Annotated in this window: 58 protein-coding genes and 1 other RNA gene (1 of these 59 only partly in view); 25 read left to right on the top strand and 34 right to left on the bottom strand. The window is 34.6% G+C overall.

Annotated elements, in window-relative coordinates; all coding sequences use genetic code 11:
• Both HJ01_RS00645 and HJ01_RS00640 read right to left on the bottom strand, forming a co-directional pair.
• Positions 1-982 carry the 5' portion of an ATP-dependent DNA helicase RecQ gene (locus HJ01_RS00645; protein ID WP_007136306.1) on the bottom strand. 911 nt of this gene lie to the left of the window's left edge, so 982 of the gene's 1,893 nt are visible here — the first part of the coding sequence; the start codon lies at positions 980-982; its stop codon lies beyond the left edge, outside the window.
• A 66-nt stretch (positions 983-1,048) separates the two neighbouring features.
• On the bottom strand, positions 1,049-1,618 hold the full coding sequence (locus tag HJ01_RS00640; RefSeq protein WP_007136305.1) for an AAA family ATPase: 570 nt from the start codon (positions 1,616-1,618) through the stop codon (positions 1,049-1,051).
• Positions 1,619-1,738: 120 nt separating this feature from the next.
• Between HJ01_RS00640 and HJ01_RS00635 the strand changes: the two genes are divergently transcribed.
• The 4 genes from HJ01_RS00635 (at position 1,739) to HJ01_RS00620 (ending at position 5,218) form a co-directional block, all read left to right on the top strand.
• Positions 1,739-2,023 (top strand): DUF493 family protein, encoded by a 285-nt coding sequence (locus HJ01_RS00635; protein WP_007136304.1) that lies wholly within the window; start codon positions 1,739-1,741, stop codon positions 2,021-2,023.
• A gap of 94 nt (positions 2,024-2,117) precedes the next feature.
• Positions 2,118-2,840: a DUF4290 domain-containing protein gene (locus HJ01_RS00630; protein WP_007136303.1), complete on the top strand. Its 723-nt coding sequence runs from the start codon at positions 2,118-2,120 to the stop codon at positions 2,838-2,840.
• Positions 2,841-2,935: 95 nt separating this feature from the next.
• Positions 2,936-4,249: a UDP-N-acetylglucosamine 1-carboxyvinyltransferase gene (murA, locus tag HJ01_RS00625; RefSeq protein ID WP_007136302.1), complete on the top strand. Its 1,314-nt coding sequence runs from the start codon at positions 2,936-2,938 to the stop codon at positions 4,247-4,249.
• Between the two features lie 93 nt (positions 4,250-4,342).
• Entirely contained in the window at positions 4,343-5,218 is an 876-nt protein-coding gene (locus HJ01_RS00620; protein WP_007136301.1) for a cation diffusion facilitator family transporter, read from the top strand.
• Positions 5,219-5,302: 84 nt separating this feature from the next.
• Here HJ01_RS00620 and HJ01_RS00615 read toward each other — a convergent pair whose 3' ends face one another.
• Both HJ01_RS00615 and HJ01_RS00610 read right to left on the bottom strand, forming a co-directional pair.
• Positions 5,303-5,716 carry a type II 3-dehydroquinate dehydratase gene (locus HJ01_RS00615; RefSeq protein WP_007136300.1) on the bottom strand — a complete coding sequence of 138 codons (414 nt, stop codon included), beginning with the start codon at positions 5,714-5,716 and terminating at the stop codon, positions 5,303-5,305.
• Between the two features lie 75 nt (positions 5,717-5,791).
• Positions 5,792-6,334: a porin family protein gene (locus tag HJ01_RS00610; protein WP_007136299.1), complete on the bottom strand. Its 543-nt coding sequence runs from the start codon at positions 6,332-6,334 to the stop codon at positions 5,792-5,794.
• A 206-nt stretch (positions 6,335-6,540) separates the two neighbouring features.
• On the opposite strand from HJ01_RS00610, the gene xerD reads away from it, so the two are divergent.
• Positions 6,541-7,443, top strand: a complete 903-nt coding sequence (xerD, locus tag HJ01_RS00605; protein ID WP_007136298.1) for a site-specific tyrosine recombinase XerD — start codon at positions 6,541-6,543, stop codon at positions 7,441-7,443.
• A gap of 107 nt (positions 7,444-7,550) precedes the next feature.
• Here the strand turns inward: xerD and rny are convergent, their stop codons facing one another.
• From rny to HJ01_RS00590, 4 genes are all read right to left on the bottom strand, one after another.
• Complete coding sequence (rny, locus tag HJ01_RS00600; RefSeq protein ID WP_007136297.1) at positions 7,551-9,113, bottom strand: ribonuclease Y; 1,563 nt, start codon at positions 9,111-9,113, stop codon at positions 7,551-7,553.
• 49 nt (positions 9,114-9,162) lie between these two features.
• A non-coding RNA gene (gene ssrS, locus HJ01_RS17250) (6S RNA) lies at positions 9,163-9,271 on the bottom strand.
• Between the two features lie 51 nt (positions 9,272-9,322).
• Positions 9,323-9,616 (bottom strand): cell division protein ZapA, encoded by a 294-nt coding sequence (locus tag HJ01_RS00595; RefSeq protein WP_007136296.1) that lies wholly within the window; start codon positions 9,614-9,616, stop codon positions 9,323-9,325.
• Between the two features lie 8 nt (positions 9,617-9,624).
• Entirely contained in the window at positions 9,625-9,915 is a 291-nt protein-coding gene (locus HJ01_RS00590) for a hypothetical protein (protein ID WP_007136295.1), read from the bottom strand.
• A 177-nt stretch (positions 9,916-10,092) separates the two neighbouring features.
• Between HJ01_RS00590 and HJ01_RS00585 the strand changes: the two genes are divergently transcribed.
• The 3 genes from HJ01_RS00585 (at position 10,093) to HJ01_RS00575 (ending at position 15,117) form a co-directional block, all read left to right on the top strand.
• Positions 10,093-11,790 carry a M23 family metallopeptidase gene (locus HJ01_RS00585; protein WP_040473566.1) on the top strand — a complete coding sequence of 566 codons (1,698 nt, stop codon included), beginning with the start codon at positions 10,093-10,095 and terminating at the stop codon, positions 11,788-11,790.
• Between the two features lie 15 nt (positions 11,791-11,805).
• Positions 11,806-14,274, top strand: a complete 2,469-nt coding sequence (locus HJ01_RS00580; RefSeq protein ID WP_007136293.1) for a TonB-dependent receptor plug domain-containing protein — start codon at positions 11,806-11,808, stop codon at positions 14,272-14,274.
• A 120-nt stretch (positions 14,275-14,394) separates the two neighbouring features.
• Positions 14,395-15,117 carry a hypothetical protein gene (locus HJ01_RS00575; protein WP_007136292.1) on the top strand — a complete coding sequence of 241 codons (723 nt, stop codon included), beginning with the start codon at positions 14,395-14,397 and terminating at the stop codon, positions 15,115-15,117.
• A 15-nt stretch (positions 15,118-15,132) separates the two neighbouring features.
• Here HJ01_RS00575 and HJ01_RS00570 read toward each other — a convergent pair whose 3' ends face one another.
• The 5 genes from HJ01_RS00570 to HJ01_RS00550 all read right to left on the bottom strand — a co-directional run bounded on the left by HJ01_RS00570 (position 15,133) and on the right by HJ01_RS00550 (position 21,099).
• A complete protein-coding gene (locus tag HJ01_RS00570; protein WP_007136291.1) occupies positions 15,133-15,834 on the bottom strand; it encodes a DUF2971 domain-containing protein in 702 nt (233 codons plus the stop codon).
• 75 nt (positions 15,835-15,909) lie between these two features.
• Positions 15,910-17,739, bottom strand: coding sequence for an ABC transporter ATP-binding protein (locus HJ01_RS00565; RefSeq protein WP_007136290.1), 1,830 nt, complete (start codon positions 17,737-17,739; stop codon positions 15,910-15,912).
• On the bottom strand, positions 17,739-19,466 hold the full coding sequence (locus HJ01_RS00560; protein WP_007136289.1) for a phospho-sugar mutase: 1,728 nt from the start codon (positions 19,464-19,466) through the stop codon (positions 17,739-17,741). The genes HJ01_RS00565 and HJ01_RS00560 overlap by 1 nt, the downstream gene beginning before the upstream one ends.
• A gap of 130 nt (positions 19,467-19,596) precedes the next feature.
• Positions 19,597-20,553: a glycosyltransferase family 2 protein gene (locus HJ01_RS00555; RefSeq protein ID WP_007136288.1), complete on the bottom strand. Its 957-nt coding sequence runs from the start codon at positions 20,551-20,553 to the stop codon at positions 19,597-19,599.
• 3 nt (positions 20,554-20,556) lie between these two features.
• The gene (locus HJ01_RS00550) at positions 20,557-21,099 is read right to left on the bottom strand and encodes a DUF4199 domain-containing protein (protein WP_007136287.1); all 543 of its coding nucleotides are present in this window, start codon (positions 21,097-21,099) and stop codon (positions 20,557-20,559) included.
• A 232-nt stretch (positions 21,100-21,331) separates the two neighbouring features.
• Between HJ01_RS00550 and HJ01_RS00545 the strand changes: the two genes are divergently transcribed.
• From HJ01_RS00545 to HJ01_RS00530, 4 genes are all read left to right on the top strand, one after another.
• Positions 21,332-21,583 (top strand): type B 50S ribosomal protein L31, encoded by a 252-nt coding sequence (locus tag HJ01_RS00545; RefSeq protein WP_007136285.1) that lies wholly within the window; start codon positions 21,332-21,334, stop codon positions 21,581-21,583.
• A gap of 149 nt (positions 21,584-21,732) precedes the next feature.
• The gene (locus HJ01_RS00540) at positions 21,733-22,908 is read left to right on the top strand and encodes a GlmU family protein (protein ID WP_007136284.1); all 1,176 of its coding nucleotides are present in this window, start codon (positions 21,733-21,735) and stop codon (positions 22,906-22,908) included.
• Between the two features lie 311 nt (positions 22,909-23,219).
• Positions 23,220-24,683: an alanine/glycine:cation symporter family protein gene (locus HJ01_RS00535; RefSeq protein ID WP_007136283.1), complete on the top strand. Its 1,464-nt coding sequence runs from the start codon at positions 23,220-23,222 to the stop codon at positions 24,681-24,683.
• A gap of 174 nt (positions 24,684-24,857) precedes the next feature.
• Complete coding sequence (locus HJ01_RS00530) at positions 24,858-26,492, top strand: ABC-F family ATP-binding cassette domain-containing protein (protein WP_007136282.1); 1,635 nt, start codon at positions 24,858-24,860, stop codon at positions 26,490-26,492.
• Between the two features lie 115 nt (positions 26,493-26,607).
• Here the strand turns inward: HJ01_RS00530 and HJ01_RS00525 are convergent, their stop codons facing one another.
• Complete coding sequence (locus tag HJ01_RS00525) at positions 26,608-26,892, bottom strand: GNAT family N-acetyltransferase (protein WP_007136281.1); 285 nt, start codon at positions 26,890-26,892, stop codon at positions 26,608-26,610.
• 762 nt (positions 26,893-27,654) lie between these two features.
• Here HJ01_RS00525 and HJ01_RS00520 point away from each other — a divergent pair.
• Genes HJ01_RS00520 through HJ01_RS00510 form a run of 3 tightly spaced genes read left to right on the top strand, consistent with a single transcriptional unit; the run spans position 27,655 to position 29,644 of the window.
• On the top strand, positions 27,655-28,329 hold the full coding sequence (locus HJ01_RS00520) for an alpha/beta hydrolase family protein (RefSeq protein ID WP_007136279.1): 675 nt from the start codon (positions 27,655-27,657) through the stop codon (positions 28,327-28,329).
• Between the two features lie 39 nt (positions 28,330-28,368).
• Positions 28,369-29,262, top strand: coding sequence for a lytic transglycosylase domain-containing protein (locus HJ01_RS00515; RefSeq protein ID WP_007136278.1), 894 nt, complete (start codon positions 28,369-28,371; stop codon positions 29,260-29,262).
• Between the two features lie 16 nt (positions 29,263-29,278).
• Positions 29,279-29,644 (top strand): sulfite exporter TauE/SafE family protein, encoded by a 366-nt coding sequence (locus tag HJ01_RS00510; protein WP_040473564.1) that lies wholly within the window; start codon positions 29,279-29,281, stop codon positions 29,642-29,644.
• 53 nt (positions 29,645-29,697) lie between these two features.
• On the opposite strand, the gene HJ01_RS00505 is transcribed toward HJ01_RS00510, so the two are convergent.
• A complete protein-coding gene (locus HJ01_RS00505) occupies positions 29,698-30,213 on the bottom strand; it encodes a hypothetical protein (RefSeq protein ID WP_007136276.1) in 516 nt (171 codons plus the stop codon).
• A 164-nt stretch (positions 30,214-30,377) separates the two neighbouring features.
• Between HJ01_RS00505 and rpmH the strand changes: the two genes are divergently transcribed.
• Complete coding sequence (gene rpmH, locus HJ01_RS00500) at positions 30,378-30,539, top strand: 50S ribosomal protein L34 (protein WP_007136275.1); 162 nt, start codon at positions 30,378-30,380, stop codon at positions 30,537-30,539.
• 156 nt (positions 30,540-30,695) lie between these two features.
• Complete coding sequence (gene carB, locus HJ01_RS00495; RefSeq protein ID WP_040473555.1) at positions 30,696-33,548, top strand: carbamoyl-phosphate synthase large subunit; 2,853 nt, start codon at positions 30,696-30,698, stop codon at positions 33,546-33,548.
• Positions 33,549-33,705: 157 nt separating this feature from the next.
• On the opposite strand, the gene HJ01_RS00490 is transcribed toward carB, so the two are convergent.
• The 8 genes from HJ01_RS00490 to HJ01_RS00455 form a co-directional block, all read right to left on the bottom strand.
• Entirely contained in the window at positions 33,706-34,746 is a 1,041-nt protein-coding gene (locus tag HJ01_RS00490) for a zinc-dependent alcohol dehydrogenase family protein (RefSeq protein ID WP_007136273.1), read from the bottom strand.
• 586 nt (positions 34,747-35,332) lie between these two features.
• Positions 35,333-36,226, bottom strand: coding sequence for a dienelactone hydrolase family protein (locus HJ01_RS00485; protein WP_007136271.1), 894 nt, complete (start codon positions 36,224-36,226; stop codon positions 35,333-35,335).
• A gap of 103 nt (positions 36,227-36,329) precedes the next feature.
• Positions 36,330-36,803: an SRPBCC family protein gene (locus HJ01_RS00480; protein WP_007136270.1), complete on the bottom strand. Its 474-nt coding sequence runs from the start codon at positions 36,801-36,803 to the stop codon at positions 36,330-36,332.
• Positions 36,804-36,812: 9 nt separating this feature from the next.
• The gene (locus HJ01_RS00475) at positions 36,813-37,253 is read right to left on the bottom strand and encodes a GNAT family N-acetyltransferase (RefSeq protein WP_007136269.1); all 441 of its coding nucleotides are present in this window, start codon (positions 37,251-37,253) and stop codon (positions 36,813-36,815) included.
• Positions 37,254-37,263: 10 nt separating this feature from the next.
• Positions 37,264-38,121 carry a DUF808 domain-containing protein gene (locus tag HJ01_RS00470; RefSeq protein WP_007136268.1) on the bottom strand — a complete coding sequence of 286 codons (858 nt, stop codon included), beginning with the start codon at positions 38,119-38,121 and terminating at the stop codon, positions 37,264-37,266.
• A gap of 91 nt (positions 38,122-38,212) precedes the next feature.
• Positions 38,213-38,896: a nitroreductase family protein gene (locus HJ01_RS00465; protein WP_007136267.1), complete on the bottom strand. Its 684-nt coding sequence runs from the start codon at positions 38,894-38,896 to the stop codon at positions 38,213-38,215.
• A 263-nt stretch (positions 38,897-39,159) separates the two neighbouring features.
• The gene (locus HJ01_RS00460) at positions 39,160-39,810 is read right to left on the bottom strand and encodes a dienelactone hydrolase family protein (RefSeq protein WP_007136266.1); all 651 of its coding nucleotides are present in this window, start codon (positions 39,808-39,810) and stop codon (positions 39,160-39,162) included.
• A 39-nt stretch (positions 39,811-39,849) separates the two neighbouring features.
• Positions 39,850-40,485, bottom strand: coding sequence for a phosphoribosyltransferase (locus HJ01_RS00455; protein WP_007136265.1), 636 nt, complete (start codon positions 40,483-40,485; stop codon positions 39,850-39,852).
• Positions 40,486-41,069: 584 nt separating this feature from the next.
• Between HJ01_RS00455 and HJ01_RS00450 the strand changes: the two genes are divergently transcribed.
• The 7 genes from HJ01_RS00450 to HJ01_RS00420 all read left to right on the top strand — a co-directional run bounded on the left by HJ01_RS00450 (position 41,070) and on the right by HJ01_RS00420 (position 47,872).
• Positions 41,070-42,032, top strand: coding sequence for an ion channel (locus tag HJ01_RS00450; protein ID WP_040473554.1), 963 nt, complete (start codon positions 41,070-41,072; stop codon positions 42,030-42,032).
• 192 nt (positions 42,033-42,224) lie between these two features.
• Positions 42,225-43,121 carry a MerR family transcriptional regulator gene (locus tag HJ01_RS00445; protein ID WP_007136261.1) on the top strand — a complete coding sequence of 299 codons (897 nt, stop codon included), beginning with the start codon at positions 42,225-42,227 and terminating at the stop codon, positions 43,119-43,121.
• 35 nt (positions 43,122-43,156) lie between these two features.
• The gene (locus tag HJ01_RS00440) at positions 43,157-44,626 is read left to right on the top strand and encodes a phytoene desaturase family protein (protein ID WP_007136260.1); all 1,470 of its coding nucleotides are present in this window, start codon (positions 43,157-43,159) and stop codon (positions 44,624-44,626) included.
• Between the two features lie 2 nt (positions 44,627-44,628).
• Positions 44,629-45,468 carry a phytoene/squalene synthase family protein gene (locus tag HJ01_RS00435; protein ID WP_007136259.1) on the top strand — a complete coding sequence of 280 codons (840 nt, stop codon included), beginning with the start codon at positions 44,629-44,631 and terminating at the stop codon, positions 45,466-45,468.
• 46 nt (positions 45,469-45,514) lie between these two features.
• A complete protein-coding gene (locus HJ01_RS00430; RefSeq protein WP_040473553.1) occupies positions 45,515-45,955 on the top strand; it encodes a sterol desaturase family protein in 441 nt (146 codons plus the stop codon).
• Between the two features lie 160 nt (positions 45,956-46,115).
• Positions 46,116-46,577, top strand: a complete 462-nt coding sequence (locus HJ01_RS00425) for an SRPBCC family protein (RefSeq protein ID WP_007136257.1) — start codon at positions 46,116-46,118, stop codon at positions 46,575-46,577.
• Entirely contained in the window at positions 46,577-47,872 is a 1,296-nt protein-coding gene (locus HJ01_RS00420) for a cryptochrome/photolyase family protein (RefSeq protein WP_007136256.1), read from the top strand. Before HJ01_RS00425 ends, HJ01_RS00420 begins: the two co-directional genes overlap by 1 nt.
• A 141-nt stretch (positions 47,873-48,013) precedes the next feature.
• Here HJ01_RS00420 and HJ01_RS00415 read toward each other — a convergent pair whose 3' ends face one another.
• Genes HJ01_RS00415 through HJ01_RS00390 form a run of 6 tightly spaced genes read right to left on the bottom strand, consistent with a single transcriptional unit; the run spans position 48,014 to position 53,074 of the window.
• Positions 48,014-49,432 carry an SDR family oxidoreductase gene (locus HJ01_RS00415; protein WP_007136255.1) on the bottom strand — a complete coding sequence of 473 codons (1,419 nt, stop codon included), beginning with the start codon at positions 49,430-49,432 and terminating at the stop codon, positions 48,014-48,016.
• 27 nt (positions 49,433-49,459) lie between these two features.
• On the bottom strand, positions 49,460-50,074 hold the full coding sequence (folE, locus tag HJ01_RS00410; RefSeq protein WP_007136254.1) for a GTP cyclohydrolase I FolE: 615 nt from the start codon (positions 50,072-50,074) through the stop codon (positions 49,460-49,462).
• Between the two features lie 39 nt (positions 50,075-50,113).
• The gene (locus HJ01_RS00405) at positions 50,114-50,797 is read right to left on the bottom strand and encodes an SDR family NAD(P)-dependent oxidoreductase (protein ID WP_007136253.1); all 684 of its coding nucleotides are present in this window, start codon (positions 50,795-50,797) and stop codon (positions 50,114-50,116) included.
• Between the two features lie 28 nt (positions 50,798-50,825).
• Positions 50,826-51,104: a TIGR03643 family protein gene (locus HJ01_RS00400; protein ID WP_040473552.1), complete on the bottom strand. Its 279-nt coding sequence runs from the start codon at positions 51,102-51,104 to the stop codon at positions 50,826-50,828.
• On the bottom strand, positions 51,105-52,415 hold the full coding sequence (locus tag HJ01_RS00395; RefSeq protein WP_007136251.1) for an ABC1 kinase family protein: 1,311 nt from the start codon (positions 52,413-52,415) through the stop codon (positions 51,105-51,107). It abuts the gene before it with no gap.
• Positions 52,412-53,074 (bottom strand): TetR family transcriptional regulator C-terminal domain-containing protein, encoded by a 663-nt coding sequence (locus HJ01_RS00390; protein WP_007136250.1) that lies wholly within the window; start codon positions 53,072-53,074, stop codon positions 52,412-52,414. Before HJ01_RS00390 ends, HJ01_RS00395 begins: the two co-directional genes overlap by 4 nt.
• Before the next feature lie 121 nt (positions 53,075-53,195).
• On the opposite strand from HJ01_RS00390, the gene HJ01_RS00385 reads away from it, so the two are divergent.
• Positions 53,196-54,110: a TIGR01777 family oxidoreductase gene (locus HJ01_RS00385; RefSeq protein ID WP_040473562.1), complete on the top strand. Its 915-nt coding sequence runs from the start codon at positions 53,196-53,198 to the stop codon at positions 54,108-54,110.
• Positions 54,111-54,112: 2 nt separating this feature from the next.
• On the opposite strand, the gene HJ01_RS00380 is transcribed toward HJ01_RS00385, so the two are convergent.
• From HJ01_RS00380 to HJ01_RS00360, 5 genes are all read right to left on the bottom strand, one after another.
• Positions 54,113-54,652: a YceI family protein gene (locus tag HJ01_RS00380; RefSeq protein WP_007136248.1), complete on the bottom strand. Its 540-nt coding sequence runs from the start codon at positions 54,650-54,652 to the stop codon at positions 54,113-54,115.
• A 150-nt stretch (positions 54,653-54,802) separates the two neighbouring features.
• Positions 54,803-55,351 carry an acyl-CoA thioesterase gene (locus tag HJ01_RS00375; protein WP_007136247.1) on the bottom strand — a complete coding sequence of 183 codons (549 nt, stop codon included), beginning with the start codon at positions 55,349-55,351 and terminating at the stop codon, positions 54,803-54,805.
• 2 nt (positions 55,352-55,353) lie between these two features.
• Complete coding sequence (locus HJ01_RS00370; protein ID WP_007136246.1) at positions 55,354-55,719, bottom strand: hypothetical protein; 366 nt, start codon at positions 55,717-55,719, stop codon at positions 55,354-55,356.
• Positions 55,720-55,727: 8 nt separating this feature from the next.
• The gene (rmuC, locus tag HJ01_RS00365; RefSeq protein ID WP_007136245.1) at positions 55,728-57,098 is read right to left on the bottom strand and encodes a DNA recombination protein RmuC; all 1,371 of its coding nucleotides are present in this window, start codon (positions 57,096-57,098) and stop codon (positions 55,728-55,730) included.
• Between the two features lie 129 nt (positions 57,099-57,227).
• On the bottom strand, positions 57,228-57,578 hold the full coding sequence (locus HJ01_RS00360; RefSeq protein WP_138984262.1) for a hypothetical protein: 351 nt from the start codon (positions 57,576-57,578) through the stop codon (positions 57,228-57,230).
• Between the last annotated feature and the right edge of the window lie 93 nt (positions 57,579-57,671).

Below are 57,671 nucleotides of genomic sequence, written 5' to 3'. Positions count from 1 at the left end.
ATACGGCAAATGCTTTTTCGCCATTTCGACCAGAACGCCCAGCTTCTTGGTAATAGTTCTCTAGATTTTCTGGTAGCTGAATGTGTATCACCGTCTTTACATCTGCTTTGTCAATTCCCATTCCAAAAGCATTTGTGGCAACAATAACCTGAGCTTTATCCTGCATCCAGGATTGCATGTTTTTATCTTTTTCTTTGGAGCTGAGCCCACCATGGTAATAAGTGGATTTAAATCCTAATGATTGTAATTGGGAGGAAATTTCCAAGCATGATTTACGGTTTCGTACATATATAATGGAGGATTGAGGGTTTTTTCTTAATATTTGTTCTATTCGAAAGAGTTTATCTTCTACCTCAAAAACCATATAAGCGATATTTTTTCTAGCAAATGACTTTTCGAAAATTCGAGGTTCATTTAATCCCAATTCATTGATGATGTCTACCTTAACTTCTGGTGTTGCAGTTGCGGTTAAAGCTAAAAAAGGGACTTTTGGGAAATAGGTCTTTAAATTGGAAATTTTTAAATAGGCAGGTCGGAAATCATGTCCCCATTGCGAAACACAATGTGCTTCATCGATGGTTATTAAATTGATGGGTAGGTTTTTTATCCTTTCTAAAATCCAATCTGATTGCAGGCGTTCCGGAGAAAGGTATAGGAATTTATAATTCCCAAATTGACAATTGTCCAAGAGGTCGATCATCTCATCAGAACGTATTCCGCCGGTCAATGCGATTGCTTTGATGTTTCGCTTTTGCAAATTAGCAACCTGGTCTTTCATTAACGCAACTAATGGCGAAATGACTAAGCAAATGCCTTCGTTCATCATGGCAGGAATCTGGAAGCAGACGGATTTTCCACCGCCAGTTGGCATTAAAGCAAAAGTGTCCTCACCGCTTAAAACGGAATCAATGATTTCATTTTGCAGCGACCGGAAGGAATTGTGGTTCCAGTATTTTTGTAGAATTTGTAATGCTTCAGACATCAATTTTGAATTGCAAATTTCGAATTATCAATTTCTGTTCCGTAATTCAAAATTCAAAATTCAAAATTACCTAGAAATTTTGTCTAATATAAAAAGAATTCGGTTAGCTACGGTGTCTTTTGGGACTTCTATAAGATTATAGCCATAACCTTCGTAAGTTTCAACAAGGTGATTTTGAATCAATTTAGCCTGTTCATAATTTTCGTAACGGGCTTCGTCGCTTATATAAATCTCTTCCCAAGGCGGAAGAATGAAGATTTTAGAATAAATATGTTCTCGACAAATAGTGTCAAAAGAAGCAGGGTAGCTATCTCCAATATAGTGCATATAAGCCAATACATCGGGGATTCCACGGTCTATAAAAACGATTTCATGTGGCTCATTTTGAGCGTTTTCGAACTGTTTTTTTCTTCCTTCTAATAGTAGTTCGCTAAACAGTAAAGGTTTTTTAAGAAATAATTGCTCAATTCCTTGTTTCTTTGCCTCTAAAGTAACTTCTCTAGAAATTTCAGGATAGCAACAAAAACCTTTTGCTATCAATCCGTCGATTATGGTACTTTTACCTGTTCCCGGTCCGCCGATAATTATTATGATTTCTTTTTGCACTTTTTTGAAATAAGGCGCAAACTTACTCAAACTAATTGGAATTTGAAAAAATGATTGTCATTAAAATAATCCTTTTCCATAAAAATTAATATTCCATAATTCATAATTTACATTTGAAACCGTATATTTGCTATTATTTTTAAATATAAAATGGATAAGAATACTGAAGAATTTTATGAGAGATTAAAAGTGGAGTTGGATATGAGCAATACCTGGCCCGCTTTGTACTTGTTTAAATTTATTGTGCCAACTGAAAGTGATAATGTAAAGCGCGTTGAATTGGCTTTTGACTGTATGGGTGCTGTTATCAAAACAACAAAATCCAAAACCGGAAAATTCACAAGCGTTTCAATCGATGTTCAGGTTAAGGATGCTCAAGAAGTAATTGATAAATACCAGGAAGTTTCTACTATTAAGGGTATTATTTCACTATAAATATGGGATAGGATATTTGAGGATAAAACAAACTTTAGATTTGTTCTAGCATCATCACGCCTATACTATTTAGAATATAAAATTAAATTCAACTATGAATTCAAAATACAAAAAAGAAAACGCGAACGATGTCGTTCATCATTTGGAATATAATGCTGAAAGATCGCATTTGATTATTCCAGAGTATGGGCGTCATTTACAGAAACTTATCGAGCAAGCAATTGCTATTGAAGATGTCGAAGAGCGAAATAAAGCAGCAAAGTATATCATTCAAGTAATGGGAAGTTTGAATCCTCATTTACGTGACGTTCTTGATTTTCAGCACAAATTGTGGGATCAGCTCTTTATTATGTCTGATTTTAGATTGGAAGTTGAGTCTCCATATCCAATACCATCTCGAGAAGTGTTACAACTTAAACCGGATGTATTAAAATACCCGCAAAATTTTCCAAAATACAGATATTACGGAAACAATATAAAGTACATGATCGACGTAGCCAATAAATGGGATGACGGAGATATGAAAAACGCTTTGGTTAAAGTGATCGCAAATCACATGAAAAAGTCCTACCTGAGTTGGAACAAGGATACCGTGAAAGATGATGTTATTTATGAACATTTATATGAATTGTCTGATGGTAAATTAAATATGGTTGACAGTACAGAAACGCTTTTGAACACCACAGATTTGCTTCGCACTAATAAGCGTATATCTAACAAAATTGCGCCGGTCGGACAACCAAAAATCCAAAGCAATAAAAATCTTAAAACAGGTAAATCAAAACCTTTTCAAAAAAACAATAATAATCAGAAATAGATATATCGGGTTGTCATGTTCTCGAGAAAAGCAAATTGTCTTTTGTAATCTCGCAGACTTCACGGTTAAAAATCTTCAAAACTTAATAAAATCATATGGGAATTTTCAAAATAGAAGGAGGTATTCGTCTAAAAGGAGAAATCACTCCACAAGGAGCGAAAAATGAAGCGCTACAAATTTTGTGTGCGGTACTTTTAACTCCTGAAAAAGTAACAATCAACAATATTCCTGATATTATTGATATCAATAAGTTACTTACATTATTAGAAAATTTGGGAGTAAAAATTCAAAAAAATGCGCCCGGTTCATACAGTTTTCAAGCAGATGACGTAAATGTTGGTTATTTAGAAACGGAAGGATTTAAAAAAGAAGGAGGCTCATTACGTGGTTCTATTATGATTGTTGGTCCACTTTTGGCTCGTTTCGGAAAAGGATATATTCCAAAGCCAGGTGGAGATAAAATAGGAAGAAGAAGATTAGATACTCATTTTGAAGGCTTTATCAATTTAGGCGCGAAATTCCGCTACAATAGAGAAGACCATTTTTATGGAGTTGAGGCACCAAAAGGTTTAAAGGGAGCTAACATGCTATTAGATGAGGCTTCAGTAACTGGAACTGCTAATATTGTTATGGCTGCAGTTTTGGCAAAAGGAAAAACGACCGTTTATAATGCTGCTTGTGAGCCTTATTTACAGCAACTTTGTAAAATGCTAAACTCCATGGGAGCTAAGATAACAGGTGTTGGCTCTAATTTATTAACTATTGAAGGAGTAGAAAGTTTAGGTGGTTGTGAGCACAGAATTCTGCCTGACATGATTGAAATTGGTAGCTGGATTGGATTGGCTGCGATGACAAAAAGTGAAATTACAATTAAAGATGTAAGCTGGGACAACTTAGGGGTTATACCTAATACTTTTAGAAAATTAGGAATTACATTAGAACGCAGAGGAGATGATATATATATCCCATCTCATGTAGATGGATATGAGATCAAAACAGATATTGACGGTTCTATTCTTACTGTAGCAGATGCTCCTTGGCCAGGTTTTACACCTGATTTGTTGAGTATTGTTTTGGTTGTGGCAACCCAAGCAAAAGGGGATGTGTTGATACATCAAAAAATGTTTGAAAGTCGTCTGTTCTTCGTGGATAAGTTAATAGATATGGGTGCGAAAATAATGTTATGTGATCCGCACAGAGCAGTGGTTATGGGACATGATTTTCAATCGCAATTAAAAGCCACTACTATGTCTTCCCCAGATATTCGTGCAGGTATTTCGTTGTTGATTGCTGCGCTTTCTGCAAAAGGGACTAGTACTATTCAAAACATAGAACAAATAGATCGCGGTTATGAAAGAATTGATGAACGACTAAGAGCAATTGGAGCGAATATCGTTCGTGTAGAATAAAGCAAATAAGTCATACTAGTAAATCGTTTAAATAAATCTTTTAGCATTCATCAAAGAGATTTGTTTAAACGATTTTTTTAATTTTAATACAACATGTCACACGAAAAGAAAGCGATAAAAGCGACTTACTTTAGTATTGTAGGAAATACCTGTTTAGCTATTATTAAAGGTTTTGCAGGTGTTTTTGGTAATTCATATGCCTTGATTGCTGATGCCATCGAATCAACAACAGACATATTTGCCTCGTTCTTAGTATTATTTGGAATTAAATATTCAAATAAGCCTGCAGATAAAAATCACCCTTATGGACACGGTCGTGCCGAACCGTTAGTCACTTTTCTAGTGGTAGGTTTTTTAATTACTTCTGCTACAATAATTGCTTATGAAAGCATTATTAATATACAAAGTCCACACGATTTGCCTAAGTCTTGGACCCTTTTTGTTCTTGGTGCGATAATTATTTGGAAGGAATATTCCTTTCGCTTAGTGATGAAAAGAAGTATAGAAACAAATAGCTCTTCGCTAAGGGCTGATGCTTGGCACCATCGTAGCGATGCAATAACTTCTGTCGCTGCGTTTATAGGTATATCTATTGCGTTAATTTTGGGGAGTGGTTACGAATCAGCTGACGATTGGGCTGCACTTTTTGCCTCGGGATTTATTCTTTACAACAGTTATTTGATTTTTAGACCAGCTCTAGGCGAAATCATGGATGAGCATTTAAATGATGACTTAATTGAAGAAATAAGAAGAGTATCTTATCAGGTAGAGGGTATTAAGGATACAGAAAAGTGTTTTATTCGTAAGGCAGGAATGAAATACCATGTAGATCTTCATGCCATTGTTGATGCTAATATATCGGTTAAGGAGGGACACGATTTAGCACATAAATTAAAAGATACATTGCGCAAAGAAATTCCAGAGTTAGGTCACGTTTTGATACATGTAGAACCAGATAATTATAGTTAGTTTAGGTGATTATGTGTTTAATAAAAACGAGTGCGATTTTTGAAATTACACTCGTTTTTTATATAGTAATAGTACGAATTGATCTTATAAAAAAGATACTATTGCTAAGTCATAGCTTTTCAGTCCGAAGCCAAGTATGACACCTTTAGCATTACCTGAAATGTAGGATTGATGTCTGAAACTTTCACGGGAAAAAGTATTTGAAATATGAACTTCAACTACTGGGCTAATTATGGCTTTGACTGCATCACCAATCCCAACTGAGGTGTGAGTGTAAGCTCCCGCGTTGAGGATTATCCCATCATATGAAAAGCCAAATTCCTGGATTTTGTCAATTAATTCCCCTTCAATATTACTTTGGAAGTAAACGAATTCTATGGCTGGAAATTTAAGTTTTAAGCTAGTGAGGTATTCTTCGAAAGTTTGATTTCCGTATACTTCTGGTTCGCGTTTGCCTAAAAGATTCAGGTTTGGACCATTAATAATAGCAATTTTCATATTTGATGTTTTTGTAAAAATAAAAAAACCGTTCCAATTAAAGAACGGTTTTGATAAAATTAGTTTTTGTGATTTCTAAAATGTAAATCCAGCAGAAAGTTGGAATACTGAATTTTTTGATTTAGCATCTTTTGATACTTCTGTAAGGCCTAATACATATCGACCTTGTATGAAAATGTTCTTTGTTAGGTTTATTCCTAAACCTCCTACAGCTGCAAATTCAAAAGTTTCTGCGTCATTTAAATTAAAAGCATTTCTTTCACTTAATAAAAATGAGGCTTGTGGTCCTAGGTCAAGACTCACTGTTTTATTTAAATGAATCTTTGCTAAAACTGGGATAGATAAGTAGCCTAATTCATTTTTAAACTCTGTACCAGCATTTTTGTAGGTGGCACCTTGTGTAGAGTAGAGTAATTCAGGTTGTACTGAGAAACCATCTGTCAGTTTTAATTCAGCAACTAGTCCAGCATGATAACTTGTTATCGCGTCTGTTTGAATATCTGTACCTTCTAAATTGGCATAATTTACCCCGGCTTTAACTCCAAATTTAACTAATTGTGCTTGTGCAGTAGTCGTTAGGGCTAAGAAAAAAAGCCCAATCATAATTGATTTTTTCATAATTTATTTTTTTAATATTATTGTCTATTTATAGGAGGCAATTTATAACTCTTTTGTTTAATAGTCATTGTAATATTCTTCGATTTTGTATAAGAATTATCACATCGTTGTTTTTTACTATAGTAATGTTTTTGTGTTTCAAGCTTAGTTGGTTTTCCGGTTTTGTGCAGTTTTTTTATGTCGTAAAATAGCGTTACTTTGTATTTATGAATTGGAATTCCTATATTAAGAGTTATCAGTCGTATTTGAAAATAGAACGCGGTCTGTCTAAGAATACTATCGAAAATTATTCTTTTGATATTGAGAGATTGTGTCTTTTCTTGGCTACAAATGGAATTGAAGTCTCGCCAATTAAAATTAGCGAAGAGACATTACAGCAATTTGTATATTCAGTTTCTACGCAGGTCAATGCCCGTTCGCAGGCCAGAATAATATCAGGTCTCAAAAGCTTTTTTGGGTATTTGATATTCGAAGATTATCGCCTTGACAATCCCTTAGAGCTGATAGAAACACCCAAAACCGGAAGGAAATTGCCAGATATCTTGTCAGTTGATGAAATTGACAGACTTATTTCGGCTATAGATTTAACTTCAAACGAGGGAGAGCGTAATCGAGCTATGCTTGAAACTCTGTATGGTTGCGGACTACGAGTTACGGAATTGGTGTCGTTGAAAATCTCTGATTTATTTTTTGATGAAGGTTTTGTCAAAGTCATTGGTAAAGGAAATAAAGATCGGTTTGTACCCATTGGAAGAGCGGCGCAGAAATACATTCACATTTACAAAGATAGTATGAGAGTGCATCTGAATATAAAAAAGGAGTTTGGTGATACTTTATTTTTAAATAGGAGAGGAGGGCAGCTCACGAGGGCTATGATTTTTACTATCATAAAAGATTTGGCTATCAAAATAGAATTGAATAAGAAAATTAGCCCGCATACTTTTCGTCATTCTTTTGCCACACATCTTCTAGAAAATGGTGCTGACTTGCGTTCAATTCAATTAATGCTCGGACATGAATCTATTACTACTACTGAGATTTACTTGCACCTTGATAGGAAGTTTTTATCTGAAGTAATTAATACGTTTCATCCTAGAAAGAGTATTTAATAAGGAGCTTTAAATTATAATTTTTGCGGTTAAACATATAGGGCATAAAAAAAGCCTTGTCAATTTTTCAATTAACAAGGCTTTTATATTTATTGTTGATATAAGAATTACTTAGCGATATTTACCGCTCTTGTTTCTCTAATTACAGTTACTTTAACCTGACCAGGATAAGTCATTTCAGTTTGAATTTTTTGTGAAATCTCAAAAGATAAAGTTGCAGCATTATCATCAGAAACTTTTTCGCTTTCTACAATAACACGAAGTTCTCTTCCTGCTTGGATTGCGTAAGCGTTTTTTACACCATTAAATCCGTAAGCTACTTCTTCCAGATCTTTTAGACGCTGTATGTAAGAATCTAATACTTGTCTTCTTGCACCTGGTCTAGCGCCTGATATGGCATCACAAACCTGTACAATTGGAGATAATAAAGATTTCATTTCTATTTCATCATGGTGAGCTCCAATGGCGTTGCAAACTTCTTCTTTTTCGCCATATTTTTCAGCCCATTGCATTCCTAATAATGCGTGAGGTAAATCACTTTCTGCATCAGGTACTTTTCCAATATCGTGCAATAAACCTGCTCTTTTAGCCAGTTTAACATTCAGACCTAATTCAGCGGCCATGATTCCACAAAGTTTAGATACTTCACGGGAGTGTTGCAATAAGTTTTGTCCGTAAGAAGAGCGGTATTTCATGCGTCCTACTACTTTTATTAATTCTGGATGTAATCCATGAATTCCTAAATCTATAACGGTACGTTTACCAACCTCTATAATCTCGTCGTCAATTTGTTTTGCAGTTTTAGCAACCACTTCTTCAATACGTGCAGGGTGAATACGTCCGTCAGTTACTAATTTATGTAGTGCTAAACGGGCAATTTCTCTACGAACAGGATCGAAGCAAGAAAGTATAATTGCCTCAGGTGTGTCATCAACAATGATTTCAACTCCAGTAGCAGCTTCCAGTGCTCTAATGTTTCTTCCTTCACGCCCAATGATTCTACCTTTAACATCATCTGATTCAATATTAAATACAGATACACAGTTTTCAACTGCTTCTTCTGTTCCAACTCTTTGAATAGTGTTGATGATTATTTTTTTAGCTTCCTGTTGTGCTGTTAATTTAGCTTCTTCAATTGTGTCCTGTATATGAGACATGGCTTCGGTTTTAGCCTCTGCTTTCAGTCCTTCTACTAATTGGTTTTTAGCGTCTTCGGCTGATAAACCAGATATTACTTCAAGTTGTTGTAATTGGCTTTTATGCAGTTTGTCAACTTCTAATTGTCTTTTGTCTAGGATTTCGATTTTAGCAGTATATTCAACTGCTTTTGATTCAAAATCATCATTTACTTTCTTAGCTTTAGATAATTCATTTGAAACTTGTGATTCCTTATCCCTTATTCTTTTTTCAACTTCAGCGACTTTTTTGTCTCTACTTAGAATTACTTGTTCGTGTTCTGATTTTAATTCAATAAATTTCTCTTTTGCTTGAAGAATTTTGTCTTTTTTTATGTTTTCAGCTTCAAGATTTGCGTCTTTTAAAATAGATGAAGCTTCTTTTTTTGCACTTTTAATTAAATTAGAGATATTGCTTTTTTCAATTATTTTTGCGATTCCGAAACCCGCTGCTATACCTATAATCCCTGAAATGATGATCGTTACTATGTCCATGTTTGTTAAAATTTATATATAAAAAAAGCCTACATTAAGTTGTTTGTATAAACTCGAAAAGACAAGTTTTGAGCTAACTCACTGTTCAAGTTTCCTCGCCGAAGCGTGGCATGCTTTAGTAGTGATGATTTGCTCATTCTAAAATGTTAGTGTTGAGTTTACCAAATGTGAACTAATGTAGGCAGTATCTTAGTTTCTGTAAAGAACGTTTAATTGTCGAGATATTGATCTAAAAGCGCATTGATTTTTTTAATTCTTTCAATAGTTTCTTCACCATTAATAGAGTTGTCAATTTGTTTTTGTTCTGATTGGGAGGCAAATTGTAAAGCACACATGGCTAAAACATCTTGCTTGTCACGTACAGCGTAATTTTCTTCAAATTGCTTCATCATTACGTCAATTTTTTTTGAAGCACTTCGCAGTCCTTCTTCCTGCGACAGCTCAACCGTTAACGGGTAGACTCTGTCGGCAATTGATATTTTAATTTTAAGCTTATCGTCCATATTTTTTACTAATCAGATAGCTGTGCTATACAGTAATCAATTTCACGAATTAAAGAATTTATTTTTAACTTTGTATCTCTTTTATTATCGTCACTGCCTAGTAGTGAGTTGGCAATCTTAAGTGTTTCATACTGCGATTTTAACGCTTCAATCTCATTTGATTGAGTCTGTATGATGGTTGCAGATTTTGTTAATTCGATCTTTAAATCTTGATTGCTTTTGTCTAAACTTTTTATTTTTATAATCAGTTTTTCAATCTTATTTTCAAGAGTATCAATTATTTCTGCAATTACACTCATTTTATAGCCTATTCATTACTTAATATTACAAATTTAGTATTACTTTTTATTATTACAATATTTTATTTGTTTTTTTATCATAAAATAAGTAAGTTGTTGTAATGTAATTGGTTACGATATCTGTTTTTTTTACAAAGCATAACGAATTAGTTTTTTATCTTAGCAAAAATGTATATGATGAAATATTTTGTTTTTTTTCTTTTGTTTTCAGTTTCTGTCTTTGCTCAAACAGCCTATCCGAAAGACTATTTTAGTCCACCTTTAGATATTCCAATGGAACTGTCTGGAAACTTCGGGGAATTAAGGCCAAATCACTTTCACGCTGGTTTCGATTTTAAAACATTGCAAAGGGAGGGTTTAGCCGTACATGCTGTTGCTGATGGCTATGTGTCTAGGATAAAAATTTCTACTTTTGGAAATGGTAAGGCAATTTATATTACACATCCCAATGGATATACTTCAGTCTATTGTCATCTTCAAAAGACTACGGATGCCATTGATGATTATATTCAGAAAGCACATTATAAGGAACAATCTTTTGAAATAGAGTTGTTTTTAAAACTAAATGAATTGATGGTTAAAAAAGGACAAACGATCGCCCTTACCGGTAATACTGGATCTTCTGAAGGGCCTCATTTGCATTTTGAATTCCGCGATAGTAAAACAGAGAAAATAATTAATCCTCTTTTGTTTGGTTTCGATAAGTATATAAAGGATACTAAAAAACCAACCGTTTCTGCGGTATATGTTTACCCTTTAGATGATAAAACCTCGGTAAATAAATCTAAACGTCCACTATTGCTTAGTTTGTCTTTGCAGAAAGATGGGACTTATTTATCTAATAAGGTTTTGGCTAATGGTAAGATCGGTTTTGGAATTACTGCAGTTGATTATGATAATGTTTCGGGTAATAGAAACGGTGCTTATAAAATTCAAAGTTATTTAAACGGAAAACCTAATTTTGGATATCAATTCGATACCTATTCCTTTGATGAAATGCGATATGTAAATGCTTTGGTTGATTATTCCAAGTACAAAAAAACGTATCAAAGAGTCCAGAAATTATTCATGAGCAATCCGTACAAACTAAGTATAATAAAAACGGATGATTCAAATGGAATTGTAACGGTAGTTCCTAATCTTACATCCGTGTATCGTATCGAGGTATCTGATTTTTTTGGCAATATAAACACCATTTCTATACCAATTGGTTTTGATTCATCGGCTCCTATTGTTGAAAAAGAAGCTATGGTTTCAAATTACTTTGTAAAAGTGAACAAAGACAATAGTTTTGCTAAAGATAATGTCTCTGTATTCTTTCCTGCAGGAACATTTTATGAAGATTTTGACATGAATTTTGATGTCAGAAATAGTGTCTTGTACCTTCATGATGACAGTGTTCCTGTTCATTCTCGTTTTGAAATTGCTATGGAGAGTGACAAATTTACTGATGTGCAAAAAGAAAAAGTTTTCATCGCTGATGTTGATTCTAAAGGCAGGGTTGGGTATAACTTTACTAGTGTAAAAGGAAATGTATATTCTGCAAATGTGAGATCATTAGGTAAGTATACTTTGGCAATCGATACAACGGCGCCAACTATTTCAATTGCAAATTCAATTGAAGGAAAGTGGATAAGTACTCAAAAAAATCTTCAGTTTTCTATATATGACAGTGGATCAGGAATAAAATCTTATAATGGTTATTTAAACGGAAATTGGATTTTATTCGAATATGACAATAAAACAAGAAAATTAACCCATAATTTTAGTGATGGTATTGTTGCTGAAGGGGCTAATGATTTAAAAGTCGTGCTAATGGATAATGTAGGAAATTCAACTATCTTTGAGACTCATTTTTTTAGAAGTCAAAAGTAATAACATATAGACAGCTTGAATATAAAAATAGTAATCTTTGCTTTTATTGCATTTTTGTTAGGTTTTGCTTCCTTTGCTCAATCAGCTCGAGTAAAGGGGATTATTTTGGACATAAATAATAATCCAATAAACAATGTAAATGTTTCGTGCTCTGGCAGTACAAGCCAGTCTAATGCAAATGGTTTTTACCTGCTTAGTGTTCCTGCAAGTCAAAAACTAACTGTTATTTTTACGCATGTTTCTTTTAAAAAAGTGATAGTTAGCCTTACTTTAAAAACTAACGAAGAGCTTGAGTTCAATTTGGTGATGAATGAGCAGCAGGAACAAATTGGCGAAATTATTGTTACCACAAATAATAAAAAGCGCGTTCAGGGAATAACAATTATTGCGCCAGAAGTGATAAGAAAAATACCTGGGGCGAATGCCGGAATCGAAAATATTTTAAAAACCTTGCCTGGCGTCAATTCTAACAATGAGTTGAGTACGCAATATGCGGTTCGAGGCGGGAATTATGATGAGAATTTAGTTTATGTAAATGAGATTGAAATTTACCGGCCTTTTTTGATTCGTTCGGGGCAACAAGAAGGACTTAGTTTTACCAATACTGATTTAGTACAAAATGTCGATTTTTCGGCTGGTGGTTTTCAAGCTAAATTTGGTGACAAATTATCCTCTGTTCTGGACATTACCTACAGGAAACCTTCTGAATTTGGCGCCACCTTTGAAGCAAGTTTACTTGGAGGAAGTTTTTCAGTTGATGCAGTTTCAAAAAACAAGAAATGGACTGCAATAACAGGAGTACGATATCGGAACAACAGCCTCTTGGTAAAAAGTCAAGACACCCAAACCAATTACACCCCAACATTTGCTGACATTCAAACCAATATGAATTATCAGGCTTCCGCCAAATGGCAATGGAGTTTTCTAGGGAATATTTCTCAAAATAAATACCAATACCAGCCGTTAACACGCCAAACTAAGTTTGGTACAATTGATCAGCCGTTGGCACTGTCTGTTTATTATGAAGGCGAAGAAAGAGATAAGTATGAAACTTACTTTGGAGCAATGAAAACGACGTATGAAGCGACTCCTAATTTTACATTAAAATTTATCGCCTCCGGTTTTCATACTTTAGAGCAAGAGCATTTTGATATTCTAGCACAATACCGTTTGGGAGAGGTGGATTCGAATATAGGATCAGAAGCCTATAATGATGTTGCCTATACCAGAGGAATTGGTTCGCAGCTAAATCATGCTCGGAATGATTTGGATGCCTTAATCATAAATGCTGAAGTTAAAGGATTTCACGATTGGCGAAAAAACGAAATTGAATGGGGAGTAAAATACACTCGTGAATCGATTCGTGATCGAGTTGTAGAGTGGGAAGTAATCGATTCGGCTGGATTTTCTATTAATCCTCCCATTATTAATTTACCTAAAAACGAGCAGCCTTACTCTTCTTATGAAGGTCCATTAGCGCCTTATCAAAATATTCGCGCGACTAATTTTAATGTGATCAACAGGTTTTCAGGATATGGGCAATGGAGTAGAAAAGGGAATCTAGGTACTGCTGAAGTTTCGTATAATGCGGGAGTTCGTTTGCATAACTGGGAAGTTTCTGGTGCAAATAGTAAAGGAGATGCTCAGTTTACTTTTAGTCCAAGAGCTCAAATTGCTATAAAGCCTAATTGGGACAAGGAAATGGTTTTTAGAATCTCTGGAGGACTTTATCATCAGCCGCCTTTTTATAGAGAGCTGAGAGCTGCCGATGGTGAAGTACTACCCAATGTTAAAGCGCAGCAATCAGTTCATTTGGTGCTAAGCGATGATTATAGTTTTACAATGTGGAATCGCCCTTTTAAACTAGTATCAGAACTCTATTACAAGTCTTTGACTGATGTGAATACTTACACAATTGATAATGTCAGAATTCGCTATGCTGCTTCTAACGTGGCTAAAGGATATGCGCAAGGATTAGATCTTCGATTGAATGGGGAATTTGTTCCAGGAACCGAATCTTGGATAAGTTTCGGTTATCTTAAAACAGAAGAAAATAGCAATAACAGAGGCTACATCGCCAGACCAACAGACCAACGGCTTAAGTTCGCGCTTTTGTTTCAAGATTATATGCCTAATATACCAACTGTGAAATTGTATTTGAATTTGGTTTACAATACGGGATTGCCAGGCGGCTCACCGTCTTATTCAGATCCTTATTTGTATCAAAATCGATTGAATGATTATCGTAGGGTTGATGTGGGATTCTCTAAGGTGTTTATTGATAACAACTCTGGGAAGTCAAATTCGAATTGGTTTGGGAACTTTAAGGAACTTGCCTTGGGATTTGAAATTTTTAATCTTTTCAATAACCAAAATGCAATTACCAACACATGGGTTCGTGATGTGTATTCCAAAAATGAATATGCAATTCCCAATTATATGACAACAAGGGTTTTTAATATTAAGTTGAGTGCTAAATTATAATAAATAGATATTTGGCTTCTAAATTAGTCTTGTCCGTTTTAACACATTAATTGGGCATTAATATCAGAAGCATTTTTAAAAATGATTACATTTGGATTTATTTTTTAATATTACATCATTATGAAAAAGTTACATATAGCATTATTAGGTATGGCAATTTTACTTTTGGCCAGCTGTAAGGAAGAGGTTGAAAAACCAAAAGTAATTTATGATGCCGCTAATAAGGGTAAAGGAACCGCGAAAATTGATTCAACGCAAGTTGCTATTGCTGACTTGCCAATTCAGATGGAAGGAACTAGTTATTTGATTCATCCAATCGCCGATTTGCGAGTTTATGAAAGAGGCGCAAAGGCAAGATACGGTTCGTCTAGTGTAATCGATTTGAGTTTTACGATTTCTAATTACGGAGAAAATGAAATTACAGGCTATTTACAAAACCTGAAATTCCAAAGAATTGACTCCGATTCGATTAGTACTTTAACGGATAAGCCTGCTTTAATTTTGACCGCGACCTACTTGAAATCAGTTTCGGAGAGAGCCAAAAAACAAGTTATGGTTTATACCATGTTTGATATGGACACAAATAAAGATGGAAAGTTGGATACTAGTGATATCAAATCTTTGTATTTGAGTGATATTAGCGGTAAGAAATTCACCAAAATCTCTACGAATTTTCATGAATTGATTGATTGGAACTTGATTGAGTCAAAAAATCGTTTGTATTTCAGAACTGTTGAAGACACTAATAAAAACGGGCAGTTTGACAAAAATGATGTTGTGCATTATAGTTATGTAGATCTATCAAATGTAGAATGGAAAGTATCTAGCTACGAACCGATATAAATCAAGGAATAAAATTTAAATCAGAATGTCACTTTCAAGATCTGATTTTTCGATCGCAAAATCAAATCCTAGTTGTTTTACTAAATCAATGACTAGGTTTTTATACCAATTCTCTGATTTAGGATGAATGTAAATTTTCTCAATCAGTTGATCGATGTTTACATTAATTTTTAGTCCGTCATTAAGCGTCATTTTGTTTTCGGCCACATCCGTAATGATGCGTACTTCACGTTCATATTGAAAACTTTTTCGCTTGAATAAAAATGGAAAAAACATATCGTCAAAAGGAATGTATTCCTTCTTGTAATCAATATAATTTACTTCCCCTATAAATTGTTTGTAATTATTTTCAGGAATTAAGGCGTTTTGTAGCCTTCCTATTGTCGACTGAAGAGCTATTCCCTCGCTGTTTTGTGTAAAAATTTGCCACATGGCAAAGGATTCGTATTCGTTAATGTGCCAACTGCTAATCGCTACTTTTTCGCGGTGGGTCTTGTAATATTGTAAAAAATCAGGATTATTGATCGAAAGCTTTTTGATTTCCTCAAAAGTAGGTTCGCTAAATGTACCTTCATATTGATCCTCAAACTTATCGGACCTTGACATAAATAGTTTTTTGGACATCAATAAATCTAAAAACTTGGACAAGTCTAAATACTTCCAAACAATAGTGTCTGGATCAGCATTAAGGGTAATATTTGGATTATTAAGGTACATTTTTATAGATTTACAAATTTAGAAACAGAAAATTATCATTCATCAAATATACCTCAAATCTACAACCTTAACCCATTATTCGAATGATTGCATTGTTACTAATTTATTATACATTCCATTCAATGTAATTAATTCGTCGTGCGTTCCTTGTTCAACAATTTTTCCTTTTTGCATTACTACAATAGAATCAGCTTTTTGAATGGTCGAAAGACGGTGCGCAATGACAATCGATGTTCTGTTTTGCATCATGTTTTCTAAGGCGACTTGCACGAATTTTTCGCTTTCAGTATCCAAGGCAGAAGTTGCTTCATCCAAAATCATGATTGGAGGATTTTTCAATACGGCACGGGCAATTGATAATCGTTGTTTTTGACCGCCAGAAAGCTTGTTTCCGCTATCTCCAATGTTGGTATGGATTCCTTTTGGTAAGTCTTTTACAAACTCATACGCATTAGCTATTTTTAGCGCCTCAATGATCTCGTCATCTGTTGCGGTTTCTTTTCCTAATGAAATGTTCGCTTTTATAGTGTCGTTAAATAAGATGCTGTCCTGTGTCACTAATCCCATCAACCCACGAAGAGATTGTAAATTGATGTCTTTTATATCGGTTCCGTCAATACTGATCGTTCCATCATTCACGTCATAGAAACGAGTCAATAGATTAGCAATAGTACTTTTTCCACTACCTGATTGTCCTACAAGGGCGATTGTTTGTCCCTTTTTAACCTGAAGTGAAAAGTCTTTTAAAACAGTTTCTTCTTCGTATTTAAAGTTGACATTTTTGATTGTTATATCTGAATCGAAAGTGTTTTTGTCAACGGCATTTTCTTTAGAAATAATTTCGTTTTGAACTTCCAGCACTTCAAAAACACGTTCAGCAGCGGCAAGTCCATTTTTTACGGAATAGGAAGCTTTAGAAATTGCTTTTGCTGGTGTAAGAATATTAAATGCTAAAGTAAGGTAAACAATGAAGGCGGATCCATCTAATGTTTTTTCTACTAACACTAAGTTTCCTCCGTAAAAAAGCAAAATGGCAATTGTTGTAACCCCTAAAAACTCACTTAAAGGTGTTGCTAAATTGTTTTTACTTCCTATGCTGTTTGTCAAATTTAATAAACGGGTTACTGAATCGTTGAATCTGCCTTTGAAAGTAGGTTCAGCATTATAACTTTTAATGACTTTCAGGCCACCTAAAGTTTCATCTACAATAGAAATCAGGAAGCCGCTCTCTCTTTGTGCTTGTAGCGATTTTGCTCTCAGATTTTTAGCGACCTTTGAAATAATCCAGCCAGATATTGGCATAAAAATCAAAACAAACAAGGTCAGTTTCAGACTGATGATAAACATGGTTACTAAGGCAAAAATAATGGTAAGCGGTTCTTTTACAACTAATTCTAGGATAGAGAAAAAGGAGTTTTGAACTTCATTAACATCGCCAAGCATACGCGCCATAATATCTCCTTTTCTTTTTTCAGAATAATAAGAGATAGGTAATTCTACAATTTTTTTATACATTGATTTTCTCAAATCTCTTAAAACACCATTTTTTAGATGCATTATATGGTGTGAAGCCAGATAATTAAATAAGTTTTTGAATAAAAACGTCGTAATCACCATTAAAACAACAAACAAAAGAGCGACTTGAATGCCATTGTCTTTTGTTAATTCTGAAATTTTATAATACAAAAAATCAGAACCAAATTGCTTTAAGTTTCCTATTCCCGTATATACAGGTTCTTTTAGTATGACTTTGGTTTTTCCAAAAAGTACTTCAAGCACCGGGAAAATGGTTAGCATAGAAATAGTGCTAAACAAAGCATACAAAATGTTGTAGATCACATTCCAGACAATATGGGTTTTGTATGGTTTTGTGTAGGGAAGGAGTTTTATTAAATTTTTGTCCATTAGTTCAATTGCATTGCAATAATAATATTTTTAATCTTTTCATTTAAAATAGCTTCTACTTCTGTGAAATCTTCAACAGATTCTAATTCTGCATTCACGCTGATGTAGAATTTTATTTTCGGTTCCGTACCGCTTGGTCTGGCACAAATTTTAGATCCGTCTTCTGTGTAGTATATCAAGACATTAGATTTTGGAATATCCATCACAGTTTCCTCGTCGGTAAGTAAGTTTTTAGCAGTAGAAGATTGATAATCTTCTACTATTATGACTCTTTGTCCGTTGATTTCTTTTAATGGGTTTTCACGTAAATCAACCATCATTTGGCTGATTTCCTGTAATCCTTCGATTCCTTTTTTGGTTAGTGAGACCAAGTGTTCTTTGTAAAATCCATTGTCTACATACAGTTGTAATAACTCTTTGTACACTGAACTTCCTTTTGCTTTAGCTTGAGCTGCAACTTCGCATATTAATAGAGTAGCTGCAACAGCATCTTTATCACGAACAGCATCACCTACCATGAATCCAAAGCTTTCTTCTCCGCCACCAATGAATTCCAATTCAGGAAAATCTTTGATCATTTTAGCAATCCACTTGAAACCAGTCAGGCCTACTTTGCATTCTACATCGTAATTTGTTGCTAGTTCCATCATCATTGGAGTAGAAACTATAGTAGAACCTACAAATTGTTTTCCATTGATTTTTCCTGCTTTTTTCCATTGTTCTAATAGAAAAGCAGTCATCAAAATCATAGTTTGATTTCCGTTTAACAAAGTCATTTGACCTTCATTATTACGAACAGCAACTCCTAAACGGTCGCAGTCAGGATCAGTTCCTACTACAATATCTGAATTGGTTTTATCTGCTAATTCCATTGCCATGGCTAATGCTTCTGGCTCTTCTGGATTTGGTGATTTCACAGTAGGAAAATCTCCATTTGGAACTCTCTGTTCTTCTACGATATGCACATTGGTGTAACCTGCTTGAGATAAAGTTTCAGGAACTAGTGTTATAGAAGTCCCGTGCAATGAGGTAAACACAACGTTTAAGTTTTCTTTTGCGGCAGTAGGCGTGTTAAAGCTTGCGTTTTCAATAGATGATTTTATAAATGCCTTATCTACGTCAGTATCGATATAATGAATTAAATCTTCGTTTGCATCAAACTTGATTTGATCAAAGTTTAACTTTTCAATTGTATTAATAATTTTTTCGTCTTCTGGTGGTACGATTTGTCCTCCGTCTTCCCAGTACACTTTATATCCGTTGTATTCAGGAGGATTGTGCGAAGCCGTAAGTACAATTCCGCATTGACATCCTAAATGTTTAACCGCAAATGATAATTCAGGTGTTGGTCGTAATTCTGAAAATAAATAAACTTCAATGCCATTAGCAGAGAAAACATCAGCAACTAATTTTGCTAGAGTGTCACTGTTGTGGCGGCAGTCATAAGCAATAGCAGCTTTTATAGGTTGGTTAGGAAATGCAATATGTAAATAATCAGATAGACCTTGAGTGCTTTTTCCAAGAGTGTATTTGTTGATACGATTGTTCCCAACGCCCATTATCCCGCGCATTCCACCAGTACCAAATTCCAAATCTTTATAAAAGCTTTCCTCTAATTCTTTAGGGGATGTAGTCATCAATTCTTTAACTGCTTGCTGTGTTTCTTTGTCAAATGTAGGAGTGAGCCATACATTTAATGCGTCTAAAATGTTTTGTTTAATTTCCATTCTATATATTTTTAGTTTAAGTTTTTAAAGTGGGTCGCTTTCTCAGGAGCTAAGTCCTGCTATTCATTACAATCTTATAGTCCAAACACTGGCCTATAAGGATTTTCATTACTATCAGGGCTAGGCTGTATTATAGATTAACCTGAGTCGAAATTTTATAACGCTCCTCGTTGTTTTTAGTGCGCAAAATAATTTCGCCTAGAAAACCGGCCAAAAACAGTTGAGTTCCTAAAATCATTGTGGCTAGCGCAATAAAAAACCAAGGATTGTCAGTAACTAAAGTATAACGCATGTTGTTGTACATATGATATAGTTTTGAAACTCCAATGTAGCCTGCAAGGATGAAGCCAATGATGAACATTAGTGAACCCATAGCTCCAAACAAGTGCATTGGTCTTTTTCCAAATCTGGAAAGAAACCAAATGGTGATTAAGTCAAGGAAACCATTGATGAAACGTTCCATTCCAAATTTAGTTTCACCGTATTTTCTGGCTTGATGTTGTACTACTTTTTCGCCAATTTTTCCAAAACCGGCATTTTTAGCCAATACAGGAATGTATCGGTGCATTTCGCCCGAAACTTCAATGTTTTTTACAACAATATTTTTGTATGCTTTCAATCCGCAATTGAAATCGTTCAGTTCCACTCCAGAAGTTTTTCTGGCAGCCCAATTGAATAATTTGGAAGGCAGATTTTTAGCGACAACGGAGTCGTATCGTTTCTTTTTCCAACCGGAAACCAAATCAAAATTTTGACTTGTAATCATATTGTATAGTCCGGGAATCTCTTCGGGACTGTCTTGTAAGTCCGCATCCATAGTGATAATGACATCACCTTGGGCTTTTGCGAAACCGGCATGCAAAGCTTGGGATTTTCCAAAATTCCTCATGAAACGAATTCCCTTTACATTTGGATTCTCAGAGGCAAAACCTTCGATAATCGACCAGGAATTATCCGAACTTCCGTCATCTAAAAAGATAACTTCATAAGTATAATTGTTTGTCTGCATTACCTTAATAATCCAAGTGTACAATTCTTTAAGCGATTCCTCTTCGTTAAGAAGCGGTATAAGTATGGATAGATTCATTAATTACAGGCTTTGTGGATTTTCGTTTTTTACAATTGCACCAACAATCAGCGAATATATTAATCCAAAAAAGGAATACATAGCAAGTGTAACAGGCAATTCAATTAATGGATTCATGAATTTTTTCATCATTGCAATTCCCATTTCCATTTCTTTACTCGTTATGTTAGGGTTTTGCTTAATCATATTATCTCGTGCAATTGAAATCATCTCATTGATAAACTCCGGATAAATAAGATTAAAAACGATATTAAACAGTCCATATATTAACGCCGCAATAAAGGTAATAGAAACTCCTACTTTTAGTGCTTCGCCAAAGCTAATGAAGCCGTTGTTTAAGTTTTTCTTGTAATTGATGCATCCTAAATAGATGAAGAGCAGAGGTAGTACTAAATAGTTCGCGATATTAACAATCACTCCGACGCTGGAACCTACTAATGATCGCATTCCTATTATGTACATAATCACGAATTCTAAAATCATTATAACGCCAAACAATACGCCATATACTAGTCCAGATTTACCTGGGGATACACTTCTTTCCATAAAAGACTTTTTTAATTAATCCACAAATATAGCAATTCCCAATTTATTGGACTACAAAAAACAGTTTTTACGATTTAATAAAAAAAATGAAACAAAGATTTGTTTATTGGAAAATAATTGTAAATTTGCACACTCAAAATAATAGTGTAAAAACAAAAAGTTATAGTGAGTTTATACCTTTTCCGTTAAAAGAAAAGCTTCAAAACAAATTATAGCCAAACAAATAAACAAGATGAAAAAAGGAACTCACCCAGAGAATTACAGATTAGTTGCATTTAAAGACATGTCGAATGAAGACGTTTTTATCACTAAATCTACAGCAGATACAAGAGAAACAATTACAGTTGACGGTGTTGAATACCCAGTTGTGAAAATGGAGATCTCTAGAACTTCTCATCCTTTTTACACAGGTAAAAACAAACTTATCGATACTGCAGGACGTATTGACAAATTTAAAACTAAATACGCTAAACACGTTAAGTAATCTTAACTTGTTTGTTGATATAGTAAAGCCTTCCTTTTGGAAGGCTTTTTTTATTGATTTTAATCGGGGGTGTTAGGGAGTAAACTTGTTAATGAAACAAATAAAAACTTTGTAACTTTGGCCCTTTGTAACTTTTGAAACTTTATAAAATGAACTACATACTTTTTGATGGCCCTGCCAGAAATGCCTTATTGCCTTTTACCTTCACACGTCCTGTTGCAGACATCCTCATCGGAATTATGACAATTCGCCAAAAATGGGAAATGCATTTGGGTTCTACCACTACGACTTTGACTGAGGAGTACTTGTCTGATAAATTCCCGATGGTAGAATTAGAGAATAATGTAATGATTAATGCTTCTTTTCTGCCTAATGCAGTTTTGGCTGAAATGGTTGGTAATTTAGAGCCAAATCAAGTTATCTTTAAAGGAGAAGAAGTAGTTGCTTTTTATACGCAGGAAGATCAGGAAGAAGTAGATTTTGATTCCTATGAAATTATCGAGTATAACGAAGACTGCTTGACGGTCATGAATACTTGGGATATTTTCTCTAAGAATGCCGCTGCGATTCAGGAAGACTTTGAGTTTTTAACTGAAGGTAGAAAATCGCAAACAATACCCAAGAGTGTCAATGTAATTGCACCAGAAAACATATTTATTGAAGAAGGAGCTAAATTAGAGTTTGTAACGCTAAATGCATCTGCGGGTCCTATATATATAGGTAAGGATTCTGAAATCATGGAAGGATCTGTGATACGTGGTCCATTTGCCTTGTGTGAAGGCGCTGTAGTTAAAATGGCCGCCAAAATATATGGGGCAACAACTGTTGGTCCAAATTCTAAAGTAGGAGGTGAGATTAATAACTCAGTCTTGTTTAGCAATGCTAACAAAGGCCATGACGGTTTTTTAGGAAATTCTGTTTTGGGTGAATGGTGTAATATTGGTGCCGACAGTAACAATTCGAATCTAAAAAATAATTATGAGGAAGTGAAATTGTGGAGTTATGAAACCGAAGGCTTTGCAAAAACCGGACTTCAGTTTTGCGGCTTGATGATGGGAGACCACAGTAAATGTGGAATCAATACTATGTTTAACACCGGAACGGTTATTGGTGTAAGTGCTAATATTTTTGGTAGCGGGTTTCCTCGTAATTTTGTTCCTAGTTTTTCATGGGGAGGTGCTGCAGGATTTTCTACTTACATCACTAAAAAAGCTTTCGAAACTGCCAGACTGGTTATGAGCCGCAGGAATGTAGCTTTTGACGAAAAAGAAGCAGCCATTTTAGAACATGTCTTCGAAGAATCAAAAAAATGGAGAAAAGAATAGTCTTTTGCTAAATAATTTAAAGCAAAAAAAAATGGTCTTATTAATTTAATAAGACCATTTTTTTGTGCTCTTGTTTAAGATTTATTATGAAAAATATGTTTTTAAGTGAAGTATTAGTGTTAAAATCTTTTGTTATGTAGAATAATCAGGATTCTGAATAGAGCTTTGTTTTTAGATGATTAATCAGTTTTTGCCGTTTTTTATAGGCTCGCATTAGTTTTTTTTAACTATATGTTTTAGTTTTATAAAAAATTATGAGTGAAACGATTGTTTTATTGGTTTTTTAATAATTATTAATGTAAAATAAATTTATGGAAGAGATTATTGGGGTATTAAATGATATTGTTTGGAGTAACGCATTAATCGTTTTGTGTTTGGGCACAGGACTTTACTTTACTTTACGTACCCGTTTTTTACAAGTGCGCCACATCAGAGAAATGTTTCGTTTGTTGTTTGACGGGAAAAGTTCTGAATCTGGAGTCTCTTCTTTTCAAGCTTTATCTATGTCCTTAGCAGGAAGAGTGGGTACAGGAAATATTGCGGGTGTCGCTACAGCTATCGCTTTTGGAGGACCAGGAGCTATGTTTTGGATGTGGATGGTTGCTTTTTTAGGAGCAAGTACCGCCTTCGTAGAAGCAACATTGGCGCAAATTTATAAAGAGAAACATTTAGGGCAGTTTCGTGGAGGCCCGGCATTTTATATCGAAAGAGGATTGGGAGTGAAATGGTTTGCCGTTTTGTTTGCTGTAGTGTCCATAATTTCAGCGGGTTTATTACTGCCAGGAGTACAGGCAAATTCTGTGGCTGACGGAATACAGAATGCCTTTAATATTGATACTTGGATGTCTGGAGTTGCTGTCGCAGTAATCTTTGGAGCCATTGTATTTGGAGGTGTAAAAAGGATTGCCAAGTTTACAGAGTATGTGGTGCCTATAATGGCTATCGCATACATTTTAATTGTTTTGGTTATAATAATAATTGATATTGATCAACTTCCAGGGGTTGTTGCTTTAGTGTTCAAAAGCGCTTTTAATATGGAAGCCGGTTTTGGGGCTGTATTTGGTCTAGCGATTCAATGGGGTGTAAAACGTGGAATCTATTCTAATGAGGCGGGACAAGGAACTGCTCCGCATATTGCTGCTGCAGCTAATGTTTCGCATCCTACCAAGCAAGGTTTAGTACAATCGTTTTCGGTTTATATTGATACTTTGTTGGTTTGTTCAGCAACTGGGTTTATGTTATTGATAACTGGGAGATATAATGTTCAGGATCCTGTATTAGCGGCAGACGGAACAACTAAATTTTTATATGAAGGTGCAAAAGGCGTAACTGTAGGGCCAGGATTTACTCAAAGTGCTATGGACAGTGTCTTACCAGGTTTCGGATCTTATTTTGTTGCGATTGCTTTGTTTTTCTTTGCTTTTACAACCATTTTAGCCTATTACTATATTGCCGAAACAAACATTTCATATTTAACTAGAAACTTAAAATCTCCAGTTTATAATCATTTGTTAAAAGTGGTGATGATGTTGGTTATCATGTATGGTGCAATTAATCAGGCAAAATTAGCTTGGAATATTGGTGATTTAGGAGTAGGACTTATGGCTTGGTTTAATATCATTGCGATTATTCTATTACAGAAACCAGCCTTAGCCGCATTAAGAGATTATGAGAAACAGAAGAAAGAGGGTAAAGACCCCATTTTTCATCCCGAGGATATTGGGGTTTCAAATGCGCATATTTGGAACACCATAAATAAAAAGGAAAAGGAATAAGTTTAGGAAAACTATTTCTTTTGAAAGCTTCCAGGAACAGGATTTTTGATCTCTGTTGCTGGAAGCTTTCATTTTATATTATACCAATTGCTTAATTAATCTATCTTTGCACTTTTTAAAAACAATTCGGCTTTTGGAATTGTCGAATGACCGAATCTACAAAACAACACTACAATGATTACAGTTAATGATATTTCCGTGCAATTTGGTGGTACATCGCTTTTTAGTGATGTTTCCTTTGCTATTAATGAAAATGATAAAATTGCCCTTATGGGTAAGAATGGAGCGGGGAAATCAACTCTTCTTAAGATAATAGCTGGACAGAGTAAACCTTCTACCGGTAATGTTTCTGCGCCCAAAGATGCAGTTGTTGCATATTTACCGCAGCATTTATTAACTACTGACGGAGCTACAGTTGTTGAGGAAACTTCAAAAGCATTTGGCGAGATTTTCAGTATGAAGGCTGAGATTGATGAAATTAATGAGCAGTTGACTATTCGAACTGATTATGAAAGTGATGCATACATGAAATTAATCGAAAGAGTTTCGGACTTGAGCGAGAAGTTTTATGCTATTGAGGAGGTGAATTATGAGGCTGAAATAGAAAAGATATTATTAGGTTTGGGTTTTGCTCGCGAGGATTTTACACGTCAGACATCTGAGTTCTCAGGTGGTTGGAGAATGAGAATTGAGTTGGCAAAAATTCTTTTGCAAAAGCCAGATTTGATTTTGCTAGATGAGCCTACCAATCACATGGATATTGAAAGTATCCAATGGTTAGAGGATTTCTTAATCAATTCAGCAAAAGCTGTTGTGGTAATTTCCCATGATAGAGCCTTTGTAGATAATATTACAAATCGTACCATAGAAGTAACTATGGGCCGAATCTATGATTACAAGGCTAAATACTCGCATTATTTGGAATTGAGAAAAGACCGTCGCATGCACCAACAAAAAGCATATGATGAGCAACAGCGTATGATTGCTGATAACAGGACTTTTATTGATCGTTTTAAAGGGACATTCTCTAAAACTGATGCGGTACAATCTCGTGTAAAAATGCTAGAGAAATTAGTGATAGTGCAGGTGGATGAAGTGGATACTTCAGCTTTAAAATTGAAATTTCCTGCTGCTGCTCGTTCTGGACAATATCCTGTAATTGTAAAAGATTTAGGAAAGACGTACGGTGATCACGTCGTTTTTAAAGATGCTAATATTGTTATCGAAAGAGGGCAAAAAGTGGCGTTCGTAGGAAAAAATGGGGAAGGAAAATCGACGATGATCAAAGCCATTATGAAACAAATTGAAATCAATAGCGGAAGCTTAGAGATAGGTCACAATGCACAAATTGGTTATTTTGCGCAAAATCAAGCCTCATTGTTAGATGAGAATGCCACGATATTTGAAACTATCGATGATATTGCTGTGGGTGATGTTCGTACGAAAATTAAGGATATACTAGGAGCTTTTATGTTTCATGGAGATGATGTAACTAAAAAGGTAAAGGTGCTTTCAGGTGGAGAGAAAACACGTTTAGCTATGATTAAATTATTGCTGGAGCCAGTGAATTTATTGATTTTGGATGAGCCTTCAAATCATTTGGACATGAAAACCAAAGATATTATTAAAGATGCATTGCGTGACTTTGATGGAACTTTAATATTAGTTTCTCACGATAGAGATTTCTTAGACGGATTAGCAACCAAGGTATTTGAATTTGGGAACAAGCGCGTAGTAGAGCATTTTGAAGATATTACAGGATTCTTGGCAAACAAGAAAATGGAGAGCATGAGAGAAATAGAAAAATAATTTTTTATATAATTATAAAAAAGGCATAAGTTGATTCTTGTGCCTTTTTTTTGTTAAACTCGACATTAGTAAAAAAAAAGCGGCTGAACATACTAAATGATACAGCCGCTTTTTTTTATAGTCTAATTCCCGGAGGAAGCAGTTCTTTGTAGGCTGGGTTCTTTTTAAAAAAGACAACGATTTTTGGCAGTATTGGAACGACTTTTAATTTTCGCTCAATTGCAATTGCCATAATTTCACTTAATAGTTGAGAAACAAATTCTTCATTGTCAAATTGATCTGGAGTATTAATCTTTGTCAAAAATATTTTTTTTTCCTGAAAAGAGTATTCAACTGAAACTAATCCTTCTTCTACTATAGTTTCAAATTGTCTTGCGAAAGTATTGTCTGTGATTTCCATGTTGATAGGTTATTCTATATGTTTTATTTAAAATAGTTGTAATGAAGATAGGTAGTATGTATAGTTTTTTTGTGATCCACGGTATTTCGACCAAAAGTGTTTTTGAATTGCTTTTAATCTTAGTTCAAAATGGATCAAATTTAATTATTCTCGGGCTGTCTTCTATTGCTCCGAATGCTTGAGATGGTCTGTTTTAATTTATCGTTGATAAGAAGTGGATAAACGTCTTTTTTTTGGAGCTGTATTTTGTGTGTTGTTTTTGCGTTACTTTTGAAGATCACTAAATGCAAAAACATTTATTGACGTGACCACAATACAGCTTCATTGTTTTTTTTGCCAGAAAAACATTTGCAAAGTTAATGAATTGATTCCCAACGTCAAATTGTTTTTAACTGTATGTTACTGTAATCTCTTCTTTTTCAGTAAAGATCCGCCATAAGCTGCCATTTGTGAGGATCGAAACTGCTGCGAATTATTCTGGTAAAACCCCAGAGTTACTTCGATGCTAAGCTCACTTAAAATCTATGGTTTGCCCAATTGTATGTCTTGCCAACTCACGAAAGGTTCGAATGATAAAGGTAGAATAGATCTTCGGATATTCAGAATTGGCTTTGTCTATTCTTTGTGATTTTTAAGTTCCAATAATCATAATTTATTGATAATATAAATTAAGAAACGAAGTTGGTTCCAATAAAAAAATTAATTTTATACGAAATTCAGTATGAATAGACGAGAAGCAGATATTAAATAGTTACAACAATTATGAATAAATTACCAGTTTATTTTATGCCAGGATTGGCGGCCAGTGCTGCAATTTTTGAGAGAATTGCGTTGCCAGAAGACGTTTTTGAAATACACCTCTTAGAATGGGAAATTCCCCTAGCAAATGAATCTTTGGCTGAATATGCACAACGAATTACAAAAAAAATAAAACATGAAAAACCAGTTTTAATTGGAGTTTCTTTTGGAGGCATTTTGGTACAGGAAATGGCAAAGTATATTGATGCCAAAAAAGTAATTATCATTTCAAGTGTAAAAAGTAATTTGGAATTCCCTAGAAGACTTAAAGTTGCAAAAGCGACCAAAGCATACAAGCTGATTCCGATGAGCTTGATTTTGAATTTAGAGAATCTGGCGAAATTTTCTTTCGGTGAAAAAATTAACCATCGATTGAAGTTATACGAGAAATTTTTATCGGTTCGAGATATTGGTTATCTGGAATGGGCAGTAGAAAAAGTGATTCTTTGGGATAGAACTGTGGCGGATGATCAGGTTGTCCATATTCATGGGGACTTGGATGATGTTTTTCCAATAAAGTATATCGCTAATTGTATTGTGGTAAAAGGAGGGACGCACGTCATGATTTTGAACAAATACAAGTGGTTAAACACGAATTTGCCCGCTATTATTTTAGAAGATAAGGCAATTGCGGAGTGATTGTTGCTGCTTGTGAAAACGAATTAAAAAAAGGAAAGAATGAAAAGGATAGAAAAAGTAAGTTTAATTCTCGGACTCGTTTTAATAAGTGGTCTTTTGATTTTTGCAACGACATATGAATCGAAAAGTAAAATAGAAAAAACTGTGGTCTCTAGTTATTTTCCTGTCAGTGCCAATTTTGCAGGAGAAAATACGCCTTTAAAAATTTCAGATGTAAGTGAACGCTTAGATCGAGAACTGATAGTTAACATCAACTTGCATTCTTCTACGATTCTAGCGATAAAAAGAGCAAATCGTGCTTTTTCCATTATTGAACCCATTCTAAAAAAGAACGGTATTCCAGACGATTTTAAATATCTTGCTGTAATTGAGAGCGGTTTAGTAAACGCAGTATCCGCTGCAGGTGCTAGAGGAGTATGGCAATTTATGCCAGAAACGGCTAAGGAAAGAGGAATGGAAGTAAATGATATAGTAGATGAGCGCTATGATTTGGAAAAATCTACCCAAGCGGCTTGTAGTTATTTTTTGAGTGCCAAAGCAAAATTTGGTAGTTGGACTCTTGCTGCAGCCTCTTATAATGGCGGAATGACCGGCGTAAACAGACAAATGGAGAGTCAAAAAGAAACTGATTATTATGATTTGCTTCTTACGGAAGAAACTTCGCGTTACGTTTTCAGGATTTTAGCGCTGAAGGAAATCATGAAAAATCCAGATAAATTTGGATTCTCATTAGGTAAAGAAGAACTTTATAGTAATTTGCCAACAAAAAAAATTGAAGTAGATAGTTCTATTACTGATTTGGCTGATTTCGCAAAAGCACAAGGAATTAACTATAAGATTTTAAAAATTCACAATCCTTGGCTCAGGGATAAAAAGCTGGATATTACCAACGGTAAAAAATATTCAATAGAGATTCCTTTGAGCGGTTATTAATTTAAAACCTATGAAAATGTCTATCCAAACAATCGTTTTATTAATGTCCATAGGGCTAATTGCAGGAGTTCTAAGCGGATTGATAGGAATTGGAGGGGGAATCATCATGGTTCCGCTTTTGTTGCTTATGGGGTTTACGCAACAGCAGGCTCAAGGAACAAGTTTAGCGGCTTTGTTGCCTCCTGTTACTTTGCTAGCAGTAATCAATTACCATAAAGCAGGTTTTGTCGATTGGCGTTATGCGATAATAATATCTTTGGTCTTTATTGTGGGCGGTTTTTTCGGCAGTAAAATAGCAATTCACGTTGATCAGAAAACTTTAAAGAATATTTTTGCTGGTGTTCTTGTAATAATAGCTGGCTATTTGTTTCTGGAGAAATAGTTTCTAGATAAAAAAAATCCGCAATTGCGGATTTTTTTTATTCAACTATGAAATTATATTTTTTTCATCTGACCTTTCATCATGGTGATTTGTTCTTTCAACATACCTTGTTTGTCTAGTCTTTTTGCTTCGTTCAACAAGTTAGTAGCTTCCAGCTTTCTTCTGCGAGACATAGCTACTCCGGCAAGATTCAATTTGGCGACAGCCAAATCCATATCCATAGACAATCCTAATTCGATTGCTTTCTTGAAATATTTTTCAGCTTGGTTGATATTGGTCTGCGAAAGCATTATTCCGTGCAGGTAATTAAAGTATCCTTGTTGTTTTTGTACCAATGCGGACTCAGGGTTTTTAATCCATGACAGCCACTTTTTTGCTCCTTCAAAATCCTGTTTTCTTAGTTTTAAGAAAGCAAGTAGTATAAATTCGTTTTTAAAGTATAAGAAAACAGGAATTGCAGTCAATAATAAAAGGAAAATCCCGTTACCAATATTGTTTTCCGTAAATTGCCAAATGCCAGTAATCACTAAAAGTCCGGCGATAATAAGTTTGATATTCTTGTGAAACATAATGTGTGTATATTTAAGATTGCAAAGATAGTAAAAGGAATTAAAAATATTTTTATAAAACTACTTGCCAGAAAAAAAAGTCTTTGTATATTTGCACTCGGTTTTAGAATAACAGTTATTCGAAAATAGAAAGACATATAAATAAGATTTAAAGATACAAAGCAATGAGCAAAAGAACGTTTCAACCATCGAAAAGAAAAAGAAGAAATAAGCACGGATTTATGGACAGAATGGCTTCTGCGAATGGAAGAAAAGTTCTTGCTAGAAGAAGAGCTAAAGGAAGACATAAATTGACTGTTTCTTGCGAACCAAGACACAAAAAATAATGTTTGTATAAACATAAATAAGGCGTTACTTTTTTTAGTACCGCCTTTTTTTATATCTAATCGTTAAAAAATATTTAATCATTAGACCCAAAGGTTTAAAGTTCAGTAACTTTGGCCTTGTTGAAAACAACTACACAACACATTAACTACAATAAAATGCCGAAAGATACCTCCATTAAATCAGTACTAATAATAGGCTCAGGTCCTATTGTTATTGGTCAAGCATGTGAATTTGATTATGCCGGATCACAATCTGCACGTTCCATTCGTGAAGAAGGAATTGAAGTTATTTTGATAAATTCAAATCCTGCTACAATTATGACCGACCCTTCAATGGCTGATCATATTTATTTGAAGCCATTGACTACTAAATCGATAATTGAAATCCTAAAAGCACATCCTCAAATTGACGCGGTGTTGCCTACAATGGGTGGACAAACGGCTTTGAACTTGTGTCTGGAAGCAGATGAAAAAGGGATTTGGCAAGATTTTGGGGTAAAAATGATAGGTGTAGATGTTAATGCCATCAATATTACTGAAGATAGAGAGCAGTTCAAACAATTGCTTAAGAAAATTGGAGTACCATCTGCTCCAGCAGAAATATGTACTTCTTACCTTAGAGGTAAAGAAATTGCACAGGAATTTGGTTTTCCTCTTGTTATTCGTCCTTCGTTTACTTTGGGAGGTACCGGAGCTGCAATTGTTTATAAAAAAGAAGATTTTGATACTCTTTTGACCAGAGGTTTAGAGGCGTCACCTATTCATGAAGTTTTGATTGACAAAGCTTTAATGGGTTGGAAAGAATATGAATTGGAGCTTTTGAGAGATAAAAATGACAATGTTGTAATTATCTGTTCTATCGAAAATATGGACCCAATGGGGATTCATACAGGAGATTCAATTACAGTGGCGCCAGCAATGACTTTGTCTGACACGACATTCCAAAAAATGCGTGATATGGCAATTTTGATGATGCGCAGCATCGGAAACTTTGCAGGAGGTTGTAACGTGCAGTTTGCTGTTTCACCAGATGATAAAGAAGATATCGTTGCGATTGAAATCAATCCTCGTGTATCTCGTTCTTCTGCATTAGCATCTAAAGCGACTGGTTACCCAATCGCGAAGATTGCTACTAAATTAGCTTTAGGATATAACTTGGATGAATTGCAAAACCAAATTACTAAATCAACTTCTGCCTTATTCGAACCAACTTTGGATTATGTGATTGTAAAAATTCCACGTTGGAACTTTGATAAATTTGAAGGAGCTGATAGAACGTTAGGTCTTCAAATGAAATCAGTAGGTGAGGTGATGGGAATTGGACGTTCGTTCCAAGAAGCCCTTCATAAAGCTACGCAGTCATTAGAAATAAAAAGAAATGGATTAGGAGCTGACGGAAAAGGATATACAAACTACGAGCAAATTATAGAGAAACTAACTTTTGCGAGTTGGGATCGTGTTTTTGTGATTTATGATGCTATTGCGATGGGAATTCCATTAAGCCGTATCCATGAAATCACTAAAATTGATATGTGGTTCTTGAAGCAGTATGAAGAACTTTATACTTTAGAGAAAGAAATATCCACTTATAAAGTAGATACTTTACCAAGAGAACTTTTGCTTGAAGCGAAACAAAAAGGATTTGCTGACAGACAAATTGCACACATGGTGGGTTGTTTAGAAAGTCAAGTGCATACTTTGCGTATGGATATGAATATCAACCGTGTCTTTAAATTAGTGGATACTTGTGCGGCGGAGTTCAAAGCTAAGACACCTTATTACTACTCTACTTTTGAAGCTGAAATTGAAAAAGCTGACGGAACTCGTTACGTAGATAACGAAAGTATTGTTACTGATAAAAAGAAAATAATTGTTCTTGGGTCAGGCCCAAATAGAATTGGTCAAGGTATCGAATTTGATTACTCCTGTGTTCACGGGGTGCTTGCCGCAAAAGAATGTGGTTATGAAACAATCATGATCAACTGTAATCCTGAAACGGTTTCTACTGATTTTGATACAGCTGATAAATTATACTTTGAACCTGTTTTTTGGGAGCATATCTACGATATTATCAAACATGAAAAACCAGAAGGTGTTATTGTACAATTAGGTGGTCAAACCGCTTTGAAATTAGCTGAAAAATTATCTAAATACGGTATAAAAATTATTGGAACTAGCTTTGATGCTTTGGATTTAGCCGAAGACAGAGGCCGTTTCTCTGATTTATTAACCGAATTGAAAATTCCTTTTCCACAGTTTGGAATTGCTGAAACTGCTGATGAAGCTTCTGCTTTAGCTGATACTTTAGATTTTCCTTTATTGATTCGTCCTTCTTATGTATTGGGTGGTCAGGGAATGAAAATTGTGATCAACAAGCAAGAACTCGAAGAGCATGTCGTGAATTTATTGAAAACGATTCCTGGAAACAAGTTACTTTTAGACCACTATCTTGATGGTGCGATAGAAGCAGAAGCTGATGCCATTTGCGACGGTGAAAATGTGTATATCATAGGGATTATGGAACACATCGAGCCTTGTGGAGTACACTCTGGAGATAGTAATGCGACATTGCCTCCTTTTAATTTAGGGGAATTAGTAATGCAGCAAATAAAAGATCATACTAAAAAAATAGCGCTGGGTTTAAGAACTGTTGGTTTAATCAACATTCAGTTTGCAATAAAAGACGAAATCGTTTATATTATTGAAGCGAATCCTAGAGCGTCACGTACGGTTCCGTTTATTGCGAAAGCATACGGAGAACCTTATGTGAATTATGCAACGAAAGTAATGTTAGGACACAATAAAGTAACCGACTTTAATTTTAATCCGCAATTAAAAGGATATGCTATTAAACAACCGGTTTTCTCTTTCAGTAAGTTCCATAATGTAAACAAAGCATTAGGACCAGAAATGAAATCAACAGGAGAAAGTATCTTGTTTATTGATGACTTAAAAGACGATCAATTCTACGAATTGTATTCTAGAAGAAAAATGTATTTGAGTAAGTAATACTTGAATTTATTATATTGAAAAAGCCCCGTTTGGGGCTTTTTTCATGGGGTTAGTTTTTAGATCACCACTATTGGGTATTTTATTAAAATCCCTAGTATTATAAATAGTATAGCTACCACAATCCTTTTTCTATTCTGTCTATCAGGGCTGTTATTTATTCATTAGTAATAATAATTTTCAACGCTTTTTCTTCTGCAGCATTCAAAAACACTTGATATGCATGCTCAAGTTCAGAGAGAGGAAAACGATGTGTGATCATTTTCTTTAAATCCATACGATTAGCAGAAACTGCTTTCAATAGCATTGGAGTTGTGTTTGTATTCACTAGTCCAGTAGTTATAGTTAGATTTTTAATCCATAGTTTTTGAATATCAAAATCTACTTTTACACCATGAACTCCTACATTAGCGATGTGAGCTCCTGGTTTAACTATTTTTTGACAAATATCCCAAGTTGAAGGAATTCCAACTGCTTCAATAGCTACATCTACACCATCACCACCCACTATTTCTTTAACGGCTTCTTCAACGTTTGTAGTTCCAGAATTAATGGTATGTGTAGCACCTAATTCTTTGGCTAATTTAAGTCGGTTGTCATCTAAGTCAATCATGATTATTTTAGAAGGAGAGTAGAATTGCGCTGTTAAAAGTACAGACATCCCAACAGGCCCCGCTCCAACTATTGCAATTTCATCGCCAGGTTTTACTTTTCCGTATTGAACACCTATTTCATGACCAGTAGGCAAAATGTCGCTTAATAAAACGGCGATTTCATCATCAATACTTTCAGGAATTCTATGTAAGCTATTATTAGCATGAGGAATTCTAACATATTCTGCTTGAACTCCATCAATCATATACCCTAAAATCCAACCTCCATCTTTACAATGAGCGTACATTTGTTTTTTGCAGTATTCGCAAGACCCACAGGAAGTAATGCATGAAATTAAAACTTTTTCTCCCTTTTTAAACTGTGATACACTAGTGCCAACTTCTTCAATAATACCTATACCTTCGTGACCAAGGATGCGTCCACTTTCAATTTCGGGGTTTTTACCTTTGTAAATGCCTAAGTCGGTTCCACATATGGTTGTTTTTAATACTTTTACAATTACATCTGTTGGTTTTATGATAGTTGGTTTTGGTCTTTCTTCTAAAGCGATTTTATGATCGCCATAATAAACTAATGCTTTCATTTTTTTTTCTTTTTTAGGATTTAAAGATTATTTAAATACAATATGTATTTGTTAATCAATAATTTATGATCTCATACTCAAATTTAGACTATTTTATTTACATATCATGAAAAGGGACCTTGTTTGTTTAATTTGAAATTTAGTTTCAAATAATCCGTTAATTGAGCCTAATTAATTGAATTCATATCGATATGATTGAAGGCCCATTCTTGTTGATTTTAAGCTTTTTTACGGCAAAATGAAAATTTAATGGCAATATTATTTTTTGAGCCTGTAACTTTTTATCAGATGGATTAAATGGTAGAAATATCTGTAACTTTTGAAACCAAAGCATCAAATAATATTCGGGTGAGTTACACTCAATTTTATTTTTGGCAAGGATTGGAATTGGTTGTCTTACTGAATTTTTGAACTTATTATTTATAAATCATTGATAATAAAAGTTTTATAGTTGTAAACAGGTATGAAAGGTTGCCTATTCTCAAGTATACCTAAATAAAGTACTCTTTTATTTTTGTGCAATATTTTCTTTAAAAATAAACTAAACATAAAACAGCCTCAATCAGTGGACTTATCAAGACTTCAGCTATTTCTTTTTCAATTTTTCTCTAAAAAAGTCAATTGTGCGTGTCCACGATAAAGTGGCGGCTTTTTCATCGTATCTGGGTGTGGTATTGTTGTGAAAACCATGATTAACTTCTTCATAGAAATATGCAGTGTGTTCTACTTTGTTCTTTTTGAGGATGGCTTCATAAGCAGGCCAACCTTCATTTACTCGGATATCTAAACTGGCATAATGCGCTAGGAGAGGTGTTTTTATTTTTTCGGCTTCTGCTGCTGTGGGTTGTCCTCCGTAATAGGGAACGGCGGCGTATAAACTTGGGATTTTGACCGCCATCATATTGGCAATCCAACCACCAAAACAAAATCCTACCACACCAATATACCCATTGCAATCTTTATGTGATTTTAGGTATTTGTAGGCTGCAATGAAGTCTTCGAGCATTTCTTCGCGGCTCCGTTTTTTTTGTAATTCTCTTCCTTCATCGTCATTTCCGGGATAACCGCCCAGCGGTGATAAAGCATCCGGTGCTAAAGTGATGAATCCTTCTATAGCGGCTCTTCGTCCCACATCTTCAATGTACGGATTCAGCCCGCGGTTTTCATGTACCACGATGATTCCGGGTAATTTCTTATTGGTTTCCGCAGGCTGTGATAAAAGTCCTTTGATTTTTCCACCGCCTTTAGGGGAATCGTAGGTAATGAATTCTGATTTTAGCCTAGGGTCACCGGGTTTTATCAAAATAGAGTCTAAGTAATTGGGTGTCATAAAACTCAGTAGCGACGGAAGCGTAAGCGTTCCTACTGCAAATAGCGATAGTTTTTCAATGAATAGCCTTCTTTCTATTTTATTATGCGCGTAGTCATCGTATAGGTCAAAGACTTCCTGACTGATATCTTCTTTGGTTAGTTTTTTCATAGCGGTTATTTATTTCAACTAATTTAAGGAAAAAAGCCATTGTTTCAATCTCTTAATACAGTAGTTATTTCTTATACACTAGCCGCTATTTTTTATATCCAATTTATTCCTCAGTTAATTCTACAGGAAAACGATCTGCTACTAAATTCAGTTGAATATTATGTTCTAGGTAGGCTTTTAGTCCAGCTAAAACTAAAGAAAAACCTTCGGTTGTATCTCTAATTTGGGCGCACATCTCCTCCGTACTTCCTTGAATTCCGTTATAGGTTATTGTAACAAAGGTTTTGGAATCGCCTAAATCATTAAATTCCCATTCGGCTAGAGCCTTTTCATCTTCTCCCCATTGTATTACAATGGCTTCGTTTGCTTTAATGGCAAGTACTTTGACAGTTACCGTATGGTTGCTGTACATTTCCCAGGTCCAATCAATATATTTGCCTTCCTCGAGCTTTCCTGAGGATTTTGTAAACCAGAACTTGGTCGTGATTTCTGGATTGATAAAGGATTCAAATACTTCTGAGATTGGTTTTCTAATTAGCATTGCCGCTTCGGCGTAAGAAGTGTTGTCTATATTCATGATATCTTTTTAATTATCTAAATTAATTCTCATATGATAATGCTGAATTCCCACTTCCACGAAAGGTTCATCATATATTTCAAATCCTAAGTTTAAGTAAAAAGGCACTGCATTGTCTCTGGAATGACAAACCACTTCTTTAATCTCATTAGATATAGAAAAAGCCAGTAATTCTTTCACTAGCAATTTGCCAATTCCTTTTCCCTGCTGATTGGTTTCCACCGCCATTTGCATGAGTTGGGTTTTAGTTTGTTCTTGGTTCAATGGAACCAAAACTACACAGCCAATTACACTATCGTTTTCAACGGCTACAAAGTGCCAAGATTTTTCATCGTGCATTTCCCAAGCATGGTCTAGAATACCTATGGGACGTAATAAAATTTTGTTTCGAAGTTCCCTTTCTAATTGGTATAAATCATTTTTCGTGTCTATCAATTGTATCGAAATCATTGGACTTTATTTATTTCTTTTTAATGATTTTTTTTAAAAGCAAAACGATACCTAAAACGATAATGCCACCTATTAAGCCTAGTATGAATTCTTTTAAAATATCAGGGAAGCTAGTTAAAAAATGATGTAAGAGTTCTATTTCATGAGCAAATATTCCTCCAGCTACTAATAATAAAGCTATTGTCCCTACAAAGGCTAAGGTTTTTATGACTTGTGGCAATGCTTGAATTAATACACCTCCTGTAAATTGTGCTGTAGAACTTTTTCTTTTTCTTAATGCTAATCCTAAATCGTCCATTCGTACTATAAGGGCAACAATTCCGTAGACTCCTATTGTTGCTATGAAAGCAATAAAAGTCACTACGATGATCTGGTTTAAAATAGGTTTGCCTAAAACAGTTCCCAGCGCAATTATTACAATTTCTATAGATAGTATGAAATCAGTTACAATAGCTGATTTTATTTTGCCTTTTTCAAGAAGTAAGATTTCCTCTTCGGTTAGCGGTTTCGTTTCGATTTTGCTTTCTGAATGATGAGGGAATATGTATTCGTAGATTTTTTCAGCTCCTTCATAGGCAAGATAAACAGCTCCTAGGATTAAAATGATAGTAATAGCTAAAGGAGCAAAGGCACTTAGTAAAAAGGCAAATGGCAAAATGATTAACTTATTCAATAAAGAGCCTTTGGTGATAGCCCATAAAACTGGAATTTCTCGTGAAGAAACAAATCCAGAAGCTTTCTCTGCATTAACAGCCAGATCATCTCCTAATATTCCTGCCGTTTTTTTTGTGGCAACTTTACTCATAAGCGCAACGTCATCCATAAGTGCTGCAATATCATCTAGAAGGGCAAAAAATCCTGAAGCCATATATTTGATTCTTTTTTGTTTGTAATTTTTTAGAGTACTATGTTTTTTTTAATGTTTTATTGGAATGGTTGCTAGATGAAGCCAAATTCGTTTAATAAAAAACGCAAATATCTTCTAGTTCTTTTCGTCGTATGTCCGGAACCCAACATTCATCTGCGGGATAACCCACAGGAATCAGTAGAAAAGGTTTTTCGTTTTCGGGACGATTTAAGATTTTGCTAATAAAATTCATTGGGCTTGGAGTATGTGTTAGTGAAACTAAACCTGCGTCATGAATGGCAGCCAATAAAAAACCACAAGCGAGAACTACGCTTTCTTGAACGTAATAATTGTTTTTCTTTTTTCCGTCTGCTCCAAATTCATAAATGCGTCTAAAGACAATTATCAGGTAAGGAGCAGTTTCTAAAAAGGGTTTGTGCCAATCCGTTCCCAATGGTTTCAAGTCTTCCAGCCAATCGCTCGACATTCGGGATTCGTAACTTTCCAGTTCCTCTTCTTCGGCCGCGATGCGTATTTGTTTTTTGACTTCTGGATTTTCAACTACACAAAAGGTCCAAGGTTGTTTGTGTGCGCCAGAAGGAGCTGTTGAAGCAGTTTTTATTAAGTTCTCGATTACTTTGCGCGGAACTGGCTTATCAGAGAATTCACGAACAGAGCGTCGGTTATCCATAAAATCATAAAAAGATTTGGAACGTTCTAACATTTCCTTATCAGTCAATATGGGTTTGCTGTAAGTAATATAGGGATGATCTTCGATGTGTTTTTTGTCTGGCATTTTTAATGAATTTTGGACTGTTCGCAGATCCAAATATAATTAAATTTATCTATGTTAGTGGTAACTTTTATTCTTCGAGAGCTAAAGCACTGTAATGCAGGCCCTCATCTGTTACTGCGGTCTTTTCAGTAGATTAGGAATCGTAGTGGTCTAGTATTTTAAAAACAAGTAGTTGTAAGTCAATAGCCTAAAAGAGATAGGATAAACAAAAAAAATACATGGAGAAGGGTTTTTTGATTTTGATATTTTATTATAGGTTATAATCAAGATGACATTTCTTTAATGACTAAATATTTTTTGTACCAAGTAATAGCTAAATCTGCGACTTCTAATAATTTTCCGGCTTCGTCAAAAAGATGGCTTGCTCCAGTAACAATTTTCATCTCTTTTACGGTATCTAATTCATCAAAGGCCATTTTGTTCATTCCTATAACAGGAACATCCATTCCGCCTACAATCAATAAAGTAGGCGTTGTTACCTGATGCAAGGCGCTTAAAGCTAAATCAGGTCTGCCGCTACGAGAAACTACCGCTTTTATATTATCTCCAAAATAGGCTGCCGCTCGCAGTGCTGATGCGGCACCAGTATTTGCTCCAAAATAACCAATGTGTAAATCTTTTGCAGAATCGTAACCCATAAGCCATTCAGTAGTTTCTATCAATCGGCTGACTAATAAGTCAACGTTGAATCTATTTGCATAAACTTGATCTTCTTCTTCTGTAAGCAAATCGAATAATAGGGTGCCAATGTTTTGTTTTTGGATTAATTCAGCAAGCATCCTGTTTCTGTTGCTGAATCTACTGCTACCGCTTCCATATGAAAAAACAACAATAGCAGTTGCATTTTCAGGAATGACTAAATCCCCTTTCAGTGTGACTGAAGTTAAGGGAATGTCTATTTCTAATTTCTTCATTTTGGAATGTTTTAAATAATATTATTTTATTCCTATTTTCTATTCATTTGGTTTGCTGTCGCTGAGCATCTTAATCACTTCATCGTCTTCTATCTGATAAAATTTCTGATAGAAGCCGCCAACTCCCCTAAAATTTTTGGAAGCATCCAGATAGATCAATTCATCTGTATTCTGCTCGAATGTGTTCAAGGTGTCATAAGGTAAAACAGGTACCGCAACTATGATTTTTGCTGGACTTTTTTTTCGCAACATGGCAATACTTAGTAGTAGGGTGTTTCCGGTTGCTATACCATCATCGACAATAATTACATTTTTGCCTGTAACAGCAATAGGCTCGTGATTACTTCTATAAAGTTGGTATTTTTCAAGTAACAATTCTCTGAGCATGATGGTTTTCTGTTCTATATGTTCTTTTTGGACGTCTGGGCGTTCGTCAACTATAACGAAATCTTGGGATACAGCTCCAGTAGCAAATTCTTTGTTTGAAGGATTTTCTGTTTTTTTAGAGAGGACAATATCTAGTGTAAGATGTAGTCTTTTTGCAATCTCATGACCTACGGGTACGCCACCTTTGGGTACGGCGATAATAACCGAATTACTGTCTTGATATCGTTTTAATTTCTCCGAAAGTAATAAACCAGCCTCTATTCTATCTTTAAAAAGCGATTCGTACATGACTATAAGTTTTAATTAACAATAAGACGACTATCTGTGTAAAGATACTGATTTTAAGATAGTTATGATAAGTATTCTATTGTTTATTTAAGGTTTTTGCATGAAATATGCTTTGTTTTGAGTTCTGTGTGAATGAAGTTTTAAGCAATTAGAAACTATTCTTACAAAATATTTTAGCCACTCCTCTATCTTTTCAAAAACCATACTTTTAAAATATTGGCAGTTATAATATATGTTGCTACGATAATTAGCATTGCGGTAAAATTGATAATGGGTAAGGGAGACAAGCCAATTTCATTTGCGAAAGCCATATAAGCTAATATTATGGTAAGCAAAAGTTCAAAAATACTGAGCTAGAAAAGGTATTTACCCAGTTTGCTTTTAAATTTTTTTTATGTGTTCGAATGATAAAATGGATAAACAGTTCTGTAAGCATGGATTCTACAAACCAAGCGGTCTGAAAAGCAGATTCCTTTACTCTTAAGACATAAAAAAGAATATGAAAGTGTGTAGTCCACAATCAAATATTAGTTTCGCTTGTTTGTGATTTTTATGTAATTTTACTTTTATATAAGAATCAATAAATGGCATTGTTAAAAAGAGTAAATCAAAAAGCAAAAGCAGACAAAAATACTGGTTTCGGTACAAATGCGAATAGTTATGGCGGCCGCTTTATCAATAAAAACGGGACAGCTAACATAGAAAAACGGGGGATGCACGTGTTGCGTCGCACCAGCTGGTATCACACCATGATTGATATGCCTGTTTGGAAATTTATGATGATTATTTTGTCTTTCTATGTGGGAATTAATTTTGTGTTTGCCTCGATATACTACGGAATCGGAGTAGAACATCTTGATGGAATTGCAGGTTCAGATAGTGAATGGGTTAAATTTGGGCAGGTGTACTTTTTTAGTGCCCAAACCTTTACAACTGTTGGTTATGGACATATTAGTCCTACGGGTTTTTTGACTAGTGCGCTATCTTCGGCAGAGGCTTTGATTGGTTTGTTGAGTTTTGCCATTGCAACGGGTTTGTTTTTCGGAAGGTTTAGTAGGCCTAAGGCATTTTTGAAATTTTCGCATAATGCGGTCATTGCACCTTACGGTGAAATCAGTGGTTTGATGATAAGATTGACGCCTTTTAAAAATACCAACTTTACAGATGCCGAAGCTAAAATTACGCTCGGGATGAGTATTGAAGAAAACGGGAAATTGGTGAATAAGTTTTATTCATTGGATTTAGAATTAGAGAAGATTAATGCACTTTCCTTAAGTTGGACTTTGGTTCATCCTATTACTGAAGACAGCCCGTTATTTCAATTCAATGAAGATGATTTTGCCAATACTAACGGTGAAATTGTTGTTTTTGTAAAAACATTTGATGATATGTTCAGCAATACAGTCGCCATCCGTACCTCCTATACTTTTGATGAGGTTGTTTATGGAGCTAAGTTTGAGCCCATGTATACTAGAAGTAATGACAGCTCCAAAACTATTTTAAATTTGGATAAATTGAATTCTTACGATAAAGTGACTCTGGGGTAGTACAATATCATTCGATTTTTTGTTAATTTATATAGTGGATACTGTGTGTTTTAGTTCTTTAAATAACCTTATTTGAGGATGTTATGCGCCGCTTATTTTTGTTGTAGATGGATACTAATAGCAATCATGTTTAATTAATTGAGATTAATTAATTTATTTATTTTACATTTGTTTAATAAATAGTTATAAATCATGAACAATGTAAAAAGTGTCTTTAGTATAAAGGATCTCGAAAATCTTTCAGGCATAAAGGCTCATACGATACGAATTTGGGAAAAAAGATACAATGTATTGCAGCCCATGCGAACAGACACCAATATCAGATTGTATGATTTAGCTAGTTTGCAAAAACTGCTAAACATCACTTTGTTACATGAATACGGATATAAAATTTCAAAAATCGCATCCTATTCTGAAGAAAAAATCCCTTCACTTGTTAGAGAAATAATATCTTCAAAAAATGCTAAAAGTCATGCTATTAGTGCTTTTAAAATGGCAATGATGAACTATGACGAGGAATTATTTCTCAATACTTACAATTGGTTGATTGCAGAGAAGTCCTTCAAAGAGGTCTTTCATGAAGTTTTCATCCCTTTATTGCAAGAGTTGGGTGTGTTATGGCAGACAGATACAATCACTCCTGCACATGAACATTTTGTTAGTTACTTGATTAAACAAAAGTTGTTGACTAACACGGAAAAACTTCAAGGTTTTAAACGTACAAAAGTGGATACGGTCTTTGTACTTTCGCTTCCAATGAATGAAATACACGAATTAGGTTTGATGTATTTGAATTACGAGATTCTATTGCATGGTTACAAGACAGTCTATCTTGGCGAAAGTATGCCAATTGATAATTTGAAAGATCTAAAGAAACATTTTCATTCTATAGTTTTCGTTTCTTATATGACGGTACAACCAGAAAGAGATGTAGTTAATGAATATGTTCAAAAAATGGCAGAGGAGCTTCTTGATGACAATACGGAATTGTGGTACTTAGGACGGTTAACTGAATTTATTGAAACAAAAGGTATTTCAGATAAAATCTCTGTTTTTGATTCGATTAATGAATTAGTGGGAAAACTGTAGTTTTTGTTTAAACATTTATTATATTTGCTAAACAAATGAAAAAGAAAATTACAATTATAGGCTCAGGATTTTCAGCATTGTCTGCTTCATGCTATTTAGCTAAAAGTGGTCATGAAGTAAGTGTTTTTGAGAAGAATGCATCAATAGGAGGAAGAGCACGACAACTAAAGAAAGACGGATTTACGTTTGATATGGGACCCAGTTGGTACTGGATGCCTGACGTTTTTGACCGTTTTTTCGCTGATTTCGGTAAGAAAACATCCGATTATTATGAGCTCATCAAACTCTCTCCGGCTTACAGGGTTTATTTTGGCGAAAACGAATTTATCGCTATTGCAGATAATTTAGAAGAAATCGAAGCCACTTTTGAATCCATAGAAAAAGGAAGCGGTAAGGTGCTGAATAAATTTATAACTGAGGCCAAAAGCAATTATGATATTGCTATTAAAGATTTGGTATACCGCCCAGGTGTTTTAGCATTAGAGCTGGTCACTGTAGAAACTACAAAAAAAATAGGACAATTTTTCAGTAACATAAGTCGGGACGTTCGCAAAAAATTTAAAAACGAAAGGTTAATCCAGATTTTGGAATTTCCTGTTTTGTTTCTTGGAGCAAAACCGTCAGATACGCCATCATTCTATAGTTTTATGAATTATGCTGATTTTGGTTTGGGAACTTGGCATCCTAAAACTGGAATGTTTGATGTAGTTCATGCAATGGAAAGTCTTGCAAGAGAATTAGGCGTTGTTTTTCATACTGATTCAAATATTGAGAAGATCATTGTCGAAAACAAGTCCGCTAAGGCGATAATTGTCAATGGTCAAACCATATTTTCTGATATAGTTTTGAGCGGTGCTGATTACCATCACACAGAAACCTTATTGGATATTGAACATCGGGTGTATTCAGAACAATATTGGAACAGCCGCGTATTTGCTCCTTCGTCATTATTGTTTTATGTGGGGTTTAACAAAAAAATAGAAAACATCTCGCATCATGCTTTGTTTTTTGATGTTGATTTTTATCAGCACGCGAAGGATATTTATGATGCTCCGCAATGGCCAAAGGACCCTTTGTTCTATGCTAACTTTCCATCGTTGACCGATAAAACGGCTGCGCCAGAAGGTATGGAATCAGGATTTTTTCTCATCCCACTAGCCCCTGGTATTAATGATACTGAGGACTTAAGAGAGGAATATTTCAATAAAATAATAAGTCGATTTGAGGTTTTAACGCAACAAAGTATAAAAAATAACATTATCTTTAAAATATCATTTTGTAAAAATGACTTTGTGCAAGAGTATAACTCCTACAAAGGGAATGCTTACGGAATGGCTAATACTTTAATGCAGACCGCATTTTTAAGACCCAAACTGAAAAGCAAAAAGGTGAATAATTTATATTTCACAGGGCAATTAACCGTGCCAGGACCAGGCGTCCCTCCGGCATTAATATCAGGAAAATTAGTGTCAGATTTGATAAATAAGCAATTTTTAGAACAATAATTATGAAGCAATTATTTGACGATGTATCTTTCAAATGTAGTAAAATAGTCACTAAAAACTATAGTACTTCATTCTCTTTGGCAGTATATATGCTTTCGCCAAGTATTAGGGATGCGATTTATAGCGTCTACGGATTTGTGCGTTTTGCCGACGAAATTGTAGATTCATTTCATGGTTACGACAAAGAGGATTTAATTAACGATTTTGAAAAGGAGTATTATAAAGGAATTGACAGGGGTATTAGTTTAAATCCAATTTTGAACTCGTTCCAGCAAACAGTAAAAAAATACAATATTACTGATGACATGGTTCAATCTTTTCTGAAAAGTATGAAATTAGATTTATTCAAATCAGATTACAACAATAAGGCGGAATATGACGATTATATTTATGGTTCAGCCGATGTTGTAGGTTTAATGTGTCTAAAGGTTTTTGTAAACGGAAACGATCAAAAATACAATCAGTTAAAGGACGAGGCCATGCGTTTGGGTTCTGCCTTTCAGAAAGTTAATTTCTTGCGCGATCTTAAGGATGATAATTTGATATTAAACAGGAATTATTTTCCGGGCGTAGATTTGAACTCATTTGATGAAAATGCGAAACACGAAATCATAAAAGAAATCGAAGAGGATTTTAGAGTGGCCTACCAGGGAATCCTGAAACTGCCTATCGAAGCTAAATTTGGTGTTTACACCGCATTTGTCTACTATAAAAAGCTGTTGAAAAAATTAGAAGACACACCTTGTCATGAGATTGGAAATGAAAGGATTCGGGTTTCTAATTATACCAAAGCTGGATTACTAGCACAGTCTTTCGTGACCTACAAGTTGAGGTTAGTATAAAAATCGCACTTATTTTTTTAATGTATATCTGTAAATAAATAAAAAAATGATTTCCTTCTTAATATTTTTAAGCGTTTTCCTTTTTATGGAATGCGTGACTTGGATGACACACAAGTATTTAATGCATGGATCTATGTGGTATTTTCATGCTGATCATCATCAACCCAAATATGCTAATGTTTTTGAGCGAAACGATATCTTTTTCGTGATTTTTGCACTACCCAGTATGGTGCTTTTCTACTTTGGAGTAGAAGGAGGCATCAACTATCTCTTTTTCATTGGACTGGGAATCACGTTTTATGGTTTTTGTTACTTCATGATACATGACGTCTTGATCCATCAACGATTTAAGTGGTTCAAAAAAACAAATAATAAATACCTGATTGGATTGCGTAAAGCGCATAAAGTACACCATAAACATCTTGGTAAGGAACACGGAGAGTGTTTCGGGATGTTATTTGTTCCTTTCAAATACTATAAAATATAAATTTCACTTGGGTCGTGACCCGCAAAAAAAGCGGGTAGGGCTATCCTCTCCCGCTTTTTTATATCTAGCAAAAAACCAGTTATAAAAAGAGCTCCAATACTATCCCTCACGCAAGCCTTGCTCCCTTGTATCTTTGATTGAAAAACCCAAAATAAGACAGATGAAACTCTATAAAAAAGAAAGCGTTCAGTTCGTAAATGCTAGTTTAGAAGAATGTTGGACATTTTTTTCCAATCCAAAAAATTTACAGAAAATAACGCCTGAAGAAATGGGTTTTGAAATTACTGATTTCGATAATAAATCCATGTATGCAGGGCAAATTATTCAATATAGAGTATCTCCGCTTTTAGGCTTAAAATTATCTTGGGTAAGCGAAATTACTTTTGTGAAGGAAAACAGCTATTTTGTAGACGAACAGCTTTCTGGACCTTATGCATTTTGGCATCACAAGCACTTCTTTGAAGCTACGGAAAACGGCACTAAAATGACCGATGTAGTGCACTACGCATTGCCTTTGGGCTTTATCGGGCGAATTATGAACACATTGGTTGTTGAGAATAAATTAAAAGGTATTTTTGAACACAGACGCGTCATAGTAGATAAAATGTTTAATACTAAATAATGAACAAACAAGAAGTAACTTTTTTTTGGTTCAGACGTGATTTGCGCCTAGATGATAATGTGGGTTTGTTTCAGGCTTTGCAATCAAATTATCCTGTGATCCCCCTGTTTGTTTTTGATGATCTGATTTTAGATAGTCTGCCTAAAAACGACTCTAGGGTTAGTTTTATCTACGATTCCCTTTCGGAAATAAATGATAAACTACATGAAATAGGCAGTTCTCTTTTGGTAAAAAAGGGAAAAACTGCAGCTGTTTGGGAATCACTTATTGAAGAATATGATGTCAAAGAGGTTTTTTTCAATAAGGATTACGAGCCGTATGCGATAGAGCGGGATACAGTGATTTGTGAATTATTGGAGGTAAATAAGACAGTTTCCTATTCCTTTAAAGACCAGGTGATTTTCGAAGAGAAAGAGATCACTAAAGCAGATGGTCTTGCGTACACTATTTATACGCCTTATAAGAACAAATGGTTAGATAAATATAGATCAAAGTTGCCGGTAGAGGAATTTGACACCAAAGCCAGATTTTTCAGCTTCTATAAAAGCGACTTTATTTTTCCAAGTTTGGAAGCAATAGGTTTCGAAAAAAGTATCATTAAAGTAAAGCCGCACAACTTAAAATTTGTTGTGGATTACCAAGACATAAGAGACTTTCCGGCGATAGACAAAACCTCGTATCTGTCACCCCATTTACGTTTTGGTACGGTAAGCATTCGGAAATTAGTTAATTGGGCATTTCGTAAAAACGATGTCTTTTTAAGTGAATTGATTTGGAGAGAATTTTTTATGCAAATTCTGTTCAGTTTTCCAAAAGTAGTTACTAACAACTTCAAACCTGCTTATGATGGTATCCAGTGGCGCAATGATGAGGACGATTTCAAGCGATGGTGTAGTGGAACTACTGGTTATCCAATGGTTGATGCGGGAATGCGTCAACTGAATGAAACGGGATATATGCACAACAGAGTCCGTATGGTCGTAGCGAGTTTTCTCTGCAAACATTTATTGATACAGTGGCAATGGGGCGAAGCTTATTTTGCAGAAAAATTATTGGATTATGAGATGTCCGCAAATGTAGGGAATTGGCAGTGGGCAGCTGGAACAGGTTGTGATGCTGCGCCTTATTTTAGGGTTTTCAATCCTGAGATACAACAAAAGAAATTTGACAAAGATGGTGCTTATATCAGAAAGTGGATAAAAGAATTCGATTTAGGGTATGGGAAACCTATGGTGGAGCATGCTATGGCTAGAGACAGAGCGATCGCTACTTATAAAGCTGGAATAGTCAAATGATTATCGTTAAACATTAATTTATTTAGGTTAAAAAAAGTAACTGTTGTATCTATCAAAAATGGTAGCGAAGAAATTAATTGGAATCTTCAAGAAACATTAAGCTGTAAAAGCTTAGATGACTTATATGTTGTAATTATTTATTTATTTAATCAATTTATTCAGCATTCCATTAAATATAAATCCATGAAACGGTAAAACGGAATACCAATACAATTTACCCCATATCCCTTTTGGTTTGAAAGTGGCTGCCTGATATAAGTCGTTATTGATAATTTTAAATTCCAACCAGGCCTCTCCAGGTAATTTCATTTCGGCAAATAGAACTAATTTTCCTTCTTCTTTGTTAGCATAAAGAACACGCCAAAAGTCTAAGGCGTCGCCGGCATGTATCTCTTTTTTATTCGTGCGTCCTCTACGGGAACCTACACCGCCATACAATTTATCGATAAATCCACGCAATCCCCATAGCCAATCTCCGTAATACCAACCCGTATCTCCACCTATCGACCAGATTTTATTTATGGTATATTCTCTGTCGATTAGTTCCATTTTGCGTCTGTCAATGAAGCAATCTTTTTTTGGTATTTTAAGGTATTCAGACATATTGGTGTTAAAACGTCCGCTAACTAGGGAGTCTTTCCAGCTCGATGCTACTTTATCTTCGTCTACTTTTATTAATGCCCTCGACAAAGCTTTTTCGTAGATCATGGGTTTTAGTTGGAGCAATTCATTAATGCGATGATCTCTGCAAATCACTTCCACTTTCATGCTGCTTACTAATGCTGCTGCTAATTTGTAGGATGTTGATGTTACGAAATACAACCAATAGGAGGATAATTTAGGTGTCATTACAGGAACGGTAACAATCCACCTTTTTAGGTTTTTTGCTTTTGCAAAGCCCAGTAGCATCTCTTTATAACTAAGAATGTCTGGTCCGCCAATATCAAAATTTTGATTGTATGTTAGAGGATTAAATAATGATTTAGACAAAAAATCCAGCACATCATTGATAGCGATGGGCTGGCATTTTGTATTTAACCATTTTGGAGTAATCATTATTGGGAGTTTGTTTACTAAGTCCCTGATGATTTCAAATGATGCACTTCCGGAGCCAACGATAATACCTGCTCGAAGTGCGGTTATTGCATAAGTGCCTGAACTTAAAATATCCTCTACATTTTTTCTAGAGGATAAATGTTTCGAAAGTGATTTATCATTGACAATTCCAGTTAGGTAAATTACTTGTTGGGCCTTAGTTTGATTGACGCGTTGGATAAAATTTTTAGCCGAAATACTTTCTAATTCATCATAGTTGTCTGATGAACTCGACATAGAATGAATTAGATAGTAAGCCGCATCAATATCTAACGGTATCGCTGATACCGTTTCTTCCTCTAAAAAATCTACTTCTATTACTTCAATATTCTTTTCAAATTCTTTTGGTGTATAAAATCTGTTTTTATCCCTAACGCAACAGATGATTTCATGTCCTTCTGCTACCAAAATTGGTAATAGTCGTTTCCCGATGTAACCTGTTGCGCCTGTCAAAAGAATTTTCATAGTGAGATTTTATTAAAGTACTTCAAGTTAACTAAATTTATTCGAAATCAAGCTAATAAATTCTTTTCTGGTTTTGTCTTTTTCGAAGGCGCCAGTGAAAGATGAAGTAGTTGTAACTGAATTTTGTTTTTGAATGCCTCGCATTTGCATACACATATGCTGTGCTTCAATCACAACAGCAACACCAAGTGGGTTTAAGGCTTCTTGAATACAGTTCTTTATTTGGTCGGTCAATCTTTCTTGTACTTGCATTCTTCGTGCAAATGCATCAACGATTCTAGGAATTTTACTTAAACCTACAATTTGTCCGTTTGGTATGTATGCCACGTGAGCTTTACCAAAAAAAGGCAACATATGATGTTCGCACATAGAATATACTTCAATGTCTTTTACTACGATCATTTGTTTGTGATCCTCTGTAAACATTGCTGATTTCAGGATCTCTAGTGGGTTCAATTCGTATCCATGTGTGAGGTATTGCATTGCTTTTGCTATGCGTTCCGGAGTTTTTAGTAGTCCTTCTCTATTTACGTCCTCGCCTAAATCAGCTATTATTGTTTTGTAATTATCAGCAAGCGATGCTGTTAACTCTTCGTCATATTGCTCAATTTTTTCGTAACTTTTGGTTTGCTTGGCTATCATTTTTTATTATTTAGGTAATGTTTTATTATATTTTTATTTTTAAATTTTGAATGTGACGATGCCATAGTCCATTTCAAAAACTTGACCTGATATTGATTTGGCTTTTTCTGAAATTAGGAAATCAGCCATATTGGCCACTTCCTCTGGTTTTAGGTAATTTTTCATTGGGTGACGTTCGACCATATTTTCTTTCATTCTATCATTTCTCAAAATACCTGCCGAGAGTGAGGTTTCTGTAATAGTGGGAGCAATAGCATTAACGCGTACTACTGACGCTAATTCTGCCCCTAACGATTTTACCAATCCTTCAATACCTCCTTTTGCGGTGGCAATACTGGCGTGAAAAGGCATTCCTAGTTTTACGGCAACTGTACTAAACAATACAATCGAAGGGTCAATTCCTTTTTTTATGACGGGTAAATATTTTTGGATCGTTTTAACTGCACCAATAACATTGATTTCAAAATCGTTTCTGAAATCGTCGATACTCAAACTCCCAATAGGCTTTAAATTGATCGAACCCGGGCAGTAAATTAAAGTATCGATATTTTCTATTTGAGGAAGTTCGTCTTTTAATACGTCCAGTGAATAATGAGTTAGGTTAGGATGTGAAACTTCCGGTGGATTTCTACTGATGTTATGGACCATATTAGTCTCTAATTGCTGCAGTAAAATCGCATTTCCGATGCCTTTGCTTCCGCCAATAATTACTATATTTTTCATGTTATTTATTCAATCGGTTATTTAAAATCTATCTCTTCGAAATTTTGTTGTTGTTGATCTGCCTTTGCATCGTGCATTTAAACCTTCCTTCGCTAAATGCTCTTAATTTTGCGTGTTTGGTTTTTCTTCCCTGAACCCGTTGACGCCACATTCTAAAGCTTGATGGTTTCATTTCAGTTCGCATTAGGTCAATCACTTCTTGTTCTTTCAAACCAAATTGCAAAGCTATTGCCTCGAATGTAGTTCTGTCTTCCCAAGCCATTTCTATAATGCGATCCTTTTCTAGATCTGTAAATTCTTTTTTCAATTAGGATATGTATTTTTGATATTGATTTACCACAATTTTCGCTTTCAAATCGAACATTAAATTATATAGTCCAAAAAAGGTCCTATTCATATAGATGAAGTGCTTTGAACCTCTATTACCATTCATTTTTCTAAGATTTGTGTCTTTTGAAAAACGCTCTCCTAATTTGGCTATGTTTTCAAAGAAGGTTTCGTCTGAAAAATCGAAGGATTCTTCTTGAAACGGTTTTGTAAATAACGAAAGCAAATCATGAAACATTTCAGTGAAGTAGGTAATCTCTTCCTGAGAATCATCAGAGCGCAAAATTTCTAATTCAAATAATTTTGTATTAAATATTTTGGGGTCATTAATTACTTTTCTGTCAATCAATTCAAAATAAGGAACGTAAAAATCATTTGGTATTTTTTTCATACAACCAAAATCCAAAGCAACCAATTCGTTTTTTTTGTTTACTAGAAAGTTACCAGGATGTGGATCAGCATGAACTTTTTTAAGAACATGTATTTGATACATATAAAAATCCCATAGTGCTTGGCCAATGATATCAGCTGTTTGCTGGTTAGTATTGCTTTTTGTAAATTCCGAAAGATGAACGCCATTCATCCAATCCATAGTAATAATCTTCTCAGATGAAAACTCAGGGTAATATTCAGGAAATGCTAAATTTTCTATTTTTTTGCAGGCTTTAACGACTTCCACACTTTGTTCTAGTTCTAACAGGTAGTTCGTTTCTTCGATTAATTTATCTTCAACTTCCTTAAAATACTTATCTGAATCCTTTCCTTGAAGGTTGAACATTCTAATGGCCATAGGTTTTACTAGTGCCAAATCAGATGAAATACTATTGGCTACACCAGGATACTGGATTTTTACGGCTAGCTTTTTATTGTCTTTTACGGCAAGGTGAACCTGACCAATACTTGCTGCATTTACAGAATTTGCGTTGAATTCGTCAAATATTTCATAGGGAGTTTTTCCGAAATTTGCTTTAAAAGTTTTCAGCACTAATGGGCCTGATAGTGGGGGTACAGAAAACTGGGATAAAGAAAATTTTTCTACGTACGCCTGAGGCAAAAAGCTTTTGTCCATGCTTAGCATTTGTGCCACTTTTAACGCACTACCCTTCAAACTACTAAGTCCTTCATAGATATCCTCTGCATTGTCTACGTTCAGTTTATCGCGGGTCAAGTCTGAATTGACCATCTTTTCTCCATAGTACTTAATATAGTTGACTCCAATTTTCGCTCCGGTTTGAACTAGTTTGGTAGCTCTTTCAATTTTACTTGTTGGTATATAATCTATCGTTTTCATTGTTTGTTTTGTGTTTTTTCTTTGAAAATAAATTTTCCAAAATCTATTAAACTGTCAATAGGAGCCATATTTATTAGTTCGAAACTTAGTTTTACTGATTTTTCAATATAAATATCCGTTTTTTCAAAAGCAGGGGATTCATCATCTAACCAAAATTTAAGGGTAAATAAAAATTGTACCCAGGCACTTTCTTGAATTGCTTTTTCTTGTAACTCCTGAGCTTTCTCTTGCTTTATGCGATAGTCGTCTGTTAAGATTTCTCCGATATATTTTTTAAAGTTATTTCTCAAGCCAGAAAGTAGCATCAGGTTCTTTAGCTGATTGTTATGTTCTTTTAAGCTCATCGTTACATAGCTTCTATTGGCAGATAACAATTCGAAGAATGTAAAATAGAAACTTAATAGTTTACTTTTCATATCATACTCAGGGTAGTTCTCGTCCTTGTGAAGTAATGCAACAGTTTTTTCGAAGAACATCTTGTAGATTTCTTTCTCAATACTTTCAATTGTTCCAAAAAACGTATAGAACTCCGCTTCTGGAAAATCATTCAATTTTGCAAAGAGGTATACTGATTTTGGTTTTTCGCCCTTTTCCAATGTATAATCCATATACATAGAAACTATATTTTCCTTTGTGATTTTATTTTTCTTAGTTGCCATTTCTTAGACTTTTTATATTAGGGTATAAAGGTAGTAAATGTTTAACCAAATCATCATAATGTTAAACAAAAATTATTTAGTATATTTGTTAAAGTATTCTAAATCAAAAAATATAGCTGTCATGAAGAAAAATGTATTAATAACTGGAGGTTCTGGATTTGTTGGCAAACACCTAAGCCATCTATTAATTGATAACGGATATACCATTTCTATTTTGAGTAGAAGCAAAAGAGCTGATACGGCCAATATTTTTTATTATACCTGGGATGTAAAGGGTCAGATTATAGAGGAGGATGCAGTTTTAAAAGCGGACTATATCATACATCTCGCTGGTGCTAATATTGCGGGAAAAAGATGGACCAAAGAACGTCAAGAAACCATTGTTAGCAGTAGGCAACAATCAGCGCAATTAATTTTTTCGGTTTTAGAAAAACATAATAAAAAATTGGAAGCTTTTATTTCGGCATCGGCAATCGGTATTTATGGTGCGGTAAATGGGCAAGCAATTTGTACTGAAAATACACGTCCGGCGAATGATTTCTTAGGTAGAGTTTGCCAAAATTGGGAGGCTGCAGCTGACAAATTTGAACAATTTGGCATACGTACAGTAAAAGTGCGTACAGGACTTGTACTAGGTATGAATGATGGCTTTTTGGATAAACTAACTCCCATTTTTAAAATGCGACTGGGGTCGGCATTAGGTTCAGGCAAGCAGTATATGCCTTGGATTTATGTTGATGATCTGTGCTCTATATATCTTGAAGCGTTAAAGAATCCAAATATGAGTGGGGCTTATAATGCGGCGATTAATGACGATACCACCAATAGCATTTTTTCTAAAACACTGGCTAAGGTTTATGGTTACTCCATTTGGCTTCCTAACGTACCTGCTTTTTTACTAAAATTAATGATGGGGGAAATGGCTAAGTTAGTACTTACAGGAAGGAGAATCTCTTCTGAAAAAATAGAAAGTACAGGATTTAATTTTAGGCACAAAAATTTAGAGGACACCCTTAAAATTTGTTTGTTCAAATAGAGTTATTGTAAATTGGAATAAACGCTAACAGCCACTTTTTTTGATATTTTACTTCGCACGATAAATGGGATTTCGATATTAAAATCATCAGTGTTGAGCGTAAAATTTGATGTGAGTTCTATTCCTTTTATTGCTTTCTTAATTTGGGCAACTATACGAATGTTTCTTGATTTTCCATGAATTGTCATTTTTCCTTTAATGTAATAGTCCTTTGGGGTGGGATCTATATCTTTTAGATCAAACTTTTCAATTAAACCTTTAAAGGCCGCCTTTGGATAGCGATCACTTTCTAAATAATTTTCATTGAAGTGCTCTTCCATCAGAGCTCGCTTAAAACGAAAAGTCTTAATAGAAGTTACAAATGATATAGTTCCCTTTTTCGTTTTCAAAACACAGGTTAATGTTTCATTTTTTGCTGCTACCGCTTCAAAAAAAGGAATAGATGCTTCAAAAATAATAACGCCATTTGTGGTAGTCATTTTTTCTTGTGCATTAATTGTGTTTGAAAGAAGCAATAAAAAAAGGAGTAGCGTTTTTTTCATATGTAATGAGAATTGTACTACTTAAAGTTACGGAAATTATTCCATAACGGATATGCATTACAGGGTTTTATATGAAAAATAAGCCTAAAAAAAATATTCGTTTCAGCTCTTTTGATCTGAAGCGAATATTTGTAATAGAATAGGTGTTATTTAACTGATTTGAACCAATACGTTGTATTTTGCCAAGCTGTCTAAAGTTTCTATTGAACTGTAATTAAAATTTTCTTCATGACGGTCTTTTTCCTTTTTCAATGAAATTTGTTTGATGCAATTACAAAAGCGACGGACTTCTTCTAGGTCGGACAATAGGAGTCCTGGCACCTTTGCATTTGTTCCATCTTTGTGCTTGGAGACCATGGTAAAGTAAGAAGAATTGCAATGGTTTATTTTACCGGTTTGTATATTTTCTGATTCGACGCGAATACCAATAATCATGGAACTATTACCCACGTAGTTTACACTGGCTTTCATTGTCACCAATTCTCCCACTTCAATAGGTCTTAAAAAGTCAACAGTATCAACAGAGGCGGTAACACAGTAATTCCCTGAGAATTTAGAAGCACAGGCAAAAGCAATCTGATCTAGTAAGGAAAGAATGTAGCCACCATGTATTTTACCACTAAAATTGGTGTGAGAAGGCAGCATTAGCTCTGAAATAGTAATATTTGAAGAGGCAACTGTTTTGAATATCGAATTCATGTTTATTTATTTTGAAATGGTGAGTTTTCTTTTTTTACGGCAATTAGGTAATATTTGGTATCACCCCACCAAGGAAATGTTTTGTAGCGTTCTATGTAAGATACTTTTACATATTGGCCTTCGAGTTCTTTCAAATTGGAAATCACTTGCTTGTCCTTATCCAATACAGAAAAAGCAAAAATTTGTGATCCCGACATTCCTTGACTTATTTCGCCTTCCCAAGTTTTGAATGCCACTCCTTTGTGGCTAAATTTTATTAAATGTCCTGATCGAACGCCTTCGCTATAAGTGGCGTAGTATACAAAAGTAAAATAGCACGCTATAGATAATATGATGACACTTACTAGAATTCCTAAAATTTTTTTCATGGTACTCTTTAATTTAATAATTGGTTTTCGTCTTTTTCAGCTCTGGATAATATGTTTTCGGGGATCGATTTTTTAGCTTTGGCTCCCATCTTTTTCAACTTCTCGACGCTTACAATCAAATTTCCTTTTCCTTCGACCAGCTTGTTCATAGCGCTACTATATTCTATTTTGCTTTCGTCTATTTTCTTTCCAATTTTTATCAGATCAGAAACAAAACCTTCGAATTTATCATATAATGCACCTGCCTGACGTGCTATTTCAAAGGCATTTTCTTGTTGTTTTTGATTCGCCCACATGCTGTCAATAGTCCGTAATGTAGCTAATAATGTGGCGGGAGTAACGATTACAATGTTTTTTTCGAATGCTTTGTTGTACAATGTAGTGTCCTCATTCAGAGCCATGGCAAATGCGGGTTCAATTGGGATAAAAAGCAAAACAAAATCAGGACTTTCTATCTGGTATAAATCCTGGTAATTCTTATTTCCTAGTTGTTCTACGTGACGTTTTATGGAATTGACATGTTCTTTTAGATAACCGTTTTTTAAATCGTCCTCGTCCTCGTTGATGTATTTTTCATAAGCAGTCAAGGATACTTTTGAATCGACAATCATTTTTTTGCCATCAGGCAAATTGATAACCACATCCGGAAAAACACGATTTCCTTCCTCTGTAGTAAAAGCCTGCTGCACTTCATACTCACGACCTTTTTCTAATCCTGATTTTTCCAATACACGTTCTAGAACGAGTTCACCCCAATTCCCTTGCATTTTACTGTCTCCTTTTAAAGCTTTGGTCAGATTGATGGTTTCCTTACTCATCTGGATATTCATTTCGCGTAAGCCTAAAATTTGTTGGCGTAAAGCTGCATGATAATCGATACTCTCTTTGTGGGTGTCTTCGACTTTCTTTTCGAATAAGTGAATCTTATCTTGCAAAGGCGTCAAGATATTTTTCATATTTTCTTTATTCTGTTCAGTGAATTTATTCGACTTTTCGTCTAATATCTTATTGGCTAAATTTTCGAATTCTTTTGTGAATTTTTCCTGTAGTTTTTCCACCTCGTTTTTTTGCTCTTTGTTGCGCTCCCAAAGATTCTCAAAATCAACTTCTTTTTTTGAAAGTTGAATCGCTAGGCTGTCTTTTTCATTTCGAATCGTTTCTTTGTCCAAATTAGCTGTTTGCAATTGTTTTTCGAAAACTACTTTGTCATTTGAAAATTGCTCCTTCAGCTGGTTGAATTGTGAATTTAGCGCAATTAATTTTTCTTCCAAACTTATTTTCTCCGACTGAAACCGAGCAGAAAAAATAAGTTTACCAATGAAAACCCCGATGGCGAGTGCGATAATAAATAGGATTAAAAAGGGAAGCATATTTGACATGAAAGGATTTCTTTGTGAGTAGTAAAAGTAAGTAATAATATATCTTAGTGCTAAATTTATTAAAAGGAAAACAAAAAAAGCCAATAAAAACGATTGTTCTTATTGGCTTTTCAAATTATTAAAAAGTCTTTATTCTTCATCTAATTCCATATTCCCTCGATTTTTGTGATTATCAGGATGTGAGGCTGGATATCGCTTTGCAGTGATATCGGAATTGAGATCCTCATTTTCAATAGTTTTCATAACTTCTTTTTCGGTACTTACGCCACGACTTGAATTTTCATTATCACTCGAAGTTATTTCTGTAGTAGTAGGGTCAACGGAGCTATTTAAATTTCTTGCTCTTTGAACTATTTTTTTATTGCCCTCGGCATCAATTTCTATTTCGTCAATTAGAATAGATTCTTGAGAATTGGTTTTTGAATCTATATTTGTCTCTTTACTGCCTTCATTGCTATTTTGTTTTTCTTTATTTTCCATGGTATATTTTTTTTTCAATAATATAATGATACTGATTATAAATGAACTATTTATATTATTTAACATTGCTTTTAGAAGAATGAAATTTGGCTT

It is taken from the genome of Flavobacterium frigoris PS1, assembly GCF_000252125.1.
GTDB lineage: Bacteria > Bacteroidota > Bacteroidia > Flavobacteriales > Flavobacteriaceae > Flavobacterium > Flavobacterium frigoris_A.
Note: the sequence above shows the minus strand (reverse complement) of the source record. Positions and strands in the feature narration are given on the sequence as shown.

Excerpts from the sequence above, each read along its gene's own strand:
- HJ01_RS00610 (WP_007136299.1), bottom strand. The coding sequence starts at position 6,334 with ATGAAAAAATCAATTATGATTGGGCTTTTTTTCTTAGCCCTAACGACT.
- folE (WP_007136254.1), bottom strand. The coding sequence starts at position 50,074 with ATGATAGCCAAGCAAACCAAAAGTTACGAAAAAATTGAGCAATATGAC.
- HJ01_RS00485 (WP_007136271.1), bottom strand. The coding sequence starts at position 36,226 with ATGAAAAAACTAACCAAAGAAGATATCAGTCAGGAAGTCTTTGACCTA.
- HJ01_RS00425 (WP_007136257.1), top strand. The coding sequence starts at position 46,116 with ATGAAACTCTATAAAAAAGAAAGCGTTCAGTTCGTAAATGCTAGTTTA.
- HJ01_RS00575 (WP_007136292.1), top strand. The coding sequence starts at position 14,395 with ATGAAAAAGTTACATATAGCATTATTAGGTATGGCAATTTTACTTTTG.
- carB (WP_040473555.1), top strand. The coding sequence starts at position 30,696 with ATGCCGAAAGATACCTCCATTAAATCAGTACTAATAATAGGCTCAGGT.
- HJ01_RS00370 (WP_007136246.1), bottom strand. The coding sequence starts at position 55,719 with ATGAAAAAAATTTTAGGAATTCTAGTAAGTGTCATCATATTATCTATA.
- HJ01_RS00420 (WP_007136256.1), top strand. The coding sequence starts at position 46,577 with ATGAACAAACAAGAAGTAACTTTTTTTTGGTTCAGACGTGATTTGCGC.
- HJ01_RS00630 (WP_007136303.1), top strand. The coding sequence starts at position 2,118 with ATGAATTCAAAATACAAAAAAGAAAACGCGAACGATGTCGTTCATCAT.
- HJ01_RS00455 (WP_007136265.1), bottom strand. The coding sequence starts at position 40,485 with ATGTACGAATCGCTTTTTAAAGATAGAATAGAGGCTGGTTTATTACTT.
- HJ01_RS00520 (WP_007136279.1), top strand. The coding sequence starts at position 27,655 with ATGAATAAATTACCAGTTTATTTTATGCCAGGATTGGCGGCCAGTGCT.
- HJ01_RS00415 (WP_007136255.1), bottom strand. The coding sequence starts at position 49,432 with ATGAAAATTCTTTTGACAGGCGCAACAGGTTACATCGGGAAACGACTA.
- HJ01_RS00380 (WP_007136248.1), bottom strand. The coding sequence starts at position 54,652 with ATGAAAAAAACGCTACTCCTTTTTTTATTGCTTCTTTCAAACACAATT.
- HJ01_RS00480 (WP_007136270.1), bottom strand. The coding sequence starts at position 36,803 with ATGAATATAGACAACACTTCTTACGCCGAAGCGGCAATGCTAATTAGA.
- HJ01_RS00435 (WP_007136259.1), top strand. The coding sequence starts at position 44,629 with ATGAAGCAATTATTTGACGATGTATCTTTCAAATGTAGTAAAATAGTC.
- HJ01_RS00510 (WP_040473564.1), top strand. The coding sequence starts at position 29,279 with ATGTCTATCCAAACAATCGTTTTATTAATGTCCATAGGGCTAATTGCA.
- HJ01_RS00620 (WP_007136301.1), top strand. The coding sequence starts at position 4,343 with ATGTCACACGAAAAGAAAGCGATAAAAGCGACTTACTTTAGTATTGTA.
- HJ01_RS00555 (WP_007136288.1), bottom strand. The coding sequence starts at position 20,553 with ATGAATCTATCCATACTTATACCGCTTCTTAACGAAGAGGAATCGCTT.
- HJ01_RS00385 (WP_040473562.1), top strand. The coding sequence starts at position 53,196 with ATGAAGAAAAATGTATTAATAACTGGAGGTTCTGGATTTGTTGGCAAA.
- HJ01_RS00460 (WP_007136266.1), bottom strand. The coding sequence starts at position 39,810 with ATGAAGAAATTAGAAATAGACATTCCCTTAACTTCAGTCACACTGAAA.
- HJ01_RS00360 (WP_138984262.1), bottom strand. The coding sequence starts at position 57,578 with ATGGAAAATAAAGAAAAACAAAATAGCAATGAAGGCAGTAAAGAGACA.
- HJ01_RS00570 (WP_007136291.1), bottom strand. The coding sequence starts at position 15,834 with ATGTACCTTAATAATCCAAATATTACCCTTAATGCTGATCCAGACACT.
- HJ01_RS00490 (WP_007136273.1), bottom strand. The coding sequence starts at position 34,746 with ATGAAAGCATTAGTTTATTATGGCGATCATAAAATCGCTTTAGAAGAA.
- HJ01_RS00565 (WP_007136290.1), bottom strand. The coding sequence starts at position 17,739 with ATGGACAAAAATTTAATAAAACTCCTTCCCTACACAAAACCATACAAA.
- HJ01_RS00545 (WP_007136285.1), top strand. The coding sequence starts at position 21,332 with ATGAAAAAAGGAACTCACCCAGAGAATTACAGATTAGTTGCATTTAAA.
- HJ01_RS00635 (WP_007136304.1), top strand. The coding sequence starts at position 1,739 with ATGGATAAGAATACTGAAGAATTTTATGAGAGATTAAAAGTGGAGTTG.
- HJ01_RS00395 (WP_007136251.1), bottom strand. The coding sequence starts at position 52,415 with ATGAAAACGATAGATTATATACCAACAAGTAAAATTGAAAGAGCTACC.
- HJ01_RS00475 (WP_007136269.1), bottom strand. The coding sequence starts at position 37,253 with ATGATTTCGATACAATTGATAGACACGAAAAATGATTTATACCAATTA.
- HJ01_RS00535 (WP_007136283.1), top strand. The coding sequence starts at position 23,220 with ATGGAAGAGATTATTGGGGTATTAAATGATATTGTTTGGAGTAACGCA.
- HJ01_RS00585 (WP_040473566.1), top strand. The coding sequence starts at position 10,093 with ATGAAATATTTTGTTTTTTTTCTTTTGTTTTCAGTTTCTGTCTTTGCT.
- rmuC (WP_007136245.1), bottom strand. The coding sequence starts at position 57,098 with ATGTCAAATATGCTTCCCTTTTTAATCCTATTTATTATCGCACTCGCC.
- HJ01_RS00465 (WP_007136267.1), bottom strand. The coding sequence starts at position 38,896 with ATGCCAGACAAAAAACACATCGAAGATCATCCCTATATTACTTACAGC.
- HJ01_RS00440 (WP_007136260.1), top strand. The coding sequence starts at position 43,157 with ATGAAAAAGAAAATTACAATTATAGGCTCAGGATTTTCAGCATTGTCT.
- rpmH (WP_007136275.1), top strand. The coding sequence starts at position 30,378 with ATGAGCAAAAGAACGTTTCAACCATCGAAAAGAAAAAGAAGAAATAAG.
- HJ01_RS00505 (WP_007136276.1), bottom strand. The coding sequence starts at position 30,213 with ATGTTTCACAAGAATATCAAACTTATTATCGCCGGACTTTTAGTGATT.
- HJ01_RS00530 (WP_007136282.1), top strand. The coding sequence starts at position 24,858 with ATGATTACAGTTAATGATATTTCCGTGCAATTTGGTGGTACATCGCTT.
- HJ01_RS00560 (WP_007136289.1), bottom strand. The coding sequence starts at position 19,466 with ATGGAAATTAAACAAAACATTTTAGACGCATTAAATGTATGGCTCACT.
- HJ01_RS00390 (WP_007136250.1), bottom strand. The coding sequence starts at position 53,074 with ATGGCAACTAAGAAAAATAAAATCACAAAGGAAAATATAGTTTCTATG.
- rny (WP_007136297.1), bottom strand. The coding sequence starts at position 9,113 with ATGGACATAGTAACGATCATCATTTCAGGGATTATAGGTATAGCAGCG.
- HJ01_RS00515 (WP_007136278.1), top strand. The coding sequence starts at position 28,369 with ATGAAAAGGATAGAAAAAGTAAGTTTAATTCTCGGACTCGTTTTAATA.
- HJ01_RS00540 (WP_007136284.1), top strand. The coding sequence starts at position 21,733 with ATGAACTACATACTTTTTGATGGCCCTGCCAGAAATGCCTTATTGCCT.
- HJ01_RS00615 (WP_007136300.1), bottom strand. The coding sequence starts at position 5,716 with ATGAAAATTGCTATTATTAATGGTCCAAACCTGAATCTTTTAGGCAAA.
- HJ01_RS00550 (WP_007136287.1), bottom strand. The coding sequence starts at position 21,099 with ATGGAAAGAAGTGTATCCCCAGGTAAATCTGGACTAGTATATGGCGTA.
- murA (WP_007136302.1), top strand. The coding sequence starts at position 2,936 with ATGGGAATTTTCAAAATAGAAGGAGGTATTCGTCTAAAAGGAGAAATC.
- HJ01_RS00595 (WP_007136296.1), bottom strand. The coding sequence starts at position 9,616 with ATGGACGATAAGCTTAAAATTAAAATATCAATTGCCGACAGAGTCTAC.
- HJ01_RS00470 (WP_007136268.1), bottom strand. The coding sequence starts at position 38,121 with ATGGCTTCAGGATTTTTTGCCCTTCTAGATGATATTGCAGCACTTATG.
- HJ01_RS00375 (WP_007136247.1), bottom strand. The coding sequence starts at position 55,351 with ATGAATTCGATATTCAAAACAGTTGCCTCTTCAAATATTACTATTTCA.
- HJ01_RS00445 (WP_007136261.1), top strand. The coding sequence starts at position 42,225 with ATGAACAATGTAAAAAGTGTCTTTAGTATAAAGGATCTCGAAAATCTT.
- HJ01_RS00525 (WP_007136281.1), bottom strand. The coding sequence starts at position 26,892 with ATGGAAATCACAGACAATACTTTCGCAAGACAATTTGAAACTATAGTA.
- HJ01_RS00430 (WP_040473553.1), top strand. The coding sequence starts at position 45,515 with ATGATTTCCTTCTTAATATTTTTAAGCGTTTTCCTTTTTATGGAATGC.
- HJ01_RS00450 (WP_040473554.1), top strand. The coding sequence starts at position 41,070 with ATGGCATTGTTAAAAAGAGTAAATCAAAAAGCAAAAGCAGACAAAAAT.
- HJ01_RS00590 (WP_007136295.1), bottom strand. The coding sequence starts at position 9,915 with ATGAGTGTAATTGCAGAAATAATTGATACTCTTGAAAATAAGATTGAA.
- xerD (WP_007136298.1), top strand. The coding sequence starts at position 6,541 with ATGAATTGGAATTCCTATATTAAGAGTTATCAGTCGTATTTGAAAATA.
- HJ01_RS00405 (WP_007136253.1), bottom strand. The coding sequence starts at position 50,797 with ATGAAAAATATAGTAATTATTGGCGGAAGCAAAGGCATCGGAAATGCG.